The following is a 54,918-nucleotide window of genomic DNA, read 5'->3' as shown; positions in this document are numbered from 1 at the left end:
GCGCCGGTCGTCCGGATCACCTCGTCGCCCAGCGCGGACGGCCCGCCGGCGAAGCTCCAGTCGAGCTTGTCGTCGCGATCCCCGATGAATCCGTCCAGCGACATCGTCATGTGCCAGATCACTGCGCCGGTCATGGGAACTCCTCTCGTTCGACCCACCCTGCCGGTGCGCGGGCGACACGTCCACTGACTTACTGGGCATGGTGTCTTCATTGATGGCCACCGGCGAGTAACACTGGGGGTGGAACGTCTGGTTGGACGACCGGGCGATGGGGCACTGGGATGAACATGGTGGACGTCGAGCTGCGGTATTCGCGGATCTGGCGGGCAGCCGTGGGACTGCTGGCCACAATCGGAGTCGTTGCGTCGCTGGTGTTCGTCTCGCCGTCGACGAACCTGGTCGCGTTCCTGGTCGCCGCGTTCACCGCGGGAGCGGTTTGCCTGAGCATCGCGCTCGGTCGCGACCTGCCGTCCAGTGACCTGACGTACCTCGTTCCGCGCTGGGCCGTGCTCGGCGGACTGTTCGTCCTCGCGGTCTGCGGGTACGCCGCCGCGGTCGGCGCGCGGACGGTCGCGCTGATGCTCCTCGTCGTCGGCGCGTCCCCACCCGTGGTCAGCTGGCTCCGCTCCGGGACGGCCGAGAAGCCGCCCCGTGAGGTACGGCGGCGCCGGCCGATGAAGTTGCCCAAGGCATCGGCTAGCCTTAGGCAGGTAGTGCAGACGGACGGCCGCCCGGCGCCCGACTGGCCGATGCCGAAGTACCTCACCGCCGTCGTGCGCAGCGTCGGTGAGCTCAGTGACGACGAGCTGTGCCTGGCCTGGCGGCGGAGCTTCACCCAGCTCCAGCGGGCCCTCGGCGCCGACCGTCGGCAGGCGATGGTCGACGTACGGCGTGCTTATCTCGACGAACTCGAGCGCCGCCACCCGGACTCGTTCGCCACCTGGCTGGCCTCGAACCCGCGAGCCGCCGGCAACCCCGCGCGCTTCTTCACCTACCGCGCGGAGCACTGACCGACCCCCTGAGCCGATCAGCAAGGAGATTCTTGCCGTGAGCAGCCCGGAGACCGAACAATCGCAACGCACGTTCTTCGGCCAGCCGCCCGTACTGGCCAATCTTTTCGGCGTCGAGCTGTGGGAACGCTTCTCGTTCTACGGCATGCAGGGCATCCTGCTCATCTACCTGTACTACCCCGCCGATCGCGGCGGCCTGGGCATCGACGAAGGTACGGCGACCAGCATCGTCGGCGCGTACGGCGGACTCGTCTACCTCTCCACGATCCTCGGCGCCTGGCTCGCCGACCGCGTGATCGGCCCAGAACGGACCCTGTTCTACGCGGCGGTCGTGGTGATGGTCGGTCATATCGCGCTCGCAGTGATCCCCGGCCTGGCCGGGGTCGCGGTCGGACTGGTGCTGATCGCCGTCGGCAGCGGTGGGGTGAAGGCGAACGCCACCTCCCTGGTCGGGACGCTGTACAGCGAGAACGACGATCGCCGCGACGCCGGCTTCTCCCTCTTCTACCTCGGCATCAACCTCGGCGCCTTCGCCGGACCGCTGCTGACCGGTCTGCTGCAGAAGAACGTCGGTTTCCATTACGGCTTCGCGCTGGCGGCGGCGGGCATGTTCCTCGGCCTCGTCCAGTACGGCGCCGGCCGTCGCCGGCTGAGCGACGAGGCCCGCCGGGTGCCGAACCCGCTGACCCCCGACGCGATGCGGCGGATGATCATCGGCTCCGTGGCGGCGCTGGTGGTCGTCGTCGGGATCCTGATCTCCGGCATCCTGCCCGCCGCGCGGTTCGCGCTCGCGGTCGCGGTGATCAGCGCGCTCGCCGCGATCGCGTACTTCGTCGTCATCCTCGGCAGCGGCCGGCTGACCGAGGTCGAACGGAGCCGGGTGCTCGCGTTCATCCCGCTGTTCATCGCGAGTGCGGCGTTCTGGTCGCTCTATCAGCAGCAGTTCACCGTGGTGACGGTCTATTCGGACCAGCGCCTGGACCGGAACATCTTCGGCTGGGAGATGCCGGTGTCGTTCGTGCAGTCGATCAACCCGGTGATGATCATCGTCCTGTCCGGCGTGTTCGCCGCGCTGTGGACGAAACTCGGTTCGCGGCAGCCGTCGACACCGATCAAGTTCAGCGCCGGGCTGGCCGTGATGGGGATCGCGTTCCTGCTGTTCCTGACCATGGCCGGCGGCGGTCCGAACAGCGCGCCGCTGCTCGGACTCGCCGGCATCCTGCTGGTCTTCACGATCGCCGAGCTACTGATCTCGCCGGTCGGTCTCTCCTTGTCGACAAAACTCGCGCCCGAGGCGTTCCGCACCCAGATGGTCGCGTTGTTCTTCCTCTCGGTCGCACTCGGTACGGCGATGTCCGGCGTACTCGCGAAGCTCTACAGCACCGAGCACGAGGCGCCGTACTTCGGCGTCATCGGCGTGGTCGCGCTGGTACTGGGTGGGCTGCTCGCGCTGGCGTCCGGTCCGATCAAGCGCCTCATGCGCGGGGTGCACTGAACGTCGAGCGGAGGTCTGCGCCGATCAACTCGACCGCATGACGCCCGGCCGACAATGCGGCCGGGAAGTTGAGGAACGCATGCATGGTGTCGGCGTACTCGACCAGCCGGGTTGGTATACCGGACTGTGCGAGACGGTCGGCGTAGGCGATGGCGTCCGGTCCCAACGAGTCCCGGCCGGCGGCCAGGATGAGCGTTGGTGGGAGACCGGCGAGGGAGTCTGCTCTGAGTGGTACGGCGGTGGCTGGGATCTCGCCCGTGGCGAAGTACCACTCGTGCCAGTCTGCGTCCGGGTGTAGGTCCAGGGTTGGGTAGCAGAGGATCTGGCGGTCAGGGAGTGGGGTGCCTTCGTCCCGCGCCAGCAAACAGGTGCCGGCGGCAAGCGCTGCTCCCGCGCTCTGACCGCCGATGGCGATCCGGCCGTCGCCGTCGAGCTCGGCGGTGTGGTCGCGGATCCATTGCAGGGTCTCGTACGTGTCCTGAAGCCCTGCTGGATAAGGGTTTTCGGGCGCCAGGCGATAGTTGAGCGAGACAACGGTGACGTTGCCGTTGGCAGCGATACCGGACGTCGCGTACTCGATGTCGCGTAGGTGGCCGCCGATGAAGCCGCCGCCGTGCAGCCAGAGCACGATCGGTCGCGGCTGGGTTGCGTAGCGGTATACCCGTGCTTCCAGCGTGCGTCCCGGTAGTTCGATCGTCAGGTCGTCCAACGAAACGCGGGGATCGGGTTGGCCGGCCAGTGCGAGATCCGGTAGGTCCTCCCGGTCCAGCAGCAATGCTTCATAGGAGTCTTCGATCGCCGGCGCGTCGGCGAGCAGCTTCAGCAGGGCGTCGGTTTCGGACCCGTACTCCGGGCTGTCGATCAGCTCCGGCTTCATGCGGCAACCGGCTGCAGATGACGGGCCGCGTGGGCGAACAGGAACCCGTCCGGCGTTGTGGATACGTACTCGGCCAGCGCTCCGATACCGCCGTCGAACCCGGCACCGGTCGACGGGTCGGCCCACGCCTGCTCGTCGTACTGCTCGATCTCGGTCAGCAGCGCCGCGCCGACGCTGGTGAATCGGTGGAGCACCAGCTCGGACGGGATCCGCCGCCCGGCTTCGACGCCGCCCAGGTTGAGGGCTCGCCCGATCTCGGCGGTCTCCCAGCGCGGGTCGAGGCTCCAATGCAGCCGGGCCGCCTTGGCATCCCGCAGTGCGGCGAGGTTGATCTCGTCCCACATCAGCACGTGGGCGACCAGGTCATGCAGGGAGTCGCAGAAGTCGCCGAGCGGGCCGGCGGTCACGTCGTACGGCGTCCGCAGTTCGTCCTCGCTCTTCCCTTCGACCCGGCTGAGCAGGAGTTCCTGGTCGCGGCGGATCATTCCGGCCGCCTGCGCCGGAGTAGTAGTCGGTGTACGCATACCGACAATCAACCAGCCGCGCTGTCCGCGCTCTGATGGATTGCGCGAACTTCTCAATCGGCCGCGCGGTACGTCGCCATCTTGGCCCGGGCGCCGCAGGTGTTCATCGAGCACCAGCGGCGTTGGCCGGGGCGGCTCGTGTCGACGAACAGCAGGGAACAGTCGTCGGACGCGCAAACCCGGATCCGCTCGGCCAGCGGCCCGGTGACCAGGTCGATGGCATCCCGGGCGAGCCTGCTGAGCAGCCCCGGGACGTCTGTCGGCGCTGTGGCCACGCGACGGTCCGGGGTCAGCCGGGGGCCGGCCAGCGGGCGGGTGCTCCACTGGTTGACCACGTCGAGATCGGCGGGACGCGTGGCGCCGGTGAAGAGCCGGTAGAGCGCCTCCCGCAGCTGGATCGCCTGGCCGTACGTCCGGCGCGAGACCGGCACCTCGTCATGGGTGAGGCCCGCCTCGCGGAACCAGCGAGCCAGATCTGCCGGCTCCGGCATGCGCTCGAACGGCGCCTGCTCCCGCTTGCCGACGGTCGCGGTGAAGTCGACCGACGGGCGGCTGCCGACCCAGGCGAAGCGCGTGTTCATGGCCGTAGCCTATCATTCCTGTTACCAGTTAAACCGGTAACAAGGGAGCAGCTTGTGAGAATCGGGATCATCGGCGCCGGTGGTGTGGGTGGGTACTTCGGCGCGCGGCTGGCCGCGGCGGGGCAGGACGTCGGGTTCGTGGCGCGGGGCAAGCACCTCGAGGCGCTGCGGTCGGACGGATTGGTGGTGCAGAGCCCGCTGGGTGACCTCCAGTTGCCGGTGCAGGCGACGAGCGATCCGGCCGAGCTCGGGGTGGTCGATTTCGTTCTGGTGAGCGTGAAGACCTGGCAGCTGTCCGAGGCGATCGGCGCGATCCAGCCGCTGGTCGGTCCCGGCACCGCGATCGTCACGGTGCAGAACGGCGTGGAGGCGCCGGATCAGGTCGCCGAGTCGTTCGGGCGGGACGCTGTACTGCCCGGTGCTGCCGAGGTGATCGCGTACGTCGATGGTCCGGGCATCATCCGGCACCTCGGCAGCGGCAAGCTGACGTTCGCCGAGTGGGACAACCGGCAGTCCTCCCGCGTTGACTCGCTCCGGGACGTCTTCGTCGCGGCCGGCCTGCAAGCGGTTGTCGCGGAGGACATCTGGGCGGCGCTGTGGAGCAAGTTCCTCTCGGTCGTCCCGAGCGGCGGCCTCGGCACCGCGACGGGCGCCGGGTACGGCGTACTCCGCACGCACCCCGCCACCCGGCGACTCCTCACCGATGCCACCGCCGAGATCCGCGACGTCGCCGTTGCCCGCGGCATCCACCTCGCGGAGGACGTCGTACCCCGCACCCTCGCCTGGATCGACAGCCTCCCGGCGGACGGCACCACGTCCCTCCAGCGCGACCTCATCGCCGGCCGGCCCTCCGAGATCGACGCCTGGACCGGCGCGGTCGTCCGCCTGGGCAACGAGGCAGGCGTCCCGACGCCGGTCAACACGTTCCTCTATGAGCTCGCCAGCGCCCGAGCACTTGCCACCAGCAGCTAGTCGCAGTTGCTTCTCAACTGCATGTTAAAGACCTAGAAGGCCTGATCAGTCCTCGGCCAGGCGCTGGAGCAGCTGGGCCAGCGTCTGCTGCTCGTCGGGGGTCAGGCGGGACAGTTGAGTCACCATCACGTCGCGGCGTTTTTCCCGGAGGGTCGTCAGGATCTGGCGGCCCTCCGGGGTGAGGTCCACCAGGGTTGCCCGGCGGTCGTGTGGGTCGGGTTGCCGTTCCAGCAGTCCGGCCGCCTCCAGGTCGTCCACGACGGAGGTGGCCGAGCGAGGCACAATTCCGAGCCGCGCTGCCAGCTCGCTCAGTCGCAGCGGCTGGTCCGCGTTGTCCAGCGTCCGCAGTACGCGGAACTGCCCGTGCGTGACGCTCTCGCCGAACCCCTCCCGCGAGGCCCGCCGCTGCCGCCGGACGATCCCGTCCAGCAACGCTGCAATCTGCTCCGCGGCATCATCCGGCCCATGCATGAGCAGAGCCTAGTAGTCGGCGGCCCGTAGGGCCGTCGTGCGCGCGTGGGAATAGAACGGGATCTTGTGAGGTTGTCTCATAATGAGTTAACCTCAGTATAACTGTTCCCTGCCGAAAGGGTCTGTATGTCACAGATTTCTGGACTTCCCGGCGGGGGAGCCGGGGGCGGGCGTGCGATGCGCTCGCTGATGAAAGACTCCTCCGTTCGTCACCACAAGCTTTCCGCCGGCACGCTCCGGCGGATTCTCGGGTTTGCCCGCCCCTACCGCGGCTACCTCGCCTTCTTCCTGGTCCTCGTCGCGTTCGACGCCGGGACCGGAGCAGTCACCCCGCTGCTGTTCAAGGCGATCATCGACAAGGGGATCATCCCCGGCCACGCCCAGGTCGTCGTCTGGCTCGCCTTCGTCGTCGCCATGCTGGCGGTCGCGAACAGCGCGATCACCCTCGGTGAGCGCTGGTTCTCCGCGCGCATCGGTGAAGGTCTCGTCTACGACCTCCGCACCGCCGTGTTCGACCACGTGCAGCAACTGCCCGTCGCCTTCTTCAGCCGGACGCAGACCGGCGCCCTCATCCAGCGGCTCAACGGCGACGTCCTCGGCGCCCAACAGGCGTTCACCTCGACGCTCTCGAACGTCGTCAGCAACCTGCTCAGCGTTGCCCTCGTACTCGGCGCGATGTTCGTGATGTCGTGGCAGATCACCCTGCTCGCCCTCGTCGTACTCCCGCTGTTCGTCATCCCGGCCCGGCTCCTCGCCGGAAAGTTGCGCGAGGCGACCGCGGAGACGTACAAGCTCAACGCCACGATGGCCCAGACCATGACCGAGCGCTTCAACGTCGCCGGTGCGGTCCTGGCCAAGGTCTTCGGCCGCACCCAGGACTCGTCGCGTGACTTCGCCGGCAAGGCTGCCCGCGTCCGCGACATCGGCGTCACCACCGCCATGTACGGCAGCATCTTCCGCGTCTCGCTGACCCTGGTCGCCGCGCTAGCGGTCGCCCTCGTGTACGGCGTCGGCGGCGTCTTCGCGGTAGAAGGTGCCCTCGGCATCGGTACGGTCGTTGCCCTGACGGCGTACCTGAACCGCCTGTACGGCCCGCTGACCGCGCTGTCCAACATCCAGGTCGACGTGATGACCACGCTGGTCAGCTTCGAGCGGGTGCTCGAGGTCCTCGACCTCCCGCCGATGGTTGCCGACCGCAAGGATGCGCGCGAGCTCCCGCCGACCGCCGAGCCGTCGATCGAGTTCGACCACGTGTCGTTCCACTACCCGTCGGCCGAGGAGGTGTCGCTCGCCTCGCTGGAGTCGGTCGCGACGCTGTCGGCCGAGACCGGTGAAGAGGTCCTCAAGGACGTCACCTTCACCGTCGAGCCAGGCCAACTGGTCGCCGTCGTCGGCCCGTCCGGTGCCGGCAAGTCGACGCTTTCCTCGCTCGTGTCCCGGATGTACGACGCAACAGGCGGGGCCGTGCTGGTCGGCGGTCACGACGTACGCGAAGTCACACAGAGCTCGCTCCGCGCGGCGATCGGTGTCGTCACGCAGGACTCGCACATGTACCACGACACGATCCGCGCCAACCTGCTGCTGGCCCGCCCGGATGCCACCGACGAAGAGCTGCACAAGGCGCTCGAAGGCGCCCAGATCGCGACGCTCGTCAAGAGCCTGCCCGACGGTCTCGACACCGTGGTCGGCGATCGCGGCTACCGGTTGTCCGGTGGTGAGCGCCAGCGCCTCGCGATTGCCCGGCTCCTGCTCAAGTCGCCCTCGATCGTCATCCTCGACGAGGCGACCGCCCACCTCGACTCCGAGTCGGAGGCCGCGGTCCAGGCCGCCCTGGCCAACGCGCTGGTCGGCCGTACGTCGCTCGTCATCGCGCACCGGCTGTCGACGATCCGCAACGCCGACGTGATCCTCGTCCTCGACGAGGGCCGGATCCGCGAGCGCGGTACCCACGAGGAGCTCCTGGCCCAGGGCGGGCTGTACGCCGACCTGTACGCCACCCAGTTCGCCAAGGCGGCCTGACCGCCAGCTGGACCCCCGGTCGCGGGCGATGCCGCGCTCGGGGGAGGATCTCCGCATGAGAGATCGGATGACTGCGGCCGCCACCGAGCTGACGTACGACGCCCCGGCGGCGAACTGGCTGGAGGCGCTGCCGCTCGGCAACGGCCGGATCGGTGCGATGTCGTTCGGCGGGCCTGGCCAGGACCGGATCGCGCTGAACGACGAGACGCTCTGGTCGGGCAGCCCCGAGACCACCCGCCGGCTGGCCACGCCGGTGGGTGAGGTCGGCGCTGCCGCGGTGGATCGGATCCGGGCTGCGCTCGCGTCGGGCGACGTACGTACGGCGGAGGAGCTCGCTCATGGGTTCCACAGCGGGCACTCGCAGGCGTATCTGCCGCTCGGGGATCTGTTGCTCGATTTCCGGGTTGAGGGCGAGGTTTCGAAGTACCGGCGTCGGCTTGATCTGGACACGGCTGTTGCACGATCTGAGTACGAAGTCGCCGGTGTCGAGGTGTGGCAGGAGGTCTTTGTCAGCGCGCCGGCGCAGGCATTGATCCTACGTCTGGGTGCTTCGCAGCCACTCGACGTGACGATCAGCCTCACCTCGCAACTGCGTGCAGCCACGGAGACGGTCGGCGACAACGGTCTCGCGCTGCTCGCCACCTGCCCGTCGTCGGTCCCGCCGCCGCACGGCCGCGCCGGCCTGACAATCGAGTACTCCGACGGCGACGACCGCGGCATGAACGCCGCCGTCGTCCTCCGCGCCCAGACCGACGGATCAGTCACACCGACGCCCGAAGCGCTGACCGTCAGCAACTCGACGCAACTGCTACTCGTGCTATCGACCGCCACCGGCTACGAAGGCCCGCACACCGCGCCGACCCGGACGGGGGAGGAGTGCCGCGAGGCAGCCGACGCCAACGTGCGCACCGCCCTCGCCACCCCGGCGGAGGTGCTGCGGGAGCAGCACGTTGACGACTACCAGGGGCTGTTCCGGCGTTCGGTTCTTACCTTGCCGTCGACCGCGGAGCTGACCACCGACCGTCGGCTGGCTGAAGCGTCCGATGATCCCGGCCTCGCCGCGCTCATCTACAACTTCGGCCGCTATCTGATGATCTCCAGCTCCCGCCCCGGCGGTCTCCCGACCAACCTGCAAGGGATCTGGAACGAGCACCTCCAGCCGCCGTGGAGCAGCAACTACACGGTCAACATCAACACCGAGATGAACTACTGGCCGGCCGAGACCACCTCCCTGTCCGAGTGTCACGAGCCGCTGCTCACCTACGTCAAAGACCTCGCGCAAGCAGGACGCCGTACCGCCGAGGACCTGTACGGCGCCAGGGGCTGGGCCGCGCACCACAACGCCGACGCGTGGTGCTGGACCGCGCCCGTCGACGGCAACCCGAAGTGGTCGAACTGGCCGATGGCCGGCGTCTGGATGTGCCGCCACCTCTGGGACCACTTCGCGTTCACCGGCGACCGCGACTACCTCCGCGAGGCCTGGCCGGTACTGCGGGGTGCCGCCGAATTCTGCCTCGACTGGCTCATCGAACTCCCGGGCGGCACCCTCGGCACCGCGCCGTCCACCTCGCCGGAGAACGAGTTCATCGCGGCGGACGGCAGTCCCGCCTCGGTCACGATCTCCTCGACGATGGACCTGTCGCTGATCGCCGACCTGTTCGAGCGCTGCGCACAGACGGCGAACGAGCTCGACCTGACCGACCCGCTCGTCGACGACCTGACCGCGGCCCGCAAGCGCATCCCCGATCCGCAAATTGGTGGCCGAGGGCAACTACAGGAGTGGCTCGACGACCTGCCCGAGGCCGAGCCGCACCACCGCCACACCTCCCACCTGATCGGCCTCCACCCCGGCGACCAGGTCACCCCGGACGCTACGCCGGAACTCGCGCGGGCCGCTGCCCGCGCGCTCGAACTGCGCGGCGACAAGAGCACCGGATGGTCGCTCGCGTGGCGGATCTCGCTCTGGGCCAGGCTGCGTGACGGCGCGGCCGCGCACCGTCTTGTCCGTGAACTGCTCACGCCTGCAGGCGATTCCGGTACGGACTACGTCGGCGACGGTTCCGGCCTGTACCCGAACCTGTTCTGCGCGCACCCGCCGTTCCAGATCGACGGCAACTTCGGCGCCACCGCCGGGATCGCCGAGATGCTGCTGCAGAGTCACACCGGCGAGCTCGAGATCTTCCCCGCACTCCCGGCCGAATGGTCCGAGGGCGCGATCACCGGCCTGCGCGCTCGTGGTGGTATCGCGGTCGATCTGGAGTGGTCACCGTCCGCTGCAAACGCCGTACTGACAGCGGATCGGGACACCACTGTGGTGATTCGGCATGGGGACCAGCGCGAGCAGGTATCGCTCAGCGCTGGTGTCCCGCAGACCTTTCACGTGACGTCGTGAACGTGTAGGACGCTGCCCGTCTCCAGATCCCGGTCGAGCAGCGACCAGATGATGCGGGCAACGTTCTCGGGTTTCGAAAGCCTTCCGAGCGCCTCCATTTCGCGGAAGCGCGTCGACTCCGGGACTTCGTCCGGACTGCAGGCCCGGAGCTCGGCCTGCATATCGGTGTCGAGCGCGCCGGGTGACACGGAGAGCACCCGGCAGCCGGGACTTCGGCGCCGCTGCTCCAGCCCGACCGTACGCACCCACTGGTCGATCCCTGCCTTGCCGGCGCAGTAGCTCGCCTCGCCTTCGTGCGGCCGGATCGCCGCGCCCGACGAGATCATGATCAGGTGCTGCTCGCACTCCCGGCCGGCCACCGCGCGCAGGAACGAGTGCCCGAGCACCTGAGCGGAAGCCGAGTTCAGCAGGACGTTCCGCGTGTACTCCGCGGTGTCGACGCGATCGGCCGATCCGAGCGGCGTCAACGTGCCGGCGTTGTGGATGAACACCACCAGGTCCGGATCGCTCGTCTCGATCCGCTGCTGGAAGTCGTTCTCCACGACCGGCCACGACTCCGGATCGGCGAGATCGACGGCGACGTGATGCGCCCCCGGCGTACCACCACGACGCGAGAGGTCGACCAACTCCGCGTTCTCGAACGGAATCGTCGCCGCGAGTGCAGCCCCTAACCCTGCGGAGGCTCCCGATATCCAGATCAGGATCCGCCGCAGCGAAGTCACTTTCCCATCCCCGAGCGCAGGCCAAAATCCAGCATCATGCAGTACCCCCTGCAGCGCCCCACCATCCCCTTGGACCAGCAGCCTACGACGCAGATCCCTTTAAATGCACCCCTTTCGGCGATTCTGCCTACCAGCTGAGCGTTCGCTGAGTGCCGTTCCTTACCGCATCCCGAACAGCCGGCCGTACATGGACGGGCGGGCCGCGCTACGGGCAGCCTGGAGCAAACCCCAGAGCAGGGCGGAGTTCGCCGTCACGACCGGAACACGCAGATCCTCTTCCAGAGCGGCGATTACACCGACAGCGCGGAACCCGTTCCCTCCGATGAACACCGCGTTTGCGTTCGCGGAGGTGTGGTGCACGATCCAGCGCAGGGTGCGACGACCGGGATACCGGCGCGTTCAGTCAAGCGATCGACTACCTTGCGTTCGCCGTCCGGCCCGCCGACGTACGACGAACTGGTGAAGCCGATGCCGATGGCACTGATCGGCGCTGCCGCCAGCAGAGCGGTAGCCTCGCTCGGTGGACAGCGACTGGGACTGGCAGTGGGATGCGAGCTTGTATGCCGGGAGTGCTCGGCACTACGCGGTGGGGCGGATGGCTTACCCGGTGGCGTTGGGGGAGGCGATCCGGGACGAGTTGGGGCTGGACGGTCGCGGGCGGTTGCTGGACGTCGGCTGCGGCCCCGGTTCGTTGACGTTGCTGCTGGCGCCGTACTTCGCGGAAGTCGTCGGGGTGGATGCGGACGGTGAGATGGTCGAGGTGGCTGCGTCGCGGGCCGCTGAGCAGAAAATGAGCAATGTGACGTGGCAACGGATGCGGGCAGAGGAGCTGCCGGGGGAGCTCGGCAAGTTCCAGGTGGTGTCGTTCGCGCAGTCGTTCCACTGGATGGATCAGGAACTCGTCGCCGATCGGGTCCGCGGGATGCTCGAACCCGACGGCGCCTGGGTCCACGTGGGCGCGACGACGCATCGCGGTATCGAAGGAGAGCACGAGCTGCCGCACCCGCGGCCGCCGTGGGATGCGATCGACGCGCTGGTGACGCGTTACCTCGGTCCGGTACGACGTGCCGGCCAGAGCGTGCTGCCGACGGGAACGCGGCCAGGTGAAGAAGTGGTCATGCAGGCCGCCGGGTATCGCGGGCCGACGCGGGTAGTCGTCGGTGGCAACGAAGTCGAGGAGCGCACGGTGGACGACGTCGTCGCGGCGGTCTTCTCACTGTCCAGCTCGACACCGCATCTGCTCGGCTCGCAACTGCCGGCCTTCGAGACCGACCTGCGCGAACTGCTCGGCAAAGCCTCTGACAACGGCCTACTCTCCGAGCAACGCCGGGAGATCGAAGCCGTCATCTGGCGCTGACGCCTGCCGTTCGAGGGGGCTGACCCCCCTCGAACGGCACGGGATGTCAGGACTGGTTGTCCGGGATGTCGTCGTTCTCGCCGTCGAGGTTGTCCAGCTGGTCCTTGGCGAAATCGGTGCCCTGATCGATCTTGTCGCCGTACTTGCCGCCGGTCTTCTCGTCGGCGAAGTCACCGGCCTTGTCGAGGCCCTCGCCGACCTTGTCGCCGTGCTCGTTGACGAGATCGGCGGCCTTGTCCTTCATGTTGTCGAACATGCCCATCGTCTTTCCCCGTTCTGTCGATGGTTGCCTTGTACTAGCAAGGCCGTTATTACCCGATCGGAGGGATCCCACACAAGGGGTGATCACCCGGCAAACGGATTCCGGTCCGCTTGCAGCGCCGGCAGCACAGCGCCCGCGAACACGCCGTACAGGTGTCGCTGGAACATCGGGCCGAAGCTGATCCGGGCCACCCCTCGCGCTGTGTAGTCGGCGATCGAGTGCGCGCCCTGTCCGTACGCAACGTTCACCGGACCGTCGATCTGTGTCGTCAACGTTGCAATCAGATCGAGCTCACCGACCCCGATCGGGTACACGCAGTCGGCGCCCGCCGCGAGGTACCGGTCCCCGCGATCGAGCGCGGTCTGTAACTGTTCCTCCGCCGAACCGGCCTTGCGGATGAAGGCATCGATGCGGGCGTTGATGACGAGCTCGTCCCCGGCCGCGGCCCGAACCGCGGCGAGGAAGTCGGCCTGCTCGGACGGGTCAACCATCTCTCCGGTAGCGGGATCGGAGTCCTCGAGGTTGAGCCCGACCGCGCCGGTGGCGAGGAAACGTTCGACCAGTTCGGCCGGTGCCAGCCGGTATCCGCGCTCGAAGTCGACCGTGACCGGCACGGACACCGAGCGAGCGATGTGGCTCGCAGCAGCGAGTACGTCGTCGACCGGCACGTTCTCGCCGTCGTCGTACCCGAGGATCGCGGCCGTAGCGTTGCTGCTGGTGGCGACCGCGCCGAAACCGGCCGCCTCGACCACCCGCGCCGACGCCGCGTCCCAGGCGTTCGGTACGACGAGCGGACTACCGGGAACATGCAGCTCTCGCAGAGTAGTTGCCAATGACATCGAAATCAGCTCCTGTGGATCAAAGGCAGCCCGAAGGCTGGGAACAAAGCAGGTTGGTGGAAGGCGAGCACCGCCGAGATGCCCGCAGAAGTCAGCGTGAGCACCTTGACCGAGTGCGCGTGGTACTGGCCGTCCGAGCCGTGGATGTAGAGCGCGAAGGCCGGCTGGCCGTTCGCCGAGGTCTCGACCAGCGCGCGCCGGTCCGCCCCGGGCCGCAGCTTCGAGTCGAGCAGCCGCAGTACGTCGCCCCGCCCGCTGAACCAGGTCGGGATCGGCGGCATCTCCCACCGCGCGTCCTCGGTGAACAGACCTTCCAGTACGACGAGATCCTTGCTCTCCATCGCCGCCTGGAACTGGTCGAGCAGCGCCCGCCGCAGCGGCTCGTGTGGTTCGCGCAGCTCGTCCTCGCGCGGCCTCAGCCGGGCGAGCTCGGCACGCGCCCGCTGCAGCGAGCTGTTCACGGCCGCGGTCGTTGTGTCGAGCAACGAAGCGACATCGGCTGCCGGCCAGGTGAGTACTTCACGCAGGATCAGTACGGCGCGTTGCCGGGGCGGAAGATGTTGCATGGCGGCAACCATTGCCAGCCGCAAGCTCTGCCGGTCGCCGACCACCGTGGCCGGATCCGCCCCCAGTAACTGATCCGGGAACGGCTCCAGCCACGGCACCTCGAGCGCTTGGGCGTGCAGGTCCTCCGGGTCGTTGCCCGGGGCACCCAGCGCCGACGGGACGACCCGGCGGCTGCTGTGTTGCAGGAGGTTCAGGCACACGTTGGTGGCGATCCGGTACAACCAGGTGCGGATCGTCGAACGGTGCTCGAAGTCCGCATGACCCCGCCAGGCGCGCAGGTACGTCTCCTGGACCGCGTCCTCGGCGTCGTGCAGCGAGCCGAGCATCCGGTAGCAGTGCGCCACCAGCTCGCCCCGGTGCTGTGCGAACTCCTCCTCGAGGTTCATCAGACTCCTTCCACCACCAACTCGCCGGCCCGGTCATCGGTACGACGACGCCGCGCTGCGACCGCGAAGCCCGAGAGTGCCCCGAGCAACGACAGTACGCCGCCACCGGCGAGTGCCCGGGCGAATCCGTCACCCGTGTAACCACCGGCCGCGGTGAACACCGATCCGAGTACGGCGACCCCGGCCGCGCCGCCGAGCTGACGGTTCATGCTGTAGATACCGGACGCGATACCGACGGCGTCCCGCGGCAGCGCCGACATCGCCGCGCTCTGCGCCGCCGGCATCGCCAGCGAGATCCCGCAGCCGCAGATCACGAGCGGCGCGACGAGTTCGTAGTACTGATCGGCGCCTCGGCTGAGCCAGAGCATGCCGATCGTCTGCAGCGTCATACCGATCACGACCAGCGGACGTTCACCGACGCGATCGACCAGCCGGCCCGCGATCGGCCCGACGATGAAGAGCGTGGCCGTCCAGGGGAGCAGTTGCAGTCCCGCCTTGAACGGCGCCGATCCGAGCTCGGCCTGCATGTACTGCGAGAGGAAGAAGACTGCGCTGATCAGCGCAGCGGTGAGGAAGAAGCCGGCCGAGTTCGCCGCGGTGAACGTCCGGTTCCGGAAGAACGCGAGCGGAATCATCGCGTGATCGGTACGCCGCTCCCATAGCCCGAACGCGACGAGCATCACGACCCCGACCGCGAACGCCGTGAGTACTTCGGCACTCGTCCAGCCCGCCGACTCGCCACGCACCGTGCCCCAGACCAGCCCGAGTACGGCGAGGCTGATCAGCACCGCGCCGATCAGATCCAACCGCCGCGCGGGCCCGGTGCTCTCCGGGATCTTCGCCAGTACCAAGGCGATGGCGACCACGCCGATCGGCACGTTGATCCAGAAGATCCATTGCCAGGACAGCCCTTCGGTCACCGCGCCGCCGATCAGCGGTCCGCCGAGGACGGCGATACCGGTCACGCCGCTGAACACGCCGATCGCCTGACCGCGTCGCTCCGGCGGGAACGCCGCGCCGAGCAGGCCCATCGCCAACGGCATCACCATCGCCGCACCGACGCCCTGCACGGCCCTGGCCGCGATCAGGAACGGGAGGGATGTGGCCAGCGCGCAGGCGACGGACGCGGCGGTGAAGAGCGCCAGTCCGGCCGCGTAGGTACGTCGCCGGCCCAGACGGTCGCCGATCGCGGCGGCCGTCATCAGAAGCATCGCGAAACTCAATCCATAGGCGTTGACCGTCCACTCGAGCTGCTCGGCCGAGGCGCCGAGGTCACTCCGGATCGTGGTCAGAGCCGCAGCGACCACGAGGGTGTCCAACGCGACCATGACCGACCCCAGGGAGGTCAGTCCTAGAACCCATCGTTGTTGACCTGTCATTCGTGCAGAAGATTGCTTCACACCAATACAGACCAGCGCCGAGGGCCGAACTCATCGCTGCGATGAGAACAAGTTTTCAGCGCTCGGGCCGGGCCTCGACCTGGATCACCGTCTGCTGACCGACCGCGACCAGCGTCCGGCGGGCACCCGCGACCGCGAAGACCTCCAGTTTGCAGATCGTCAGCGTCCGGCCGGGCTTGATCACCGTGCCCACGGCCTCGAGCCGCTCGCCTTCGGCCGGGGCGAGCAGGTTGATCTTGAACTCGACCGTGAGCACCGTCGTGCCCTCGGGGAACAGCGTGAACGCCGCATATCCACCGGCGCTGTCCGCGATCGAGCTGGTCGCGCCGGCGTGGAAGTATCCGTGCTGCTGCGTGACCTCGGGCCGGCTCGGCAGCTCGATCCGCACCTCGCCCGCCCCGACGTACGAGATCCGCGCCCCGAGATGCTCCATCAGCCCTTGTCGGTCGAAGCTCTCCCGGACCCGCGCCTCAGCAGCCTCCGTCATGCCCGGAGAGTACTAGGCCAGCGGGACCAGGGCGGCGGCCGGCAAGGTAGGGGTGCGGGAGCCGCCATCAGGTTCGACGGTCAGGCCGAACGTTGCCATTCCGGTGGTGGAGCCGTTGATGACCTGGGTGATGTCGCCGCTGGCGAGGCCGATCGAGGTGGCCTTGTTCGACGGGTCCATCATCCACAGCTGCCAGGTTCGGTCCTTGGGCAGTTTGGGCAGATCGCGCAGTACGACGACCGACTTGTCGGCTTTGGTGGAGAGGACGACCGTGGCTTGGCCGCCGCCTTCGACGGTGCCGTGGACGGTGCGTGCGTCGGGCTGGGCCAGTACTGCGGCCATCTGCTGGTTCGCGCTCTCCGCGGCGGTGCGGTCCTGGTACTGGTCGATCGCGACACCGCCGGCGGCAGCCACCGCGAGTGCCGCTGCGGCCAGGGCGAGCACCGAGCGTCGGGTGAAGCGCTGGACCTTCGACGTCGAGCTGACGACGGGGACCTGCGGGGGCAGTTGGCGGACGTCCTCGATGGCGGCCATCACGTTCGCCTTCAGGCTGGGTGGCGGCGGGGTCGAGACCTGGGTGGCGAGCTTGACCGCGGCTGTGCGGAGTTCGGCGACCTCTGCCGTGCAGAACGTGCAGACGGCGAGGTGGGCCTCGAAATGCGCTCGTTCGTCCTCGGGCAGTGCGTCGAGGACATAAGGGCCGGCCAAGGTGTGCACGTCCGGTTCTGTCATGGCCGTTCCCCCTTTGCAGATCCTAGGCAGTCGCGCAGACGGATCAGGCCGTCGCGCATCCTCGCCTTGATGGTCGGGAGTTTCGCCCCGAGTTGATGGGCGACCTCCGGGTAGGTGTATCCGTTGTAGTACGCCAGTTCGATCGACTCACGTTGCAGCTCGGTCAGCGACCCGAGGCAGCGGCGTACCTGCTCTGCCTCGAGCCGCGTGCTGACCGTATCCGCGACCTGGTCGAAGTCGACCTCGACGGACCGGGCGCCGGCCAGGTCGGTCCGGTCCGCCGAGGCCTGCTCGGAGCGCACCCGGTCGACTGCCCGGCGGTGCGCGATGGTGAGGATCCACGAGTGCGCCGAACCACGATCGGCGTCGTACCTGGTGGCCGTTCGCCAGACGTCGATCATCACCTCCTGCGTGACTTCCTCCGACTGGGCCGGGTTACGCAGGATCCGGCGTACCAGGCCGAACACCCAGGGGGCGACCCGGTCGTAGAGCGCGCTGAACGCGGCCGTGTCACCGGTCGCGGTCAGCGCCAGGAGGTCTCCGTCGGATCGGTTGGGCGATCCGACGGGCCAGGGAAGCGCGGTGGGTTCGGTCACGGGTCAGCTTGCCGGGGGCATCAGCACGGAGTCGATGAGGTACACGGTAGCGTTCGCGGTCCGGACGCCGCCGCAGATCACGTTCGCGCCGTTCACCTTCAGGCTGTTGCCCGAGCCGGAGACCGTGACGTCCTGCTTCTCGACGGTCGCGTGCGTGCCGACCACCGCGGACGGGTCGAGCTGGCCGGCGACCACGTGGTACGTGAGGATCTTGGTCAGCAGCGCGTCGTTCGTCTTCAGCGTGTTGACGGTGGCGGTCGGGATCTTCGCGAAGGCCGTGTCGACCGGCGCGAAGACGGTGAACTCGCCGCCGTTGAGCGTCGAGACCAGGTCGACCTTCGGGTTCAGCTTGCCGGAAACGGCCGCGACCAGGGTCGTCAGCAGCGGGTTGCCCGAGGCAGCGGTGGCTACCGGGGCGGCCGCCATACCGTCGATCGAGCCGGCGCCGCTCGGGTTGGCCTTCGCGTAGCCGGCGCAGCCCGGGCCGACCAGGTCGCTCGCGGCGTCGCTCATGGCCGGGGTGGTGGCACTCGCGGACGGAGCGCTGGACGAGCTTGCCGGAGCGCTGGAGCTGCTGTTGTCGTTCGAACCACCGCAGGCGGACGCGGTCACGGCGAGGGCCAGCGCGCTGAGGGCGAGGCCGGCGCGGGTGAGTTGCTTGGACATGAGGTGACTCTTTCCTGACGAGGTTGTTGCTGACACCGGTACTTCGGAGCCGCTCGCAGGCCGGATGGGTTCGAGATTTTTGAAAGTGAACAGACGTGCACCCGGTCCGGCGTACAGTCGCCAGCCGTCCTGGACTGTTGCCTGGAGAGAGAGGGAAGAAAGTGCTGCGAAAGCTGATCACCGGGGTCGTGGCCGCGAGCGCGGTGGGCGGGTTCGTTCTGGCGGCACCGGCGGCGAATGCTGCCCCGGCCGTGCATGAAGCTGTTGCGAACCGGGCGGCGACGTTCGACGGGCTGACCGAGTTGATGATCCAGCGGATCGTGATCGGTGACGACGTGGCGGCGTCGAAGTACTTCAGCGGGAAGCCGGTCGACGACCCGGTCCGCGAGCAGCAGATCCTCGACTCGGTCCGGCAGTCAGCCGTTCAGCTGGGCATCGACCCGGACTCCACCGCGGCGTTCTTCCAGGCGCAGATCGATGCGAGCAAGGTCGTCCAGCGCGGTCTGCTGGCGTACTGGGCGGCGCATCCGGACAAGGCTCCGACCAGCGGCCCGGATCTCAACGTCATCCGCGAGAAGCTCGACGCGCTGACCACGCAGCTGCTGGCCGAGCTGGTCCGCGTCGACCACCTCCGCCAGACCGGCCTCCGCTGCGACATCTCGCTCGTCGTGTCCACCGCGACCGGCGAGATCCGCCACCACCTGGACGCGCTGCACCGTCAGGCCGTGCGGACGGCATCAGCCACTGTTTGTTAGCCCATGCGAGCGAGGGCGGCCTCGGTGAGCTCGTACTTGAGCGGCTCGCCGGCTGTGTATCGCTCGATCTCGGCGGCCGTGATCTCGCCCATCTCGAGATAGCACTCGACGGTCGCCGCAGCCTGGTGCGGCGTCAGCAGGACGTTCGCGAGGCTCCGGTACAGGCTGTCGGCCGGTAGCGGCTCCTCGTCGAAAACATCCAGCGCTGCGTCGATGCGGCCGGTCTGGAGCTCGTCGAGGAGCGCGGCCGAGTCGATCAACCAGGAGCGAGCCGTGTTGACGAGCGACGATCCGTCGGGCATGAGCGCGAGCTCGCGGGCGCCGATCATGTGATGCGTCTCGGGCAGCGTCGGCGCGTGCAGGGCGACAACCCGGCTGGTGCGGAGCAGGTCGTCCAGCGTGGTCCGTTGTACGCCGAGCTGGGCCGCGCGATCGTCGGTCAGATAGGGGTCGTAGACGACGACCTCAGCGCCTAGCGCTACCAGCATCCGGATGTACTCGACGCCGGTCCGCGATGCCCCGACCACCCCGATCTGCGATGACGTGAGCCCGTGCTGCGGAGGCGCGTCGTCCCGCCACGCGCCGTCGTGCATCTGGTGGTCGAAGCGATGGATCCGGTGCAGCAGGCTCAAGGTGAACGCGAGCGACACCTCGGCCACCGGCTCCGCCATGGCCTGCCCGGCCTGCGTGATCCGCAGTCCACGCCGGAACACCTCGTCGGTGACGAAGTGCTTCACCGACGACGCACTGTGCGCGATCAACCGCAACCGATCCGCATGATCCAGCACCTCAGCGGTCAACGGCGTCGCGCCCCACGACGTGATCAGTACGTCGGCCCCGGGCAGCGCCGCCGTCAACACGGTCGCGTCACCAGGGTCATCGAGTACGACGACGTCCCCGAGCGCCTCCAGCCGCGCGACGCTCGCCGCCCCGAACACCATGTCCCGGAACGACGGCGTCGCCGCCAGCACAATCCTCAGCTTTTCGGCCATGACCGAATGCTAGTTCACCGAGACGTCGTCCAGCAGGAACGTCGTCGGGGCCCCTTCGTTCTCCGTGCTGGTCCAGTCCAGCGTGACCGTCCGGCCCCGGTACGGCGTGAGGTCGACCGACTGCGTCACGTACGACGGCGTACTGCGGCTGAACGTCTTCACCGCGTGATCGTCGACGGTCAGCTGCAGCACGTCATCGCCACCGGCGACCCGCAGCGCGAATCGCAGAGTCGGATGCCCGAACGACGGGACGCTCACCCGCTGGCTGAGCGAGTCGGTGTGCGTCGTACCGGTCCCGCCGAGCCAGGCGTACCCGAGCCCGTTGTGGCTGTACTGACCGTCGGCACGGATCAGGTCCGGCGTCTCGGTCCAGCCGCCGTTCCCGGATTCGAAGTCGCCGTTGACCACGGCGTTCTTCCGGGTGCTCACCACCCAGCTGATCACGGTGTTGCCGCGCGCCTTGGTGGAATCGGTTGCTGTCACCGTCGCGGAGTAGGTTCCGGGTGTGGTCGGCCGTCCGTAGATGATCCCGCTCAGCGCATCGATCCGGAGGCCGGCGGGCAGACCGGTTGCCGAGAACCGCACGAGGCCGTGGCCCGTGTCGGTCGCGCGTGCCCGCAGTACGACGACATCGCCGGCCGCGTTGAATTGCTGCGTCGGTGCGGAGACCGTGATCCGGTTGGCCTTGGTCGGCGAGGTCAGCGCGCGGGTGCCGATCGGCGTACCGAGGCCGGTGGGGCCGTCCCAGCCCGGCTGCGCGGTGCACAGCGCAGCCGGCGTACACGAGCCGTTGTTGCCTTCGACAACATCGTTGAGGTTGCCGGTGGCCCCGTAGGGGTATCCGGCCGGACGGGAGTCCGGAGCGGGGTCACCGGCAAGTGCGTAGGTCGCGGCGATGACCGGGGCGGCGGCGCTGGTTCCGCCGTACACGGCCCAGCCGGAGCCTCCGGTGGTTTGGTATACCGCGACACCAGTGGCCGGGTCGGCGATCGCCGAGACGTCCGCGATCGCGCGCTTCGAGCAGGTCGTTGCCGGGATCACCGACTGCCAGCTCGGCTTGGCGATCAGGCTCGAGCAGCCCGATCCGGTGCCTTGACCCGGTCCGTTGTTCCAGACCGTCTCGGTCCAGCCGCGGGTCGACTCGTCCTTGGTCAGCGTCGTACCGCCGATCGCGGTGGTGGCCGCCGAGCTGGCGGGGTAGGAGACACCGGCGTCGTAGTCGTAGTCGCCGGTGGACGCCGCGTACACGACACCGCGCGGGTTGAAGTACAGCTTGTCGAGCTCGGCCAGGTCGGACGACTCCGGTCCGCCCCAGCTCAGCGAGACGAACTTCGCGCCCAGGTCGTTGGCGGTCTTGACGGCCTTCAGCAGGTCATCGCTCGGGGAGTCGGACTCGATCAGCGTGATGCCGCAGTTCGGGCAGATCGCCGACACCATGTCGAGGTCGAGCGAGATCTCGCCGGACCACGACCGCGACGGCGCGGGCAGGGGACTCGGCAGGCCGTCCTGGTTCAGCTTCTGGAAGCAGCCGTTCGCGGTCGTGCACGCCGGCAGCCCGAACTGCTTGCGGTATACCGCGAGGTCGGCCTCGGCGGTCGGGTCGTCGTACGCGTCGACGATGTAGACCCGTTGCCCTTGGCCCGCCGTTGCCGAGGGCAACTTGTACGCCGACTGCAGGTCGGCCGGACCGTACCCGGCCGGCGTGTCGGTCAGCGCCTTGGCGCGGAAGCCCAGGTCGGCACGGCGCTGCGCGAAGCAGGTGTACTCGCCCGGCTTGACGTTCTGGTCGCAGCTCGCGACCACCTTCGGCGACTCTTGGGTATCCGCGGCCGCCGCCGTCGTCGAGCCAGCGACGAGGACGAGGGCGAGCGGGACCGCCAACCGGCGCAATGAGATCACTGTTCTACTCCTGGATGGGATCGGCGTCACGCCGCGACGAGAGTGGTCTGCTGCCAGCTCGCGCCGGCGTCATGGCTCACCCAGAGCTGCGTGTTCTGGGTGTACGCCGCATCGCGCTCGACGACCCACGCCGTCGTACCGGACTGCTGGACCAGGTCGTGGATGTGCTCGCTGTTCTCGAGCCATTCCTGGTCGATGCGCCACGACTTCGACAGCGTCGGCCGGTTGTACACGAGGCTCGCGGTGAGCGTGCTGAGCATGACCGCGCCGTCCGGTCCGACCGACAGTTGGCCGGCCAGACCGAGTCCGCCGGGAATCGCGTCGTACCGGAAGGTCTTGCCGCCGTCGCCGGAGACGAGGAGGGTCTTGTCGGAGTGGCCGCGGCCGAAGTTCGCCATGCAGAGCGCGTAGACGCGCCCCGGGCCGTTGGTCGCGAGGTCGGTGATGGTCGCGTCCTCGGCGTCGGCACAGGTGACCGTGCTCGTCGGCCGGACTGTGCCGTTGCGGATCGTGGACAGCCGGCCCGGGCCGACGAACGGTGCGGTCAGGAAGTAGACGGTCGACCCTTCGGCGTCCATCGCTACGTGATCGTCGGCCGCGACCGGGATGGCGAGCTGCTTCCAGCCGGTGGACTTGCCGGCGGGTGCGCGCCAGACCTTCAGCGGGCGGTCGTCGCAGATGCCGGTGCCGATCTCGCAGCCGGAGGTTACGAGGTAGGTGCCGTCGGGGGCAGCGAGCAGGTTGAGGACCTTGGCCTCGCCGCCGGGCAACGGGACCTGCGTCCACGTCTTGCCGCCGTCCTTGGTGGCCTCGAGGTACGGGTCGTACGCCCAGCCGAACTTCGCGTTGGCGAACTGCAGGCTGGTCAGACCCGGCTCGCCGCTCTTCGCCAGCCCGTTGTGCGTGCGGCCGGCGGCGGTCCAGGTCTTGCCGCCGTTGTGGGTAGCAAGTACCTCGGCCGGACAGGTCGCCGTACCGCAGGCGACGCCGCCGAGCACGTAGCCGTCGGTCTGGGTCGGCCAGACGATCGACTGCGGAGCGAAGGCAGGCTCGGTCGGATCGGCGGTCGCGACGTCGGCTCCGGAGCCGACCAGAAGCGCGGTGACCACGGCGCCGATCAACGCGATTGTCTTGCGGCCAGCATGCAGACGCACAGTTCACTCCTCGGACAGGCGACGTTTCCTGGGACACGCTAAGCCCTGATCTCGCGATCAGGTCGCCCATTCCGGCCAAACGCCGATCCCGGCCAACTACGCTCAGCAGGTGGCTGATTGGGAAGCAGTTGGGTTGTCAGGAATCGACGCTCAGGTCTATCGCCAGCTGCTCCGGGATCCGGGGATGCCGGTGGAGCAGCTCGGGGAGATTCTCGAGTTGCCGGATATCGCGGAGGCGGTTGAGCGGCTCGTTGCGGCCGGATTGGTGCGGAGTGGTTCGGAGAGCGCGCCGGCTCCGGTCGACCCGCGGTCCGGGCTGGGGATGCTCGTCCGCGAAAGACGGGCCGCGCTGGACGGGGTCGCGGCGATGACCGATCAGCTCGCCCGCGAGTTCAGCGCCGGCCAGTTGCAGGCCGAGCCGAGCCGGCTGATCGAGATTGCGGTCGGCCGGGACGCGATCGAGGCGCGGATCGACGACATGCTGCGCGGTGCGACGCAGCAGGCGGTCGGCACGGACACCCCGCCGTACGTCGCTGATGGGAGCGCGCAGGTGTCGGGCGCGGAGTTGGCGTTGCTCGATCGTGGGGTGCGGTTCCGGTCGATCTATGCGGCCGAGGTGCTCGATCATCCGGGGTGGGTTGAGCGGTTGCGGTCGATGGGCGAGCGCGGGGAGCAGTCGCGGGTGTTGCCGCAGGTGCCTGTGAAGCTGCTGATCGTTGATGGGACGACGGCGATCCTCCCGTTGGCGGGTGGGCCGTCGACGCCGGGGCAGGCGCGGGCGGTTGTTGTGTCCGACTCGGCGCTGACGAGTGCGCTGCAGGTGTTGTTCGATCAGTTGTGGAATCAGGCGACGCCGTTGCGGTTGTCGGAGAATGCGGATCCGAACACGACTCTGATCAACCTGCTGGCGAGTGGGATGAAGGACGAGGCGATCGCGCGTCAGCTCGGGGTGAGTGGGCGGACGTTGCGGCGGCGGATCGCACAGGTACAGGAACAGCTCGGCGCCACCAGCCGCTTCCAGGCCGGCCTCCAAGCAGGCCGCCACGGCTGGAGCTAGGCCGCGGGTAGAGCTGAGCCGCGGCGGGGAGCTAGGCCGCGGCGGCGCGGCGGCTGGCGCGGGTGACCAGCAGGTGCAGAGTGACCGTGATCGCGAGAATGACCCCGGCGACCCCGAGCAGACCATCCGGCGATGATCCGGCCGTCAACGCGACACCACCGAGCGCGCTGCCGAGTGCCGACCCGAGCGAGATCGCGCTCCCGTTCAACGCGATCACGATCGTCGCCGACTCCGGCGCCATCGTCGCCAACCGCGCCTGCTGCGGAACAGCCCCGCCACCATTCCCCACACCCGCAGAGAAGAACCAGACCAATCCCCACACCGCAGCCACGACGGCCGGCGCAAACATCAGCGCCACCATCCCGAGAATCGAGTTCAGCAGCAGGCCGATCAACACCACTGTCAGGACCCGGATAGCGCTGAACCGATCGACGAGTCGGCCGGTGATCGCATTGCCGGCCATGCTCGAGACGCCGTACCCGAACATGATCAGGATGATCGCCCAGTGCGCATGGAAATGCGGACCGAGGATCAGCGTCGCGTACGTGAAGCAGGTGTAGCTGCTGCACAGAATGCCCGTCGTGACCAGCAACCCGGCGAGAAGACGCGGCTGCTTGAGCGGCCGCAGTCGATCGACGAGCGTCCCGCCGGGCAGGTGCAGCTGGGGGAGCCGGAGCAGGATGCCGACCAGCGCGATCGTGCCGACCACCGCGACCATGATCATCGGCAACCGCCAGCTCGACTGCCCGATCACCAGGCCGATCGGTACACCGAGAGCGGTCGCGGTCATCCAGCCGCCCAGGACGAACGACAGCGCCTTGCCGTGGTGCTCGGGCGGCGTCAGCGCGATCACGTACCCGGTGACGGCCGCGTTCAGCAGGCAGCCGCCGAGCGCCGCGATCACCCGGCCGCCGAGCGCGATCGGGTAGTTCGTCGCGATCCCGACGATCAGGTTGCCGAGCACGAACACGGCCAGCGCGAGCGCGATCGTCGTACGGCGTTCCCAGCGTGACGTCAGCGTGCCGAGGACGGGACCGGCGAGCGCGGCGGTGAACGCGAACACCGACATCAACTGCCCGGCCGCAGCCGCGGTGACGCTCAGGTCGCCGGCGATCTGCGGAAGCAGACCGGCCAGCACGTACCCGTCGATCCCCATCGAGAACGTCGCAACCGCCAGCCAGATGAACGGACGGTACGAGAACCCCTGCCCGTCCACCGCGCCCGCGGCCCGCGTCTGCGTCATCTGGATATCTCACCCCGAGCGGCACACTCCGGGCAAGAGGAATCTGATCAAATCTGCCAAAAAGCCCCTACCTGTGATCACCCATGGTCAAGACAGCGACCGTCTTGACCGGTGAGACCGGGACCCGAATGTCCAGTCGAAAAGTAATCTTTCAGGTGTGACGACTGCGGAGAGTTCCTACCGGCTGCGCTACGGATCGAGTACGGCGTTCGCGCCTCCGGCGGTGTGGAACGACGTCATCGCGCAGCAGCTCGCGCATCGATCCGTGCGGTCCTACCGGCCGGATCCGGTGCCCGCTGACACGTTGGCGGCGTTGATCGCGGCCGCACAGTCCGCCCCGACGTCCGGGAACCTGCAGCTGTGGAGCGTGGTCGCGGTCCAGGACGAGGTACGTCGTACCCGGTTGGCGGAGCTGGCGGGGGAGCAGGAGTTCATCGCGCAAGCGCCGTTGTTCCTGGTGTGGCTGGCCGATCTGGCCAGGGCGCGACACATCACCACCGAGATCGGATCGGCAACGGCAGAGGCCGCGGACTTCGTCGAGGCGGCGCTGCTCGCGTTCGTCGACGTCGCACTCGCCGCGCAGAACGCTGCGCTGGCAGCCGAGTCGCTCGGGCTCGGCACGGTGTTCGTCGGCGCGATCCGTAACCGTCCGCTCGACGTCGCCGCGGAGTTGCGGCTGCCGCCGAACGTCTTCCCGGTCTTCGGCCTGACCGTGGGCTATCCGGACCAGCTCGACGAGGCCGCGGTCAAACCTCGTCTCCCGCAGGAGGCCGTCCTTCATCACGAGACGTACGAGCTCGAACCGCAGGAAGCCCATGTGCGCGCCTATGAGGAGGCGCTGAACACGTTCTACGCGAACGCCGGCCTGCCGACGAGCTGGGTCGCCCGCGTGGCCAGCCGGTTCGGGACAGTCGCCGGGCTCAAGGGCCGTGAGCACCTGCGCGAGGCCCTCAAAGTCCGCGGCTTCGAATTGCGCTGAACCATCAGGCGGGTTGTTTCATACGACCGTTTCGCCTGCTCCGTAAAGGGTTTGCCGGGCGACGCCCAGGGCACCGGATCGGACGCACGGGGATTGCGTCCGCCGGGTGAATCCCCGGCCCACAGAGGAGAGGGAAGCATGGTATTCATCCTGTGGATCATCGCGGTGATCCTTGTCGTGTCCGGAATCGTCTCGCTGTTCCGCGGCCAGGTGATGTGGGGTGCCGCCCTGATCATCATCGGTCTGCTGGTCGGCCCGGGCGGCGTGAGCATTTTCACCTGATCCAGCAATACGAATACGCAGCGGCGGACCGGGTACCGGATTGCCGTTGAGGGACGCATCCGGGCCCGCCCCGGTGCCGGTGAGCGTTGAACGCTCGTGACCATGACCGGCGCCGGGGCGTGTCCTTTCTGTCTCCTAACCGACCGACGGGCCCAGTCCGAGCGACTGCGGTGTGCTGGGGTCGGGGCTCGGCTGGTGCAGCCCTTCGTCCAACGCGCCGTACTCCGTCATCAGGGCGGCGCTGCCGCCCCACGGGGTCTGCTCCTCGGCGATCAAGGTGTTGGTCGTCAAGAGCAGGCCGGCCACCGACGCGCCGTTCTGCAGCGCGGAGCGCGCCACCCGGAGCGGGTCGATGATGCCCATCGCGAGCATGTTGCCGTACACGCCTTCCAGAGCGTCGAAGCCCTCGTCGACCCCCATCTGCGACGTACGCTCCAGCACCTCGGCGCCGGAGTAACCCGCGTTCGCGGCGATCAGGTACGCCGGTTCGCGCAGCGCCCGCCGGACGATGTCGACACCGGTCTTGTAGTCACCCTTGACGTCCAGACCGTCGAGGGCTGACGCGGCATGCAGGAGGGCCATGCCGCCGCCCGCGACGATCCCTTCCGCCATCGCGGCCCGTGTCGCAGACAGCGCGTCCTCGACCCGGTGCTGGAGCTCCTTGAGCTCGGCCGGGGTCGGCGCACCGACACGGATCACCGCAACCTTGCCCGACAACGAGCCGATCCGCTCGGTCAGGACGTCCTCGTCGACGCCGAACGTGGCCCGTTCGAGCTCCGACCGCAGCTGCGCGAGCCGGAACGCCACGTCCTTGTCGTGCCCGCTGCCCGCGACGATCGCCGTACGGTCGGCCGTGACCCGCACCTGATCCGCGCGGCCCAGCTGGTCGAGCGTCATCGTCTCGAGGCTGAATCCGGAGTGCCGGCTGTAGACCGCGCCGCCGGTGATCGCCGCGATGTCCTCCAGCTTGTGCAGCCGCCGGTCGCCGAACCCGGGTGCCTTCACGGCCACGCACTGGAACAACCCGTTGACGTGGTTGTGCACCAGCATGCTGAGCGCCGTACCTTCGAGGCTCTCGGCGATGATCACCAGCGGACGCGGCTCGCGCATGATCTTGTCCAGCAGCGGCATGATCTCCTGGACCTTGGTGATCTTCTCGCTGCACAACAGGATGTACGGGTTGTCGAGCACGGCCTGCAGGCTGCCCGGATCGGTCACCATGTACGGCGACATGTACCCGTTGTCGAACTCGAACCCCTCGACGAAGTCCACGCCCATACCGTTGATCGAGGACTCCTCGATGGTCACGATCCCGCCGTCGCCGACGGTGTGCAGCGCGTTCGCGATCACCGCGCCGACGACGTCGTCGTCGTTCGCCGAGATCGCCGCGACCCGCGCGTAGTCCTGCTCGGTCACGACCGGGTGCGCGACGTCGCGCAGCCGCTCGACCAGCTTGCCGACGGCAACGTCGATACCCCGTTTCACCAGAACGGGGTTCCCGCCGGAGCCGATCGCGTGCATGCCCTCGCGGATGATGGCCTGCGCGATCACGGTCGCCGTGGTGGTGCCGTCGCCGACGATGTCGTTGGTCTTGATCGCGGCTTCCTTGACCAGCTGGGCGCCCATGTTCTCGAACTGGTTCTTGAGGAAGATCTCCCGCGCGATCGTCACGCCGTCGTTGGTGACGACGGGCGATCCCGTGATCTTCTCCAGGATGACGTTGCGCCCCTTCGGGCCCAGCGTCGACTTCACCGCGTCTGCCAGCTGGTCAACGCCGGCCAGCAGAAGATCGCGGGCACTCTCACCGAATCTGAGTTCCTTGGCCATCAGTTCCCTCCGGAAATGGTCGTGTTACGGAACGAGGATCGCGCGGCCGCGGACCCGGCCGGCGTCGAGATCGGCGACCGCGTCAACGGCCGCGTCGAGCGGATAGGTCCGGGTGTGCAGCGTGACCTTGCCGGCCTGGGCGAGCGCCATCAGCTCGGCCAGCTCGTTGAACGTGCCGACGATGTTTCCGACGATGTTGCGCTCGGTGGAGATGATGTCCAGCGTCGGGATCTGCACCTGGCCGCCGTACCCGATGACGAAGTACGAACCGGCCCGGCCGGTCATCGCGAAACCGTCGTGCTCGGCGCCCTGCTCGGCGACGAAGTCCAGCACGACGTGTGCGCCGGCGCCGTCGGTCAGCTCCAGCACCTTCTCCACCTGCTTGCCGTCGGCAACGACCGTCTGGTCGGCGCCGAGCTGCTCGGCCAGTTTGAGCGCGTCCGGGTTGCGGTCGACGACGATGATCCGCGCCGCCGTCAACGCGGCCAGGCACTGGACGCCGATATGCCCCAGACCGCCCGCGCCGATCACCACGGCCGTCGTACCGGGAGGCAACAGTGGCAGGGCCTTCCGGACCGCGTGGTACGCCGTGATGCCCGCGTCGGCGAGCGCCGCGACATCCTGTGGTCGCGTGCTCGGGTCGAGCTTCACGCAGGCGCGGGCGGAGGTGAGGAGGTACTCCGCCATCCCCCCGTCACTGTCCAGACCCGGGAACGAGCTGTTCTCGCAATGCATGTCGTCCCCGGCGCGACAGGCATGGCACAGACCGCAGGTCGGCGTCGGGTGCAGGATGACGGTGTCGCCGACCTTGACGTTGGTGACGGCCGAGCCGATCTCGTGCACCCAGCCGGCGTTCTCGTGGCCGATCGTGTACGGGAGCGACGGGTGCATCGCCGCGTCCCACTGACCCTCGATGATGTGCAGATCGGTCCGGCACACGCCCGCGCCGCCGATCTTGACGATGACGTCCAGCGGGCCCTTGACGACCGGTTCCGGTACGTCCTCGACCACTGGTTGCTGGTGGTACCCGTGCAGTCGAACGGCCTTCATCCCTGCTCCTCCTCGCCCGCACCGGTTTCGGTGTACCGGTGCCTCAGCATGCCCCTGCAGATACCGGTGTTGGCCTCGATGCCGGTCCGGGTCAGCCGGGCCAGCCCGAGGTGTCTGGCCGCCGCGGGTGCGGCGATCGCCTCGCCGGTCGCGACGTCGATGAGCAGCGGTGCGTCCGGTCCGGTCGGCAGCCCGAGTTCGGACCGGCGACGCAGCAGCCGGTCGAGCTCGGCCGACGGCGGTACGTCGGCGATCGTCAGCCGCGCGACCTCCGCCGGATCGGTGCCAGAAGCAACAAAAGGCCGGCAGACCTGATCGGTCCCGGCCAGCACCGCCTTGGCGACGAACGTACGGCGTAACTCGTCGAGCTCCGCCGCCGCCTCGCCGTCGAACGAGGCGACGAACCCCGCCCGCGCCGCCACCCCCGCATTGATCTGGGCGGCGGCGAAATGATCCTCCAGAGCCACGTCGACCGACCGCACGGCGGGCAGCGCCGACACCACGTCGTACGCGTCGGCGACCATCAGGAACGCGAAGTTCGGCGCACAGAAGTAGGTCGGCAGCCGCAACCGCACGACCACGTCGCCGGCGGCCGACACGACGCAGGTCGAGACGAATCCCAGCGTCGTGATCGGCTCGTCCAGCTCCGGGTCCCGGACCGCACCGAGTGCGTCCAGGACCCGGTCCTTCTCGGCGATGACTGCCGTCATCAGGACGCGACCAGCTTCGAGTCGTCCTGTGCGGCGGGGGTGTCCTCCTTCAGTTGCAGCTCGTCCGGCACCTTGATGTCGTAGAGCTTGGCCGCGTTCAGCCCGAGGATCTTCTTCTTCCCGTCCACCCCGAGCCGCGGGTAGTCCGCGAACTCCGGCTGGTCGGGGAACTCCCAGTCCACGAAGCCCTCGATCTGCCACTTCGGCTCCCAGATGCCGTAGTCGCTGCCGAACGTCATCTTGTCCTCGCCGACCCAGAACAGCAGTTCGCCCATCACCTTGGCGAAGAACTGCGGCCGCGCGTGCATCAGCCCGCCGATGACGACCGACAGACCGGCGTACACGTTGGGCTCCTGGGTGGCCATGAAGCAGAAGTCCTCGATCCGCGGCAGGCCGACGTGCTCGACGATGAAGTTGAGCTCGGGGAAGTCGGTCGCGGCGTGGTCGACATCGGAGACGTCGAACGCGTCCTTGTCCAGCGGCCAGATCGTAGGGCCCTTGTGGACGTGGATGTTCTTGATCCCGAGTTCCTGCGCTTTGGCGAGGTACGTGTACGCCGCCGGGTCGGTCAACTTGTAACCGCGGGATCCGGCGTTCCACTCTGCCGTGTAGAGCTTGACCCCCTTCGAGCCGTACCGCTCGACGTTGCGCGCCAGCTCTTCCAGGCCGGCGTCACCGTCGCGCGGGTCGAACCGGGTGTTCAGCACGAACATGCCCGGGTGCTTCTCGCCGAGATTGGCGTTCTGCTCGGTGGTGTTGAAACCCTCCGTGTACCACTCCTTCAGGTACGTCGGCTGGAACACCGCGACGTCCACGTAGCCGTCCTCGAAGACGTCCTTCATCAGGTCGTCCTCGGTGTAGCTCATGAACTTCTCGATCGTCCAGTGGGTCTCCTTCGGGCCGAGGCTCTGGTACGCGTGGAAGCATTCGATCCAGCCCTTCGCGTACTGCTCCGCACCCTTCACCCAGTTGTCCGGGCCGGCCTTCCACATGTGCATGTGGCTGTCGACCACGAAGTACTTCTCACCATTCTTCTCGTACACGAAAGAGACCCCCTGGTCAGCTGGATGCGGTCAGGTCGAAGCCGATGTACTCGGCGGCGTCCTCGGGGTTGGCGAACATGATCGTCCGGTCGTCGAGGTGGACCATGCGCCCGTAGTGGGTCGACATGTTCTCCTCGAACTCGGCCTGGTCGAAGTACCCGGGCTCCTCGCCGAGCGCCTCGGAGATGTCGTCGTAGACGAAGTCCATCCGGTTGATCGCGTCGACCCGGATCATCGACGGCAGGTGCGTCACGGTGACGTTGTCCTGACCGGTCATCACCTCAGCGACAACCGCGCCGACCTGGTTGTTCATCAGCGTCACGCCGCACTTGTTGGACGCGGTGTTGTCCTGCTTGAACGGGCTTTCCGCGGTGGTGAACGTGCTGGTCACAGTGACAGCTCCTTCGGTTCCTCGAGGCCCAGCGAGGTGACGATGCCGCTGAACCGGCTCTTGACCCGGTCGAGGCCGTCCTCGAACCGTGGCGGTTTCGCGTCCGGCTGCGACCACAGCGGCTGCAGTGCACGGGCCGCGCGGAGCGACTCCGCGGTCCACTTCGCCGCCCAGTCCTGCAGGATCGACTTGTTGTGGTCCGCGAACTCCTTGTCGTTGGTGAGCAGCTCGAACATCGCCGTGGTGTAGCGCAGGTCGCGCTCGGCGAAGTCGTACTCCGCCGCGCCGACGACCGTCGGGGTGACGAAGTCGCCGTTCCGCGGGGATGCCTGCTGCACCAGCTGGCTGCGGAACAGTTCACCGACGAGCGGCTCGAACACGACGTTCGACGCGAAGATCGCCTCGCACCAGTCGTCGATCCCGGTCAGCTGCTCGGCGACGTCGCGCACGCCCTGCCAGGCCGGGTCGCTGTTCCAGGTCTCCAGGTGCGCGGTGCCGTCGAAGCCCTCGATCTCCTCGGACAGCGTGAGGTTGTACAGCGCGAGGTCTTGCGCGGCGCGGATCCGGTGCATGCTGTTCACCGAGATCGCGTTGTTGTGCATGTTCGTCGGTGCGCGCCGGTTCGCGTTCGCGTACAGGTACAGGCCGAGGCCGTGGTCGACATGCATCCAGGCGCCGACGTGCTGCTCGACGAAGCGGACCCAGTTCGTGTTCCACTGCTCGAAGGCCTTCGACTGCTTGGCGGCCTCGACGTTCTGGGTGACCTGGCGGACCACGTTCGAGTTGTACCGGTAGAGGGTGAGCTCCCACTCCTCGTTCGGGTCGCGGAACTCGTGCCAGCCGGTGGCCGGCCATTCCTTCACGAACAGGCCGCCGGTACCCGGGCCACGCTGCGGGCTGGGCTTGTCCGAGCCCCAGGCCTTCAGCACGGTCCAGTCCAGCGGGTATCCGCCGCGCCCGTCGGAGAAGCCGTACAACCAGCCCTGGCTGAGGTAGTGCCGCGGGTCGGGCTGTACGTCGACCGTGACGTCCTCGTAGTGGGTCTGCTTGCGCTTCTGCGGTGTGTAGTAGTTGTACCGCCGCGAGGTCGAGTCCGGGAACTCGCGGGCGCCCGCCTCGGCATCGGTGAAGACCGGCTTGGGCACGCTGCGTTCGGTCTTAGGTGAGTCCTGTGTGGTGGTCATCGGCTTCCTGCCTCCAGCACTTCCGAGTCACCGGCGTCGCCGGTCGTGGTGAACTTGTCGTAGTAGATGTGCTTGGTCGCGATCCCGAGCCGTTCGAGCAGCGGGATCGCCGCCTCGACCATCGGCGGCGGCCCGCACACATAGGCATCGGCTCCGGTCAGGTCCGGCTCGAGCCGCTTGACCACGTCGGTGATCAGTCCGCTCTCGCCGTCCCACTCCTCTTCCGACAGCGCCGGCACGTACCGGAACCGCGGCAGCCGCTGCTCGAGCTCGTGCAACTCCTCCTCGAAACACAGGTCCAGTTGTGTCCGGGATCCGTAGTAGAACGTCGTCGGCCGGTCGATCCCGCGCTCGGCCATCGACCGCAGCAGGGCCAGGATCGGCGCCATCCCGGCCCCGCCGCCGAGGAAGACCAGCCGGGCGTCCGGATTGTCCCGGAGGGTGAACACCCCGAACGGCCCAGTCAGGTCCAACCGGTCACCGACCCGGAGGCGCTGGTCCAGGAACTCCGAGAACATCCCGCCCGGGTACACCTTGATGACGAACTCCAGCTGCCCGCTCTCGCGGCTCGACGTGTTCGCCATCGAGAACGAGCGACTCGCCCCTTCTTCGCCGGAGTCCGGCACCGAGATGTCGACGTACTGTCCCGGGAAGAACTTCAGCTCGCCGGGCTCGGAGAGCTTCAGCACCAGGTGCCGGAGGTCGTGCGTCACCGGAGTGATCGCGACGACCTCCGCCGTCCGTTCCTGGATCGGCAGACCCGAGCGGATCATGTCCTCGTCGTAGTTGAGCAGCTCGATCGTGAGGTCCTCGAAGGCGTGCGCCCGGCACAGCAGCGTGTAGCCCTCGTCCAGTTCGTACTCCGGTAGCGCGAAGGTGCTGTAGCGGTCCAGGTCGATGTCGTCACCGTCGAGGACGAACGACTTGCAGGACGCGCACTGTCCCTCCTTGCAGCCGTGCATGAGCATCACGCCCTGCTCGGCGGCTGCGCGCAGGATCGTCTGGTCCTCGTCGACCTCGATCTCGATGCCGACGGGCTCGAACCTCACGACGTGCTTGTCTCCCATGGGATCAGGCGTCGGCTCGAGCGGGTCGTCCGGCCGGGCCGCCCTTGACGTAGCGCGCCGCGAACGCGGTCCGCTCGTCGTCGGACATCTCGTTCAGCAGTACGTTCGGGCTCGCCAGCGGCGGGCACTTGCGCAGGTGGTCGAGGGTCCACATCTTGTCCGGGTTCAGGTCCAGGTGCGGCTGCGCGACCATCGTCTTGCCGTCGTCGCGGACGAAGCCCATGTCGGACACCACGTCGGCCCAGTTCCAGCCGTGGTACAGCGTCTCCCACTCGCGGTGGCCGATCAGCTTGCCCATGTTCGGCGTCTGCCGGCCCTGGTACGTCGGCCGGAACGCGGTCTCGTCGGTCCACTTGCACATCTCGTGGCAGTACGTCCGCCACTGGCCGTCGACCTTGGCCATCACCATGTCCTCACGGACCAGACACGGCACCATGCACGTCCAGCAGCGGTGCGGGTACTCGTAGTCGACGTCCTCGAAGACGATCGGCTTGTGCCCGTTCGGCGTGGACAGGCGGTTGTAGTTCTCCCACCAGGCGCCGTACTTGTCGTACCAGCCCGGGTACTTGTACTCGAACCACTCGAAGTCCTTGTCCGTCATCGGGTCGATCCGCCAGTAGTTGGCGAGCCAGCCGGTGGCGAAGAACTGGGCGACCTCGTGCACGTAGCCCTTGTTCCAGATCTGGTTCCAGGACTCCTCGATCAGGTCGTGCGGGATCTCGAGTCCGTACTTCTCCAGCGGCACCAGGTAGCTGCGGTAGTAGTCGTCGTAGATCCAGCGGCGCCACATCTCCGCGTAGGACTCACGGTCCTTGCGGCGGTCCTTGGTGCCGTACTCGATGAAGGTGCCGATCGCGGCGTCGACGACGCGGTGGTTGTTCCACCAGGCGTACCGCAGGTCGCGGGCGAGCAGCTGGTGGTTGTCCTCGTCGGCGAGCGCCATCAGCAGCGTCGCGTACCCGTTGCTGATGTGCCGGGACTCGTCGGACTGGACCGAGTGGAACACCGTCGGCAGCAGGTAGTCGCCGTTCGCGGCGGCCTCGGCCGGCATCGCGACGAACAGCGTGTTGGTGAAGGCGGTCTCGGCCACGATCGTCAGGTAGATGCTGGCCGCGGTGATCGCGTCACCGGTGATGAAGCCCTCGGCGAACTGCCGGCCGATGGTGCCGCAGTAGTCGCTCTGGAAGTCGCGCAGGCTCGAGTTGAAGCCGGCTGGGTCGATGTAGTTGTTCATGTACAGGCGCTTGAGGTTCTGCTGGATCGTCGAGTGCCTGACCTCGTCGATCATCTGGATGGCCTGCCCGTTGTGCAGCTCGGGGTTCGGCACGGTCCGGAACAGCAGCGGCATCGCCCGCGCGGCGGAGATCTCCGGCAGCGGGATGATGCTGAGGAACAGCTTCTGCCATTCCAGCCAGCGTTCCTGGACCTGGCGGAACATGTTCCCGCGGATCGCGCCGTCCGAAGCGCCGTACACCCGGTGGTCCTTCTCCTCCTGCATCGGGAAGTACGACCGCAGTACCTGCTTCAGGGGGTCTTTCTTCTGCGCCTTACGGAACGTGTAGTCCGTCCCGTACTGGGAGACCGGCTCGTGGTACGCCGGTTCCCATGACAATTCCTGGATCTTCTGGTGGGCCCTCGCCACGCTTTGGCGACTCATGGCTTTCCTCCCGCTCATGTGGCCGGCTGTGTGCTTGCAGTACATCGCCGCCCGGAGCGGGGTGAGGTCTCAAATTGAGAAGCGGGTCACGACTCGCCGAAGAAGGCCTGGCGGAGCTCGGCGAGCCGCTCTTCCTTCTGCTCAACGAGCCGGTGGTCACCCTGCGGATCGGGCTGGATACCCAAGCACCGCAGCAGTTCGGCGGCCGGTTCGCCGGGGTGACCGGTGGCTCCCAGGACGGGATGCAGACCGGCGTCGGCGAGGTGTTCGAAGACGAGATGTACGACGGTCCACGGGTTGTAGGACTCCTGCTGCGGCGAGACATCGTTGTCCATGAAACCTCCAGTCGTTTGATCTCAATCGCATGCCCGGCAGGCCTCGCTGGGTGTCTCATTCTGAGACGCCACTTGTGTCCGGCTGCACTACTCTCGAAGAGGACGCGACCCCGGTGGGAGGCCCCGTGGACGAAATCGCCCCCTCGATGGAGGACAACCGGCGCGCCGCTACGGCGCGGTTGAACTTCCTCACCCTCGACCCGGTCAAGACGCAGGATGTCCGGCCGCCGATCCTTGCCTCCTGGGTACGGTCGCGGCGCTGGAACCTCCCGGCCGACCGAATCACGCTTCCGTACGTCGCCGACCCCGACCTCGACATCCCGTTGACCCGCAGCGCCGCGCCCGTACTGCGGCAACTGCACCAGAATCTCGACGGTCAGCCGATCAGCGTGATCCTGACCGACCGGACCGGGATGGTGCTGGAGCGCCTGACGGCGGACACCAACCTGGCGCGGTACCTGGACAAGGTTTTCCTGGCGCCGGGGTTCAGCTACGCCGAGGAGTTCGCCGGCACGAACGGCATCGGGACCGCGCTCGAGGGCGGCGGACCGATGCACGTGTTCGGTCACGAGCACTACGCCGAGGATCTCGAGGATCTTGCCTGCGCCGGCGTACCGATCAAGCATCCGGTGAACGGCAAGACGATCGGCGCGATCGATCTGACCTGCTGGCGCAAGGACGCCGGGTCGCTGCTGATGGCGCTTGCCAAGACCACGGCGGAGAACATCCGGGCCGCGCTGCTCAAGGACAGCTCGGCGCGGGAGCTCTCGCTGCTGCAGGCATATCTGCAGAGTTCACGCCGGCTCGGTGACATGGTGATCGCGGTCGACGACGATCTGCTGCTGATGAACGCGAAGGCCGGTCAGTCGCTCGACGCGTCCGACCAGCGCGCCGTACTCGGGTATGCGGCCGAGATGCTGGCGCGCGGTACGACCGAGGCCATCGTGGCCGAGCTGCCGACCGGCTCCTGGGTGCGGATCATGTGCCGCCCGGTCGCGTCTGGTGGCGGTGGGATCATCCAGATCAGCCCGCATTCGTCGGGTGTCGGCATTCGTACGCCGGCCACCGGGCATCGTCCGCCGCCGCGTCCGGTCCTTCCCGGGCTCGTCGGGCGGAGTGCGCCGTGGCTCGGCAGCAGTCGCGAGGTGGACAACGCGTGCCGGGCCGGCCAATGGGTCGTGCTGACCGGCGAGCGGGGGACCGGCAAGGTCACCCTGGCGCGGGCCGCACATCATCAGAACAACCCGGCCGGTTTGTTCCACGTTGTCGACGTTGCGCGGGTGGGTGGCGGCTTCGCGGCGGAGCTGGAGTCCGAGCTGTCCGACGATTCGGTGCAGGCGCTGGTGATCCGGCACGTCGAGCGCCTGGACGCGAGCGGCGTGGATGCGACGATCGCGGCGCTGTACGACGTACTCGAACGCCGACCGGCCGATCCGCCGTGGATCGCGCTGACCCTCACCTCGGACGAGTCGGACGCGCCTGACCTGGGAGAGCTGCTGTCGCTCTTCCCGCTGACCGTCGAGGTGCCACCGCTGCGGCACCACATCGAGGACGTCCGCGAACTCGTCCCGTACTTCCTCAACCAACTGAGCCACGGCGAGCTGACCTGCGGCCCGGACGCCATGCAGCAACTGATGCGCTCAGCCTGGCCCGGCAACACCGCCGAGCTCTGCCAGATGCTCAAACAGGTCGTCGTACGCCGTCGTCGTACCGGTGTCATCACCCCCGCGGACCTCCCCGGCCGCGCCCAAGCCATCAGCCGCCGCAGCCTCAGCCAGCTGGAAGCGCTCGAACGCGACGCGATCATCCGCAGCCTGCTCGCCAACGACGGCCACAAGGGCCACGCCGCGAAATCACTCGGTATGTCCCGGGCGACCATCTACCGCAAGATCCACGACTACGGAATCCAGCCGCCTTAAACCGTCCGGGTGACGACCCACCGGTGCGGCGAAATAGGACGGGTCCTGGTGAACCCGTGATTCTCGAACGCCGCCATCGGCCCCGTATGCAGAAACGAACCCGACACCTTCCGGTCGTCGGTCTCCTCCGGATACCCCTCGACGACGCCACCTCCGAGCTGCCCAATCTGCACCAACGCCCCACCCAGCGCCGCATCCGCAATCCCGCGCCCCCGCAGCCCTTTCCCGGTAAAGAAACACGTAACCCGCCAGTCAGGCAGCTCGGTCAGCCCCTTCTCATAAAGCCGCCGACTCTTCACCTCCGGCAACTCCTCCGGCGACCCGAACTGACACCACCCCAAACACTTCTCCCCGTCGAACACCAGCGCCGCATGCGTATCCCCACTCCGCACCCGCGCCTCCTTCTCCTCCCGATTCTGCTGAGGAGTCCGCCCCTTCCCGAGCTTCACATGAAACCCCACACACCAACACCCACCCCAAACCCCGTTGTTCGCCTCAACAAGCTCAGCAAAAGCCGGCCACGTCTCCACATCCAAAGCCCGTACCTCGAACCCCACACTCATACGCGGCGGGAGTGTTTCTTGGAGCGGTGGAGTTGCCAGGTGGGGAGGAGGAGTAGTTCGTCCTGGTTGGAGCGGTCGTCGGGGTTGCTGCGGAGGTAGCGGGTGAGGCCGTCGGAGTTGACTCGGACCCGGGGGCCGCGGGTGCCGTCGGAGCGGCGGACGAAGGCGCGGCCGGCGCCTCGGTCGAGCCACTGGACGAAGTCGGCCAGTGAGGACTCTTCCGGGTCGAGGCTGCCGGGGTCCCAGCGCACGGCAGCGATGTGCTTGAGGTCGGGGTCGCCATTCAGTCCGACCGCGGTCACGTACAGGGTCGTGTAACTCGCCAAGCTGGCCATCGAACGGTTCCTTCGGCGTACGCGGAGAAGTCAGGGTTTCTCCACCTCGGAGGCTAGCCGTCGGTCATCGCCTTGTGAAGTGAGTCTCAAAGGATGTCAAAATCCGTCATTTTGACTAGGTTAGGCTTACCTAACCTATGGAGTGAAACGTGACGGACCCTCGGGTCGCCGTGGTCGGTGCCGGCCCGGCTGGAATCTATGCCGCTGACATTCTCGCCCAGGAACATCCCCGGGTGCTGGTCGATCTCATCGAGCGGTTGCCGGCGCCGTTCGGCCTGGTGCGGTACGGCGTGGCGCCGGACCATCCCCGGATCAAGGAGATCATCAAGGCGCTGCACCGGGTGGTGAACCGCGACCGGATCCGGTTCGTCGGAAACGTTGCGTACGGCACCGATCTGAAGCTCGACGACCTGCGCAGGCACTACGACGCGGTCATCTTCGCCACCGGCGCGATGGCGGATCGGTCCCTCGACATTCCGGGGATCGACCTCCCGGGCAGCCACGGCGCCGCGGACTTCGTCAGCTGGTACGCCGGGCATCCCGACGTACCGCGGGATTGGCCGCTGGACGCTCGTGAGGTCGCGGTCGTCGGTGCGGGGAACGTCGCGCTCGACATCGCCCGGATGCTGGCGAAGCCGGCCGACGAGCAGTTGAACACCGAGATCGCGGACAACGTGTACCAGGGTCTGAAGCTCAACCAGGCGACCGACGTACACGTCTTCGCACGCCGCGGGCCGGCGCAGATCAAATTCACGCCGATGGAATTGCGCGAGTTGTCGCACTCGCCGTCGGTCGATGTGATCGTGCATCCCGAAGGCTTCGAGATCGACGACGCGAGCCAGGCCGCGATCAGCTCCAGCAAGAGCACCCGGCTCGTCGTCGACACGCTGCTGAAGCACCTCGACGCCGAACCGACCGGCGCGCCGCACCGGATCCACATCCACCTGTGCCAGGCGCCGATCGAGGTCCTCGGCACGGACCGGGTCGGGGGGCTCCGCACCGAGCGGATGCAGCTACAAGGCGACGGCACCGTGAAGGGCACCGGCGAGTACGTCGACACTCCCGTGCAGGCGGTGTACCGCGCGGTCGGGTACCTCTCCTCGCATCTGCCCGAGCTCCCGTTCGATCACCACGCTGGGGTCATCACGAACGACCGCGGCCGCATCCTCGACCTGGACGGCGTACCCCTGCCGGGGATGTACGTGACCGGCTGGATCAAGCGCGGACCGGTCGGACTGATCGGCCACACGAAGTCGGATGCCGCGGAGACGATCGCCAGTCTGCTGCAAGACCTCGACCAGTTGCCGCGCCCGGAGATCAGCGACCCGGCGGCGATTCTCGAGCATCTCGCCGGGCCGATCGTCGACGGCGACGGGTGGGCCCGGCTCGATGCTCACGAGATCGCGCTGGGTCAGGCGCAGGGTCGCGAACGTGTGAAGGTCGTGCCGCGGGACGAGATGCTCAACGCTGCGCGAGGCCGTTGACGAAGGACTCGGCCGCCGCGTAGGTCAGCGGCGGCTCCGGGTTCCACGGCAACACATTGCCTGCTTGTACGCCGGGGACCTCGGACCATCCCGGGATCGTGGCCAGACGATCGGCGCCGAGCGAGTTGGGGCGCTCGTCGTACAACACGAGATCGGCGGGATGCTTGGCGGCGAGCTCGTCCCACTTGACGACCTCCCAGCCGCCCGCGGTGGTGGTCGGGGTGAATTGCGCGCCGGCGTCGGCGAGCATGCGAAGGCTCGGCCAGTACGCCGGGTTCGCGACGTACGCGTCGGTGTCGGTGCCGCCGGACAGCGCGACGACCCGCACCGAAGGATCGGTCGGCGCCGAGGTCAGGTCCGTCGCAGGATCTTGTACGTCGGCTCCGAGCGCCGTCGCCAACGCGTGGAAGCGCTCGATGACCGACTCGAGCGTCCGATCCCCGGCGATACCGATCGCGAGGATCGGCGCGAACTCGGCAACCCTGTCGGCAACCGCCGCTGAGAGGCCGTACACCTCGCCGCCGTACGTAACGGTGACGACGAGATCGGGATTCAGCGACTTGACCAGGTCCTCGTCGACGTCGTCACCCGAGCCGACCAACGGCAGGTCCAACCCGACCGAAGCACCACTGTCCGCGTGATGCTGCGACCCGAAGTACCCAACCACCGGCACACCCAGACTCGCGAGCGTCTGCGCCGCCTGCGCGTACGCCAACACCCTGGTCGGCCGACTCTCCGTCTCGATGTGCTGCTCCCGATCGTCGTCGAACGACCAAGCCATCCGGGCACCATCCCTCTCGTCGAGCCGATCCGCAGTCCCCATCATCGCCGCAAGATCACTCCCAGAAACGTCGGTCTCACGAGCGGTGGCAGATCGGCGTACGATCCGAGCAGGGGGAAACGATGCCGCTCACAAGCTATGGGGTTCTGGCCGGTCGGTTGGTGCGGTTTGCGCGGGAGGATCCGGATGACTTCGGGTCCTGGTACCACGGGAAGATGTACGTCGCAGCGCCGGCCGGTGAGTATGAGGGCGCGGTGGACGTGTCGACGCCTAGCGGCATACCGGTGGAGTATCGCGAGGTGCGGTATCTCGACGCGGATCTGTTTGCGGCGACGGCCGCGCTGGCCGACGGCTGGCACCTGCTGGAGAGGACGCCGACCTCCGGCGCGCTGGACTACATCCGCTCTCAGCTCCTGACCTCGCCGTCCCTCTGGGTGGAGAGCACGGCGGACAATGCGTTGGACCTGCTCGAGCAACTACTCACCTACTCGCGCCGCGTCTACGTCTTCGGAGCGCCGTACGACGAGGGTCTCGGCGTACACGACATCCACTACAACCAAGGCGACCCACCCGGCGAGTTCCAGCACCTCGACGGCATCTGGCAAGACGGCGGCACCATCATCGAACGCCCCGACGGCGAACTGGTCGCCTTCCTGACCAAGTTCAAACCCCAGGTGCTACTGACCGACGACGACGGCCTGCCGCTCTAATTCGCTGTGAGATCGAGGCCGACGCCAGCTGGGTTGATTAGGACCATCGTGTTGTGGTCGATGGTGTAGGTGGCCGTGGTTGCGAGGGTGGTGAGGATTGCGGCCTCGACGTCGGCTGTTTCGCCTGGGCAGGTGTGGTTGGTGATGGTGACGTCGGTGAAGTTCAGTTCGGTGTTGGTGCGGGTGACTGTGCCGGAGAGTTCGTTGCAACCGGTCCAGCCGGTCAGGCGGTCACCGTCGAACGAGATCCAGGCTGGGTCGGCCTGAGAGCGGTGATAGCGCAGGTCGGCGTTGGTGATGGTAGTGAGGACGTTCCATCTGGTGCCGTCGAGCGGGAGGTCGGGTTCGGCCAGCTTCTTGTCGAGCAGGGTGATTGTCGTACCGTCTGCCGTCAGGGTGAGTTGGTCGCCGTCGACGTGCCAGCTGGGTCGGCTCGTGAGGAACGTCTTCAGCCATTCCTCCTGAGCCTGGAGTGCCGGTTCGCAGCGCATCTGGGTGCCGCCGACACCCTGGAGCCACAGCTTGCCGTCGGTCAGCAGTTCGCCGGCAGCGGCGGCTGTGCCCAGCTGGTTGCAACCGGAGTGCGCTCGTACGGCGTCCCACACCCGCGGCTCGCCCTCGTTCTTGTTGGGCGATCGGTAGAACTCCAGCCGGATGCGCGTCCCCGGCACCAACTGCCTGCCGGTCACTTCGGTCGACAGATACGTATGGCCCAGCGGCGTACTCGTCGACGGATCGAGCCGGCCGATCTCGGACTTGAACTCCCGCAACCGATCAAGGAGTCCGCCCGCCAACTGGTCCTGGATGCCGGACCGATGCAGGGTCAGCTGCCCATCGGAGTCCACCCGGATCATCGTGCTGGCTCCGAACGACGCGGCCGGCTTCCGGAGGTGGTCGGCGTCGATGACGCGGGTGTCGGCCGGGAACTGCGCGCGGGCTTCGGCGGCGGAGGTGGCCGGGGCATGGCCGGTCCGGTTGGCGCTGCGAGCCACTCCGGCATCGCCGGGTCCGACCGGATCGGCGCCAGGACGGTGATCCGCTCGGCGAGAGCGAAATCGACCGCAGCGAGGGCGTCGGTCGGCAGGTCGAGGAACCGGAAGAGCTGATCATGCGCGGCCTGCGAATGGACCGAGACTCCGACCGGCTGGTCCGCGGGGCGGCCCTTCAGCCGATTCAGTGCCCGGGCGTCACGCGCGACAACGCCGTACGTCATCGGACTGGGATTGGTCACGACGACAGCCCCACCGCCTCGCAGTACCTCGATCGCGCGCAGCTGAGCACGGTTGAACTCGGGCAGATCCGCCTCGCTCATCCTCCAAGTATCGTCCGGGCGACCGGCGGATAGTTGTCGACAGTCATCGAGTTGTAGACGCGGGCGCTCTTGGTGGTGAGGCGGAGGAGGGCGCGGCTCGGGCCGGCCGGGAGGGCGGAGATGAGGCGGGCGCCGTACGCGAGGCCGGCCATGCCCAGGCGGGACTTGGGGATGAGGGTCTTGGCGGCGCTCAGCGCGACGGCCCGACTGCCGCGGATGTGGTTGGCCATTGCGTGTTCGTACGCCGGAAACGCGCGCTCGTGGTCGCCGTCGAAGCGGGCGAGTTCCCCCGCGAGGACGTACGCGCCCACGACAGCCAGCGTGGTGCTGCCGCCGACCGCTGGGCCGGGGCAGTAGCCGGCGTCGCCGACGAGCGTGACTCGGCCGCGGGACCAGGTGTCCATGCGGAGCTGGGTGATCGAGTCGAAGTAGAAGGCCGACGTACGGTCGAGTTCGCTCAGCCAGCCGTCGACCTCGGGGGCCATCCCGTCGAACGCCGCACGCAGCAGCTCCTTCTGCCGGGGTACGTCGCGGTGGTGGTAATCGAGCTCCCGCTCGCTCCGGAACAGGAACAACGCCCGCGCGTCGTCGATGTGCCGCGCGCCGTAGATCCCGGCAGTACGACCGACGCCGGTGTGGATCACCATGTCACCGTCGAGCCCGGCGGAATTCGGCAGCGTCAGTACGCCGAGGTACGCCCCGATGAAGGCGCTGTACTGCGACTCGTCACCGAAGACGATGCGCCGCACGTTGGAGTGCAGCCCGTCCGCGCCGATGACGAGATCGAAGCGACGCGGTACGGCGGTCTCGAACTCCACCTCGCCGTCCGGCGAGATCGCGGTGATCGAGTCGTCGAAGATGTACTCGACGTCGTCGCGGGCGGCGTCGTAGTAGATCTCGCTGAGATCGTCGCGCAGGACCTCGAGGTGGCGATCGGACGCGCCGCCGAAGACCTTGGACAGGTCCACCCGGACGGGACGCCGTACGCCGTCGCGGTACAGCGTCATCCGGTCAGTGCCGGTGGCCCGCTCCTCGATGCGGGGGAGCACGCCCATCTGCTCCGAGATGTCCACCGCCGGCCGGAACAGATCGACGGCATGGCCGCCGGTCTTCCGCAGTACCGGCGCGCGCTCGACGACGGTGACGTCGAAGCCGTACTTGGTCAGCCAGTACGCCAGTACCGGACCGGCGACACTGGCGCCGGAGATCAGAATCCGCATGAGTATGCCTCCCTCGGGGTCACCTGTTGATCGGAGCCGAGCGCCCACTTTCGACATGCCGAGGGGTGAGAATGCGGTATGAGCGAAATCATCGCGTGCCCACACTGCGGGAAGAAGAATCGCGTTCAGGCGACCGCTGACGGCAAGCCGGTCTGCGGCAACTGCGGCAAGCCGCTGCCGTGGATGGTCCACGCCGGCGACAAGGACTTCGCCGAGGTGGTCGAGATGTCCCGGATCCCGGTCCTGGTCGACGTCTGGGCACCCTGGTGCGGGCCCTGCCGGATGGTCAGCCCGGTCCTCGAGCAACTCGCCACCGAGAAGGCCGGTCAGGTCAAGCTGGTGAAGATCAACGCCGACGAGGCGCCCGACGTGTCGCGGCACTTCGACATCCGGTCGATCCCTACCCTGATGGTGTTCCGCGGGGGCAAACCGACGGCCACCCACATCGGCGCGGCGCCGGCCGCAGTACTCCGTCCCTGGCTGGAAGATGCTCTGAGCAACTGATCACCGGAGGGCCTCGATGACTGCGAATGCGCGGCAGTTCGTGTCCGTGCTGACAGGCTGCGTCATCGGAGCGATCGTCGCGGTCATCTGGGGTGTACCGCTCGGCATCCTCGCCGCGATCGCGGTGATCGGCGCGGCGTTCGTCGTCAGCACCGTCATCGTGTTGTGGCCGATGGACCCCGACGCGACCCGCCGGCACGTCGGCCGCGAGGATTTCCGGCCCTCGGTCGACGAGCTGTTCGTGGTGGCGCTGGCCGGCGGCGCCGTGATCGTGATCGCGCTGATCCTGATTCTCGGCAGGTCACAGGGTCAGAACGTCGCCGCCGCGATCGGTCTGGCCGGCGTCTTCATGAACTGGGCCGTCCTGCACATGATGTACGCCGCCCGCTACGCGCACCTCTACTACCGTGACCCGGTCGGCGGGATCGACTTCAACAGCGACGAGCCCCCGGCGTACCGCGACTTCTTCTACTTCAGCTACAACCTCGGCATGACCTACCAGGTCTCCGACACGAGCGTGTCCAGCTCGGCCATCCGCTCCGTCGTACTGCGTCATTGCCTGCTCTCGTACATCTTCGGAACCGTCATCCTCGCCGCAACCATCAACCTCGTCGCCGGCATCGTCACCAACTGACGGTCAGCGATCGAGTTTGTACTGCGCGATGAGCGTGTTCATGGCCTCGTCGATGGCCGGATCGGTGCGCTGACGGGTCGGGTCTTCGTCGTACCAGGCGATGATCTCGCGGGCGCCGACCTCGAACGGGATCGTGGCGACGTAGTCCGGGACGACCTGGCGGAGCTTAGTGTTGTCGAAGACGGCCGAATGGGTCTTGTCGCCGAGCAGGGCGTCGCCCCAGTTGGGGTGTACGGCGGCGATCGCGTCGGACGGGACGTGGACGATCTGCGCCGTCGTACCGGCCGCCGCTGCGAGGGTATGCGCGATCTGGTCCCAGGTCAGGACGTCGTCGGACGTGATCTGGAAGGTGTCGCCGAGCGTGCGCGGGTGGCCGAGCAGCGGGACCAGTCCACGGGCGAAGTCGCGGTGGTGGGTCAAGGTCCACAGCGAGCTTCCGTCACCGTGTACGACGACAGGCTCGCCGCGGCGCATCCGGTCGACGATGGTCCAGCCGCCGTCGAACGGGACCAGCGTGCGGTCGTAGGTGTGCGAGGGCCGCACGACCGTGACCGGGAAGTTCTCGTCGCGGTACAGCGTGGTGAGCAGGTCCTCGCAGGCGATCTTGTTCCGCGAGTACTGCCAGTGCGGGTTCCGCAACGGCGTCGACTCGGTGATCGGCAGCCGGGCCGGGGGAGTCTGGTACGCCGAGGCCGAGCTGATGAACACGTACTGACCGACATGTCCGCGCAGCGCGTCGGTCCGGGCCCGCACCTGCTCCGGCGTGAACGCCAGCCAGTCGACCACGACGTCGAAGTCCTGCCCCGCAACCTCGGCGAACGCCGCAGCGTCCTCGATATCAGCTTGGATCTGCCGCACCTCCGCCGGCAGCGGCCGGCTCGAGGTCTTGCCCCGGTTCACGACCGTCAGGTCGAGCCCCACCTCGACGGCACGCGACGAGCACGCCGAGCTGATGATCCCGGTCCCACCCAGAAACAGAACTCGCAAGTCAGTCACTCGCCCGAGTCTTCCAGACCGGCCCACCCGCCGCAGCGTTGTCCACATGCCGACGGTCAGACTGTCCAGCACACACAGGAGGAATGATGCTGGAGCTTGCCGGCCGGGTTGCCCTCGGTCTCGCCGGATTCTCGATGACGCCGCGGAACCGAACCGCCGACCTCGCAACGATTCGCGCCGCCGGTGCCACGATCCTCGACACCGCGCGCGCCTACGCCCAGGTAGACAATCCGCTGTACGGCGAAGAGCTTGCCGCCGAGGCCGTCGACGGTACGAGCGTGATCGTCGGCACGAAGGGCGGCCACTCGCGGATCAACGCCGACACTTGGGACGCGGACATCAGCGCAGCCCGGATCCGCGCCGACGTCGAGTCGAGCTTGCGGGTCTTCGGGCGCGAGCAACTCGATCTCTACTACCTTCATCGCGTCGACCTCGCCGACCAACCCGTGGAGGAGGGCGTCGCCACACTGGCGTCCCTGCGCGACGAGGGCAAGCTGGCGCGGATCGGTCTGTCCAATGTCACATTGGCCGAGCTGGAGCGGGCAACAGCGGTCGCGCGCGTCGACGCCGTACAGAATCGGCACACCGCCATGGGCCGCGAGGCTGACGATGTCGTCGCCTGGTGCGAGGCCAACGAGGTCCCGTTCTTCGCGTACTCACCGCTGCGCTCGGCGATCCCGGCGCCCCACCTGGCAGCCATCGCCGCCAACCGTGGAGTGTCGCTGGAACGCCTGCAACTGAGCGCTCTGCTGCACTCGTCGCCGGTCGTCTCCGTGATCTCCGGAGCCACCCGTCCGCAGACGGCCCTCGACTCCATCGCAGCCGAGCGCGAGCTGTGGAGTGCCGAGCTCCAGACTGCCTACGAAGCGGATCTAGAGACGGTCCAGTAGTTCGTCATCGGCCTTGACCGGATCGGAGCCGCGAGGGGCCGGTCGGCGGACGAGCGCCAGGAGCGCACGCAGGCGTCGGACCAGATCCGCGTCATACGGATCTGGTCCGGACTGCCGGTACCCACAGCGTCGCATCCCCAACTCCTCCCAAGGGGATATCGAGACCGGCGGACCTGTTGTTACAGCGCCTCGCGACTGCGGTACGTCAGGAGGCCTTCGATCCCGCGCAGGAACGTCTCGCAGATCGGCTTCGGATCGGACAGGCAGCCGGCGGTCATCGCTCCGTCGCGAAGCATGACGAAGTGCCGGGCGGCGGGCTCCGCGTCGATCTTCCCGATGCCGGAGAACAGTTCGGTCATCGTCTCGAGGAACCACTCCCGGTGCTTGACGACCGCCCGGTGGACCGGATGCGCCGGGTCCGGATACTCGGCCGCCGCATTGAGGAACGCGCATCCGCGGAAGCCGGCGCTCTGGATGTCGTCAGTGATCGACCGGCCGACAGTTCGAATCACGTCATCGGCGTTCGAGTCGTCAGCCCGCGCGGCCTGCACCCGCGCGCGGATCGCCTCGTCGGCCTGGGTCAGGTACGCGACGATCAGGTCGTCCTTGCTGGGGAAGTGCTTGTAGAGCGTGGCGCGCGTCACCTGCGCCTCCCCGATGACGCGGTCGACGCCCACGGCGTGAATGCCCTCGGCGTAGAAGAGCCCGGTGGCCTTGCTGAGCAGTCGCGCCCGTGCTTCCGACATGCCCCGAGGTTAGCAGATAGAACGGTCGGTCTTGACAACGATGGCCATCAGGCGGCAGTCTCGGAGTAGACCGATCGTTCTATCTACGGAGTCAACGAAATGCCGAAGACCCTGCGAACCCTCTACTACGCCCGCTTCGGTTTCGCCGTCGTCTGGGCGATCCTGACGATCGCGCTCGCCAAGACCCTCAGCCCCGGAGTCACCGCGCTCCTCGTCGTCTACCCGCTCTTCGACCTCGCCGCGGCCGTCATCGACTTCCGCTCCTCGGGCACCACCCGCGCGAAGGCGCCGCTCTACGCCAACATGGGCCTCAGCCTGCTTGCTGCCGTCGGCCTGGCGATCGCGGGCAGTATTCCGAGCGTGCTGCGGGTCTGGGGCGCCTGGGCGATCACCGCGGGCATCGTTCAGCTGATCGTCGCGATCCTCCGCTACCGCCTCGGCGGCCAATGGCCGATGATCCTCAGCGGCGGCATCTCCGTCCTGGCCGGCAGCAGTTTCATCCTGATGGCAGGCCGCCCGAACCCGTCCCTCACCACCGTCGGCGGCTACGCCATCCTCGGCGGCATCTTCTTCCTCAGCTCAGCACTCCGCATGCGCCAGCTCGCAGCCAAGAGGTCAGGTTCAGCCCAGTACGCCCAGTAGTTCTTCGGAGATCGCGCGGGCCTCTGCGAGCAGCAGCGGGACGGCCTGCTTGCCGAGCTCCTGCGTCATACGGAAGCCGGGGCCGGACACCGAGATCGCCATCGAGATCGGTACGTCGGGGATCGCGACGGCGTAGCAGACGACGCCGGGTTCCTGTTCGCCGTTGTCGGTGGCAAAGCCGGTACGGCGGATCCGGCCGAGCTCCTTGCGGAGCTTGGTCAGATCAGTGATGCTGCGGTCGGTCGCGGCCGGCATACCGGCCCGGCCGACGATCCGCGCCATCTGCTCGTCGGGCAGATCGGCCAGGATCGCCTTCCCGACGCCGGTCAGGTGGGTGTACGCGCGATGCCCGACCTCGGTGAACATCCGCATCGCGTGCCTCGACGGTGACTGGGCGATGTAGACGACCATGTGCCCCTCGAGTACGGCGAGATTCGCCGACTCGCCGATCTCCCGCGCGAGCGTGTCCAGGTGCGGCGCGACGATCGGGGCCAGCTGCGAGTCGACCCGGCCGGCCAGCCTCGTCAGCTTCATCCCGAGTCCGTACCGGCGGTCCGGCAACTGGCGCACGTACCCGAGCGAGACCAGCGTCTTCAGGAACCGGTGCGTCGTCGGCGTCGGTACGTCGATCGCCGCCGAGAGCTCGGTCAGGGTCGAATCGCCGTTGTCGGCCAGTAGCTCGAGAAGGTGGAACGCCCGTTCGACGGATTGGACACTCCCGGACACCTTGTTCTCCACCGCGCCAGCATAAAGCGCGCCGCGCGCTGGCCAGGTCCGGCCAAGTGGTTCCACATATCGGAAGTTCTCTTCCAGATAGTGTTGACAGCTCTCTCGTGCTGCGCCAACCTGATGCAACACCCAAGACCGATAGCTCGCAGCTCTCACCGGCTCGTAGTACATCGGTGTAGAGAGCTCCTGCCGCCCGCCGGTCGACCCGCTTGCCGAGGGAGACACTCATGACTTCCGGCTCGTTGCTCACCCGCCGCCGATTGCTGCAATCCGGACTCGGTCTGGCCGCCGCCGGCGTCGCCGGGACCTCGCTCGCCGCGTGTGGCGGCTCGTCGTCCGGTTCGCCCGCGGGCTGGACCGAGGTGACCTTCAGTTCCGTGGGCGATCCGACCACCCAGAAGATGTTCAAGGACATGATCGCGGCTGCTCAGAAGGAGAGCCTCGACGAACACAAGATCAAGATCGTCTGGAAACCCGCCCCGGGCGACGACTGGGCCAGCGTCATGCTCCAGTTCGCCTCGGGGACGACGGCCGACCTGCAGCGCATCGACGACGACCGGGTCTACGACCTGGCCACCAGCGGCAAGATCCTGCAGCTGGACAAGATGATGCAGGACAGCAGCAACGGCTTCGACCTGACGAAGTACAGCCCGACGTTCACCACCAAGGTCGCGGTCGAGGGGTACCAGTTCTCGATCACGCCGGGGATGAGCGCCAACGCCCTGTACTACAACAAGAAACTCTTCGCCGACGCCGGCCTGACGGCGCCGACGTCCTGGGCCGAGGCGTGGAGCTGGGACGAGTTCGACGACGCGGTCAAGAAGCTGACGAAGAAGAGCGGCAACAAGACCGACACCTACGGCCTGCAGTACGCCGTCAACACCATCCAGGCCACTGCGTACGGTGCTGGTGACACCGCGCTCTACAACAACCAGACCGAGTGTGGTTACGGCAAACCGGAGACGCTGGACGCGATCGACAAGCAGGTCTCCTACATCCGCGAGGGCTACGCGCCCACCATCGACGTCGAGTACCTGCCGCTGTTCAACGCCGGCAAGCTGGCGATGACCTGGCAGGCGATGGACATCAGCGCGCAGATCAGCAAGGACGTCGACTGGGACGTGATGCCCTGGCCGAAGACGCCGTTGTTCGCGATGACGAAGAACTACGCGCGGACCTGGGTCATCCCGAAAACCGCGAAGGACCCGCAGGCCGCATTCCTGGCGATGAAGGCGTTGTGCGGCAAGGCGGCATCGGAGGTCATGGCCAAGGCCCAGTTCGCCGTACCGGCGCTGACGGAGGTCGCGAAGAGCGCGGCGTTCACCGACCACCCGCGACCGAAGACCGCGAACGTCTGGGCCGAGGCGCTCGGCAACGTCGCCGGCAAGCCCGTCGACGTACCGTTCCCGCGCGGACCGATCGGTACGGCGCTGGCGGACTCGTTCGTCGAGGGCACCAACGCGAACAACCTGGTCAGCGGCAAACTGGCCACCGCCGACTATCTCAAGCGCGGCCGGGACGCGGTCAACGCCGAGATCAAGAAGCGCGGCTGGAACGGGACGAAGGGCAAGGAGTTGCTCGAGAAGGGAGGAGCGCTCTCCGATCCCGACCTGAAGGTAGCGGCCAAGTGACGGCCGCACCGACGATCGAGGCGCCGCCGCCGGTGGCGACGCCCGTCGACGAGCATCAGGTACGGCGGCGCGGGGTCCGGCGGCGCAACCTCCGCGGCTGGATGTTCATCGGCCCGGTCGTGATCGGGACGCTGCTGTTCAACGTCATCCCGGTGCTACCGACGCTGGTCACCAGCTTCACCGACTGGGACGGCCTGGCAGCGCCCAAGTTCACCGGGGTCTCCAACTACAAGGAGATGTTCTCCGGGCAGGATCCGCTGTTCGGCAAGAGCCTGATCAACACGGCGATCTACACGATCGGGTACGTCCCGGTCGGAATCATCATCGGGATCGCGCTGGCCCTGCTGGTGAACAACCGGCTCCGCGGGATGGCTGTCATCCGGGCGCTGATCTTCCTGCCGTACGTCACGTCGCTGGTCGCGGTCGGCGTGATCAGCCGCTGGGTGTTCAGCGATCAGTACGGCGTCATCAACGCAGTACTCGCGTCGTTCGGTATCACCGGACCGCACTGGCTGGGTGAGCCCGCGTCGGCGATGGCCGCGGTGATCGTGACGGCGATCTGGGCGAACATGGGCTTCAACATGGTCATCGTCCTGGCCGGCCTGCAAGGCGTGCCGGAGACGTTGATCGAAGCGGCCACCCTCGACGGGGCCGGCCGGTTCTCCCGGTTCATCCACGTGACGCTGCCGTTCCTCACGCCGACGATCTTCATGCTGCTGATCCTGCAGACGATCGGCTCGTTCCAGGTCTTCGCGCTCATCCTGGTGATGACGGGCGGCGGACCGGGCGACGGCACGTACGTCTACATCTACCACCTCTGGTACGAGGCGTTCTCGCTCCGCCGGATGGGCTACGCGTCGGCGCTGGCGATCGTGCTCTTCGCCGTACTGCTCGCGGTCACCTGGATCCAGAACCGGCTCTCGAAGCGATGGGTGTTCTACCAATGAGGGGGCAGCGACGGATCCTCGGACCGACGGCGACGTACGTCGGCTGCATCATCGTGGCGCTGATTGCCATCGGCCCGTTCGTGTGGATGTTGTCCAGCTCGTTCAAGGAGCCGGGCGACGTGATCAGCCTGACCCCGCACCTGCTCCCGAACCCGTTCACGTTCGAGAACTACGAGTACCTGGTCAACAACGGCGTCCTGCCGTTCATCCGGTTCCTCGGCAACAGCGCCTACATCACGGTGCTGGTGATCATCGGCCGGCTGATGGTCTGCGCGCTCGGCGCCTACGGCTTCGCGCGGCTGCAGTTCCGCGGCCGGGACGCCGCCTTCGGGCTGCTGCTCGCGTCGCTGATGATCCCGGACATGCTGATGGTGCTGCCGCTGTACTCGGCGTACGTCAAGGCAGGTCTGATCGATACCCACTTCCCGTTGATCGTCCCGCCGATCGTCGCCAACACGTTCGGTACCTTCCTGCTCCGGCAGTTCTTCATGACCATCCCGAAGGAGTACGACGAGGCCGCGCTGGTCGACGGAGCGAGCCATTTCCGGATCTTCGTGAGCATCATCCTGCCGCTGTCGAAACCGGCGCTGGCCACGCTGGCGGTGCTGACCTTCGTCAACGTCTGGAACGACTTCTTCGGCCCGTTGGTGTACCTCAGCGATGTCAACAAGTTCACCGTCCCCGTCGGGCTGGCGTTCTTCCAGACGCAGGACAGCACGCAGTACGGCCCGCTGATGGCCGGCGCGACGCTGGCCATCATTCCGACCGTCCTGGTCTTCGTGTTCGCGCAGAAGTACTTCACCCGCGGGATCTCGATGACCGGAATCAAATAAGGAGACAACGTGACCAAGTACGTGGTGGCTACCGTCGACGAGATTCCGCCCGGGTCCCGGAAGGTGGTCGAGGTCGCCAAGCGCTCGATCGGCGTCTTCAACGTCAAAGGCAACTACTACGCGATCCGCAACCTGTGCCCGCACGGCGGCGGCCCGATGTGCGAGGGCGTCACCTCGGGGCTGGTCCGCTCGGACAAGCCGGGCAACTACGACTACGTCATGCGCGGCGAGATCATCCGCTGTCCCTGGCACGGCTGGGAGTTCGAGATCGCCACCGGCCAGTCCTGGTTCGATCCCGCGAAGACCAAGGTCAAGGCCTATCAGACCGGTGTGGAGTCGGGCGAGACCCTGGCCAAGAATCCGGAGCTGTCCGCGGCCGGTTTCCAGCCCGGCCCGTACTCCGGTGAGATGTACGAGGTCGAGGTCGATCGCGACTATGTCATTGTCAATATCTGACGCCGCCGGGATGGTCGGCGAGACGACCATCCCGTTGCGGGTGCGGTCCGTCACGCCGGTCTCGGCCGGCGTGACGGAGCTCGTGCTCGTCGCCGACGACGGGTCTGACCTGCCGTCGTGGACCCCGGGAAGCCACATCGACGTGGAGATCCGCCCCGGGCTCGTCCGTCAGTACTCGCTGTGCAGCGATCCCGACGATCGTGGCCGGTGGCGCATCGCCGTACTGCGGGAGCCGGAGAGCCGCGGCGGCTCGATCGTGCTGTGCGAGCGGGTCCGCGCCGGCGACGTACTGACAGCCACCGGGCCGCGCAACCACTTCCCGCTGCACGAGTCCCCGCGGTACCTGTTCATTGCCGGCGGCATCGGAATCACGCCGATCATCCCGATGATCAAGGCCGCGCACGAGGCCGGCGCCGACTGGCGGCTGGTGTACGGCGGTCGCAGCGAGGCGTCGATGGCGTATCGGGACGAGCTCGGCAGGATCGATCCCGCGCGCGTACTCGAATGGCCGCAGGACCTTCGCGGGCTGATCGAGCTGGATCAGCTCCTGGCCGAACCGCAGCCCGGGACGTTGATCTACTGCTGCGGTCCCGAACCCCTGATCGCGGCCGTCGAGGCGAAGAGCGCGCACTGGCCGCACAAGACCCTGCAGGTGGAACGGTTCGCGCCGCGGCCGCTGACCGACGTACCGCCGAACACCGCGTTCGAGATCGAGCTGGTCGACAGCGACGAGGTGCTGGTCGTACCGCCGGACAGATCCATCCTCGAAGTCGTCGACGAGGCCGGGATCTTCGTCCTGTCGAACTGCGAGGAAGGCACCTGTGGGACCTGCCAAACGACTGTGCTGGAAGGCGTTCCGGACCATCGCGACTCCGTTCTCGACGAGGACGAACGCGCCGCCAACGACACGATGATGATCTGCGTCTCCCGCGCGCTGTCGTCCCGATTGGTCCTCGACCTGTGAAAGGTGAGATCACAAGTGGCTGTACAACAACTTGAGAATTACGCCCGGCCCCAGCAATGGACCGGGCTCGACCTGGTCGACACCGACGTACATATCAATCTTCCCGGCCTGAAGAACCTCTTTCCTTACCTCGAGGCGCGGTGGCGTGACTACATCACCGAGTCGGGTATGGGCGGATTGCCGTCGAACCTCTATCCGTCCAACGCGCCGAATCTCTTCCTCGACGGCACGCGACCGGAGCAAGGACCGGCCGGGTCCAGCCTCGAGCTTCTCCAGGGTCAGCTGCTCGACCCGTGGCAGTTGCAGTACGCGATCCTGAACTGCACGTACGCCATCGACTCGATCCACAACGACGACCTGGCGGCAGCGCTCGCCCGGGCGCTGAATCGCTGGCAGCTGCACGAGTTCCTGGAGCAGGATCCGCGGTTGCGTGGATCAGCTGTGCTGCCGCTGCAGAACCCGGGCTTCGCGGCGAAGGAGGTCGAGTGGGCGGCGGAGCACGAGCAGTTCGTCCAGGTGACGGTTCCCTCGCGGAGCCGGGAGCCGCTGGGTCGCCGCGGGTTCTGGCCGATCTACCGTGCCGCACAGGAAGCCGGGCTGGTGGTCGGCGTCCAGGCGGGCGGGTTGAGCGGCAACCCGACG

Annotated in this window: 60 protein-coding genes (2 of these 60 only partly in view); 23 read left to right on the top strand and 37 right to left on the bottom strand. The window is 67.5% G+C overall.

Going from position 1 to position 54,918, the window contains the following annotated elements:
• Positions 1 to 134, bottom strand: partial view of a dihydrofolate reductase family protein gene (locus tag ACFWUU_RS06160; RefSeq protein ID WP_380173165.1) — the 5' end (the start) only. 382 nt of this gene lie to the left of the window's left edge; only the first 134 of its 516 coding nucleotides appear in the window; it begins with the start codon at positions 132 to 134; its stop codon lies off the left edge, out of view.
• A gap of 147 nt (positions 135 to 281) precedes the next feature.
• Between ACFWUU_RS06160 and ACFWUU_RS06155 the strand changes: the two genes are divergently transcribed.
• Both ACFWUU_RS06155 and ACFWUU_RS06150 read left to right on the top strand, forming a co-directional pair.
• Positions 282 to 1,010, top strand: coding sequence for a hypothetical protein (locus ACFWUU_RS06155; protein WP_380173163.1), 729 nt, complete (start codon positions 282 to 284; stop codon positions 1,008 to 1,010).
• A 37-nt stretch (positions 1,011 to 1,047) separates the two neighbouring features.
• Positions 1,048 to 2,505 carry a peptide MFS transporter gene (locus ACFWUU_RS06150; RefSeq protein WP_380173161.1) on the top strand — a complete coding sequence of 486 codons (1,458 nt, stop codon included), beginning with the start codon at positions 1,048 to 1,050 and terminating at the stop codon, positions 2,503 to 2,505.
• Here ACFWUU_RS06150 and ACFWUU_RS06145 read toward each other — a convergent pair.
• The 3 genes from ACFWUU_RS06145 to ACFWUU_RS06135 are packed head-to-tail and all read right to left on the bottom strand — an operon-like array spanning position 2,486 to position 4,487.
• Positions 2,486 to 3,382, bottom strand: coding sequence for an alpha/beta hydrolase (locus ACFWUU_RS06145; protein WP_380173159.1), 897 nt, complete (start codon positions 3,380 to 3,382; stop codon positions 2,486 to 2,488). The genes ACFWUU_RS06150 and ACFWUU_RS06145 overlap by 20 nt on opposite strands.
• Positions 3,379 to 3,906, bottom strand: a complete 528-nt coding sequence (locus tag ACFWUU_RS06140; RefSeq protein ID WP_380173158.1) for a hypothetical protein — start codon at positions 3,904 to 3,906, stop codon at positions 3,379 to 3,381. Before ACFWUU_RS06140 ends, ACFWUU_RS06145 begins: the two co-directional genes overlap by 4 nt.
• A 53-nt stretch (positions 3,907 to 3,959) precedes the next feature.
• Entirely contained in the window at positions 3,960 to 4,487 is a 528-nt protein-coding gene (locus ACFWUU_RS06135) for a CGNR zinc finger domain-containing protein (protein ID WP_380173156.1), read from the bottom strand.
• Between the two features lie 54 nt (positions 4,488 to 4,541).
• On the opposite strand from ACFWUU_RS06135, the gene ACFWUU_RS06130 reads away from it, so the two are divergent.
• Positions 4,542 to 5,459 (top strand): 2-dehydropantoate 2-reductase, encoded by a 918-nt coding sequence (locus tag ACFWUU_RS06130; RefSeq protein WP_380173154.1) that lies wholly within the window; start codon positions 4,542 to 4,544, stop codon positions 5,457 to 5,459.
• Between the two features lie 45 nt (positions 5,460 to 5,504).
• Here the strand turns inward: ACFWUU_RS06130 and ACFWUU_RS06125 are convergent, their stop codons facing one another.
• On the bottom strand, positions 5,505 to 5,930 hold the full coding sequence (locus tag ACFWUU_RS06125; RefSeq protein ID WP_380173152.1) for a MarR family winged helix-turn-helix transcriptional regulator: 426 nt from the start codon (positions 5,928 to 5,930) through the stop codon (positions 5,505 to 5,507).
• Between the two features lie 189 nt (positions 5,931 to 6,119).
• Between ACFWUU_RS06125 and ACFWUU_RS06120 the strand changes: the two genes are divergently transcribed.
• Together ACFWUU_RS06120 and ACFWUU_RS06115 are read left to right on the top strand one after the other, a co-directional pair.
• Positions 6,120 to 7,949, top strand: a complete 1,830-nt coding sequence (locus ACFWUU_RS06120) for an ABC transporter ATP-binding protein (RefSeq protein WP_380173150.1) — start codon at positions 6,120 to 6,122, stop codon at positions 7,947 to 7,949.
• A 55-nt stretch (positions 7,950 to 8,004) separates the two neighbouring features.
• Positions 8,005 to 10,341, top strand: a complete 2,337-nt coding sequence (locus ACFWUU_RS06115; protein ID WP_380173148.1) for a glycoside hydrolase N-terminal domain-containing protein — start codon at positions 8,005 to 8,007, stop codon at positions 10,339 to 10,341.
• On the opposite strand, the gene ACFWUU_RS06110 is transcribed toward ACFWUU_RS06115, so the two are convergent.
• Complete coding sequence (locus tag ACFWUU_RS06110; RefSeq protein ID WP_380173146.1) at positions 10,326 to 11,063, bottom strand: SDR family NAD(P)-dependent oxidoreductase; 738 nt, start codon at positions 11,061 to 11,063, stop codon at positions 10,326 to 10,328. The genes ACFWUU_RS06115 and ACFWUU_RS06110 overlap by 16 nt on opposite strands.
• A 159-nt stretch (positions 11,064 to 11,222) precedes the next feature.
• Positions 11,223 to 11,423 (bottom strand): hypothetical protein, encoded by a 201-nt coding sequence (locus ACFWUU_RS06105; RefSeq protein WP_380173144.1) that lies wholly within the window; start codon positions 11,421 to 11,423, stop codon positions 11,223 to 11,225.
• A gap of 160 nt (positions 11,424 to 11,583) precedes the next feature.
• Between ACFWUU_RS06105 and ACFWUU_RS06100 the strand changes: the two genes are divergently transcribed.
• The gene (locus ACFWUU_RS06100; protein ID WP_380173142.1) at positions 11,584 to 12,420 is read left to right on the top strand and encodes a class I SAM-dependent methyltransferase; all 837 of its coding nucleotides are present in this window, start codon (positions 11,584 to 11,586) and stop codon (positions 12,418 to 12,420) included.
• Between the two features lie 46 nt (positions 12,421 to 12,466).
• On the opposite strand, the gene ACFWUU_RS06095 is transcribed toward ACFWUU_RS06100, so the two are convergent.
• The 8 genes from ACFWUU_RS06095 to ACFWUU_RS06060 all read right to left on the bottom strand — a co-directional run bounded on the left by ACFWUU_RS06095 (position 12,467) and on the right by ACFWUU_RS06060 (position 18,355).
• Positions 12,467 to 12,682 (bottom strand): antitoxin, encoded by a 216-nt coding sequence (locus ACFWUU_RS06095; RefSeq protein WP_137253380.1) that lies wholly within the window; start codon positions 12,680 to 12,682, stop codon positions 12,467 to 12,469.
• Between the two features lie 83 nt (positions 12,683 to 12,765).
• A complete protein-coding gene (locus ACFWUU_RS06090; protein ID WP_380173140.1) occupies positions 12,766 to 13,521 on the bottom strand; it encodes an isocitrate lyase/phosphoenolpyruvate mutase family protein in 756 nt (251 codons plus the stop codon).
• A 5-nt stretch (positions 13,522 to 13,526) separates the two neighbouring features.
• Complete coding sequence (locus tag ACFWUU_RS06085; protein ID WP_380173138.1) at positions 13,527 to 14,474, bottom strand: sigma-70 family RNA polymerase sigma factor; 948 nt, start codon at positions 14,472 to 14,474, stop codon at positions 13,527 to 13,529.
• Positions 14,474 to 15,802, bottom strand: coding sequence for a DHA2 family efflux MFS transporter permease subunit (locus tag ACFWUU_RS06080; protein WP_380173136.1), 1,329 nt, complete (start codon positions 15,800 to 15,802; stop codon positions 14,474 to 14,476). Before ACFWUU_RS06080 ends, ACFWUU_RS06085 begins: the two co-directional genes overlap by 1 nt.
• 127 nt (positions 15,803 to 15,929) lie before the next feature.
• Positions 15,930 to 16,361 carry a PaaI family thioesterase gene (locus ACFWUU_RS06075; protein ID WP_380173134.1) on the bottom strand — a complete coding sequence of 144 codons (432 nt, stop codon included), beginning with the start codon at positions 16,359 to 16,361 and terminating at the stop codon, positions 15,930 to 15,932.
• A 12-nt stretch (positions 16,362 to 16,373) separates the two neighbouring features.
• Positions 16,374 to 17,093, bottom strand: coding sequence for an anti-sigma factor domain-containing protein (locus ACFWUU_RS06070; protein ID WP_137253384.1), 720 nt, complete (start codon positions 17,091 to 17,093; stop codon positions 16,374 to 16,376).
• Complete coding sequence (gene sigK / locus ACFWUU_RS06065; protein WP_137253385.1) at positions 17,090 to 17,689, bottom strand: ECF RNA polymerase sigma factor SigK; 600 nt, start codon at positions 17,687 to 17,689, stop codon at positions 17,090 to 17,092. Before sigK ends, ACFWUU_RS06070 begins: the two co-directional genes overlap by 4 nt.
• A 3-nt stretch (positions 17,690 to 17,692) precedes the next feature.
• Positions 17,693 to 18,355 (bottom strand): fasciclin domain-containing protein, encoded by a 663-nt coding sequence (locus ACFWUU_RS06060; protein WP_137253386.1) that lies wholly within the window; start codon positions 18,353 to 18,355, stop codon positions 17,693 to 17,695.
• A gap of 161 nt (positions 18,356 to 18,516) precedes the next feature.
• Between ACFWUU_RS06060 and aroQ the strand changes: the two genes are divergently transcribed.
• A complete protein-coding gene (gene aroQ, locus ACFWUU_RS06055) occupies positions 18,517 to 19,110 on the top strand; it encodes a gamma subclass chorismate mutase AroQ (RefSeq protein WP_380173132.1) in 594 nt (197 codons plus the stop codon).
• Here aroQ and ACFWUU_RS06050 read toward each other — a convergent pair.
• The 3 genes from ACFWUU_RS06050 to ACFWUU_RS06040 are packed head-to-tail and all read right to left on the bottom strand — an operon-like array spanning position 19,107 to position 23,155.
• Complete coding sequence (locus ACFWUU_RS06050) at positions 19,107 to 20,102, bottom strand: hydroxyacid dehydrogenase (RefSeq protein WP_380173130.1); 996 nt, start codon at positions 20,100 to 20,102, stop codon at positions 19,107 to 19,109. The two genes, aroQ and ACFWUU_RS06050, sit on opposite strands and share 4 nt — an antisense overlap.
• A 9-nt stretch (positions 20,103 to 20,111) precedes the next feature.
• The gene (locus tag ACFWUU_RS06045; RefSeq protein WP_380173128.1) at positions 20,112 to 22,001 is read right to left on the bottom strand and encodes a putative Ig domain-containing protein; all 1,890 of its coding nucleotides are present in this window, start codon (positions 21,999 to 22,001) and stop codon (positions 20,112 to 20,114) included.
• A 26-nt stretch (positions 22,002 to 22,027) separates the two neighbouring features.
• Positions 22,028 to 23,155, bottom strand: a complete 1,128-nt coding sequence (locus tag ACFWUU_RS06040; RefSeq protein WP_380173126.1) for a WD40/YVTN/BNR-like repeat-containing protein — start codon at positions 23,153 to 23,155, stop codon at positions 22,028 to 22,030.
• A 109-nt stretch (positions 23,156 to 23,264) separates the two neighbouring features.
• Here ACFWUU_RS06040 and ACFWUU_RS06035 point away from each other — a divergent pair, with 109 nt between their 5' ends.
• Entirely contained in the window at positions 23,265 to 24,212 is a 948-nt protein-coding gene (locus ACFWUU_RS06035; protein WP_380173125.1) for a transcriptional regulator TrmB, read from the top strand.
• 31 nt (positions 24,213 to 24,243) lie between these two features.
• Here ACFWUU_RS06035 and ACFWUU_RS06030 read toward each other — a convergent pair whose 3' ends face one another.
• Entirely contained in the window at positions 24,244 to 25,455 is a 1,212-nt protein-coding gene (locus ACFWUU_RS06030) for an MFS transporter (RefSeq protein WP_380173123.1), read from the bottom strand.
• Positions 25,456 to 25,612: 157 nt separating this feature from the next.
• Between ACFWUU_RS06030 and ACFWUU_RS06025 the strand changes: the two genes are divergently transcribed.
• Together ACFWUU_RS06025 and ACFWUU_RS06020 are read left to right on the top strand one after the other, a co-directional pair.
• Positions 25,613 to 26,434, top strand: coding sequence for a nitroreductase family protein (locus ACFWUU_RS06025; RefSeq protein ID WP_202877587.1), 822 nt, complete (start codon positions 25,613 to 25,615; stop codon positions 26,432 to 26,434).
• A 138-nt stretch (positions 26,435 to 26,572) separates the two neighbouring features.
• A complete protein-coding gene (locus ACFWUU_RS06020; RefSeq protein WP_170989620.1) occupies positions 26,573 to 26,716 on the top strand; it encodes a GPGG-motif small membrane protein in 144 nt (47 codons plus the stop codon).
• A 135-nt stretch (positions 26,717 to 26,851) separates the two neighbouring features.
• Here the strand turns inward: ACFWUU_RS06020 and groL are convergent, their stop codons facing one another.
• The 9 genes from groL to ACFWUU_RS05975 all read right to left on the bottom strand — a co-directional run bounded on the left by groL (position 26,852) and on the right by ACFWUU_RS05975 (position 35,980).
• A complete protein-coding gene (gene groL / locus ACFWUU_RS06015) occupies positions 26,852 to 28,546 on the bottom strand; it encodes a chaperonin GroEL (RefSeq protein ID WP_202877650.1) in 1,695 nt (564 codons plus the stop codon).
• Between the two features lie 21 nt (positions 28,547 to 28,567).
• Positions 28,568 to 29,593, bottom strand: a complete 1,026-nt coding sequence (locus ACFWUU_RS06010) for an NAD(P)-dependent alcohol dehydrogenase (RefSeq protein WP_137253393.1) — start codon at positions 29,591 to 29,593, stop codon at positions 28,568 to 28,570.
• A complete protein-coding gene (locus ACFWUU_RS06005; protein ID WP_380173121.1) occupies positions 29,590 to 30,303 on the bottom strand; it encodes an iron-sulfur cluster assembly protein in 714 nt (237 codons plus the stop codon). Before ACFWUU_RS06005 ends, ACFWUU_RS06010 begins: the two co-directional genes overlap by 4 nt.
• Complete coding sequence (locus tag ACFWUU_RS06000; protein ID WP_380173119.1) at positions 30,303 to 31,346, bottom strand: amidohydrolase family protein; 1,044 nt, start codon at positions 31,344 to 31,346, stop codon at positions 30,303 to 30,305. The genes ACFWUU_RS06005 and ACFWUU_RS06000 overlap by 1 nt, the downstream gene beginning before the upstream one ends.
• Before the next feature lie 16 nt (positions 31,347 to 31,362).
• Positions 31,363 to 31,737, bottom strand: a complete 375-nt coding sequence (gene mimD, locus ACFWUU_RS05995) for a propane 2-monooxygenase effector subunit MimD (RefSeq protein WP_134104567.1) — start codon at positions 31,735 to 31,737, stop codon at positions 31,363 to 31,365.
• Complete coding sequence (locus tag ACFWUU_RS05990; RefSeq protein ID WP_137253396.1) at positions 31,734 to 32,921, bottom strand: toluene hydroxylase; 1,188 nt, start codon at positions 32,919 to 32,921, stop codon at positions 31,734 to 31,736. The genes mimD and ACFWUU_RS05990 overlap by 4 nt, the downstream gene beginning before the upstream one ends.
• Entirely contained in the window at positions 32,918 to 33,970 is a 1,053-nt protein-coding gene (locus ACFWUU_RS05985; protein WP_202877588.1) for an NADH:ubiquinone reductase (Na(+)-transporting) subunit F, read from the bottom strand. The genes ACFWUU_RS05990 and ACFWUU_RS05985 overlap by 4 nt, the downstream gene beginning before the upstream one ends.
• A 22-nt stretch (positions 33,971 to 33,992) precedes the next feature.
• Positions 33,993 to 35,645 (bottom strand): methane monooxygenase, encoded by a 1,653-nt coding sequence (locus tag ACFWUU_RS05980; protein ID WP_137253398.1) that lies wholly within the window; start codon positions 35,643 to 35,645, stop codon positions 33,993 to 33,995.
• Between the two features lie 86 nt (positions 35,646 to 35,731).
• A complete protein-coding gene (locus tag ACFWUU_RS05975; protein ID WP_137253399.1) occupies positions 35,732 to 35,980 on the bottom strand; it encodes a hypothetical protein in 249 nt (82 codons plus the stop codon).
• Between the two features lie 125 nt (positions 35,981 to 36,105).
• Between ACFWUU_RS05975 and ACFWUU_RS05970 the strand changes: the two genes are divergently transcribed.
• Complete coding sequence (locus tag ACFWUU_RS05970) at positions 36,106 to 37,899, top strand: sigma-54-dependent Fis family transcriptional regulator (protein WP_202877589.1); 1,794 nt, start codon at positions 36,106 to 36,108, stop codon at positions 37,897 to 37,899.
• On the opposite strand, the gene ACFWUU_RS05965 is transcribed toward ACFWUU_RS05970, so the two are convergent.
• Positions 37,896 to 38,429, bottom strand: coding sequence for a GNAT family N-acetyltransferase (locus ACFWUU_RS05965; protein ID WP_380174275.1), 534 nt, complete (start codon positions 38,427 to 38,429; stop codon positions 37,896 to 37,898). The two genes, ACFWUU_RS05970 and ACFWUU_RS05965, sit on opposite strands and share 4 nt — an antisense overlap.
• Before the next feature lie 29 nt (positions 38,430 to 38,458).
• Positions 38,459 to 38,797 carry a hypothetical protein gene (locus ACFWUU_RS05960; protein WP_137253401.1) on the bottom strand — a complete coding sequence of 113 codons (339 nt, stop codon included), beginning with the start codon at positions 38,795 to 38,797 and terminating at the stop codon, positions 38,459 to 38,461.
• A gap of 149 nt (positions 38,798 to 38,946) precedes the next feature.
• Between ACFWUU_RS05960 and ACFWUU_RS05955 the strand changes: the two genes are divergently transcribed.
• On the top strand, positions 38,947 to 40,281 hold the full coding sequence (locus tag ACFWUU_RS05955; RefSeq protein WP_380173117.1) for an FAD-dependent oxidoreductase: 1,335 nt from the start codon (positions 38,947 to 38,949) through the stop codon (positions 40,279 to 40,281).
• Here the strand turns inward: ACFWUU_RS05955 and ACFWUU_RS05950 are convergent.
• Positions 40,259 to 41,062 carry an ABC transporter substrate-binding protein gene (locus tag ACFWUU_RS05950; RefSeq protein WP_380173115.1) on the bottom strand — a complete coding sequence of 268 codons (804 nt, stop codon included), beginning with the start codon at positions 41,060 to 41,062 and terminating at the stop codon, positions 40,259 to 40,261. The two genes, ACFWUU_RS05955 and ACFWUU_RS05950, sit on opposite strands and share 23 nt — an antisense overlap.
• A 122-nt stretch (positions 41,063 to 41,184) precedes the next feature.
• On the opposite strand from ACFWUU_RS05950, the gene ACFWUU_RS05945 reads away from it, so the two are divergent.
• Positions 41,185 to 41,772, top strand: coding sequence for a DUF2278 family protein (locus ACFWUU_RS05945; protein ID WP_380173113.1), 588 nt, complete (start codon positions 41,185 to 41,187; stop codon positions 41,770 to 41,772).
• Here the strand turns inward: ACFWUU_RS05945 and ACFWUU_RS05940 are convergent.
• Genes ACFWUU_RS05940 through ACFWUU_RS05930 form a run of 3 tightly spaced genes read right to left on the bottom strand, consistent with a single transcriptional unit; the run spans position 41,769 to position 44,304 of the window.
• Positions 41,769 to 42,617 carry an META domain-containing protein gene (locus tag ACFWUU_RS05940; RefSeq protein ID WP_380173111.1) on the bottom strand — a complete coding sequence of 283 codons (849 nt, stop codon included), beginning with the start codon at positions 42,615 to 42,617 and terminating at the stop codon, positions 41,769 to 41,771. The two genes, ACFWUU_RS05945 and ACFWUU_RS05940, sit on opposite strands and share 4 nt — an antisense overlap.
• Before the next feature lie 5 nt (positions 42,618 to 42,622).
• Positions 42,623 to 43,084 carry a hypothetical protein gene (locus ACFWUU_RS05935; protein WP_380173109.1) on the bottom strand — a complete coding sequence of 154 codons (462 nt, stop codon included), beginning with the start codon at positions 43,082 to 43,084 and terminating at the stop codon, positions 42,623 to 42,625.
• Positions 43,081 to 44,304 carry an FAD-dependent monooxygenase gene (locus ACFWUU_RS05930; protein WP_380173106.1) on the bottom strand — a complete coding sequence of 408 codons (1,224 nt, stop codon included), beginning with the start codon at positions 44,302 to 44,304 and terminating at the stop codon, positions 43,081 to 43,083. Before ACFWUU_RS05930 ends, ACFWUU_RS05935 begins: the two co-directional genes overlap by 4 nt.
• Before the next feature lie 78 nt (positions 44,305 to 44,382).
• Between ACFWUU_RS05930 and trxA the strand changes: the two genes are divergently transcribed.
• Positions 44,383 to 44,808: a thioredoxin gene (gene trxA / locus ACFWUU_RS05925; protein ID WP_137253407.1), complete on the top strand. Its 426-nt coding sequence runs from the start codon at positions 44,383 to 44,385 to the stop codon at positions 44,806 to 44,808.
• A gap of 16 nt (positions 44,809 to 44,824) precedes the next feature.
• Positions 44,825 to 45,442, top strand: coding sequence for a DUF1345 domain-containing protein (locus tag ACFWUU_RS05920; protein WP_380173104.1), 618 nt, complete (start codon positions 44,825 to 44,827; stop codon positions 45,440 to 45,442).
• 3 nt (positions 45,443 to 45,445) lie between these two features.
• Here the strand turns inward: ACFWUU_RS05920 and ACFWUU_RS05915 are convergent, their stop codons facing one another.
• On the bottom strand, positions 45,446 to 46,438 hold the full coding sequence (locus tag ACFWUU_RS05915) for an NAD-dependent epimerase/dehydratase family protein (RefSeq protein ID WP_380173102.1): 993 nt from the start codon (positions 46,436 to 46,438) through the stop codon (positions 45,446 to 45,448).
• A gap of 86 nt (positions 46,439 to 46,524) precedes the next feature.
• Between ACFWUU_RS05915 and ACFWUU_RS05910 the strand changes: the two genes are divergently transcribed.
• A complete protein-coding gene (locus ACFWUU_RS05910; protein ID WP_380173100.1) occupies positions 46,525 to 47,328 on the top strand; it encodes an aldo/keto reductase in 804 nt (267 codons plus the stop codon).
• Between the two features lie 179 nt (positions 47,329 to 47,507).
• Here ACFWUU_RS05910 and ACFWUU_RS05905 read toward each other — a convergent pair whose 3' ends face one another.
• Positions 47,508 to 48,074: a TetR/AcrR family transcriptional regulator gene (locus tag ACFWUU_RS05905; protein WP_380173098.1), complete on the bottom strand. Its 567-nt coding sequence runs from the start codon at positions 48,072 to 48,074 to the stop codon at positions 47,508 to 47,510.
• Positions 48,075 to 48,173: 99 nt separating this feature from the next.
• On the opposite strand from ACFWUU_RS05905, the gene ACFWUU_RS05900 reads away from it, so the two are divergent.
• The gene (locus ACFWUU_RS05900; RefSeq protein ID WP_380173096.1) at positions 48,174 to 48,716 is read left to right on the top strand and encodes a hypothetical protein; all 543 of its coding nucleotides are present in this window, start codon (positions 48,174 to 48,176) and stop codon (positions 48,714 to 48,716) included.
• On the opposite strand, the gene ACFWUU_RS05895 is transcribed toward ACFWUU_RS05900, so the two are convergent.
• On the bottom strand, positions 48,696 to 49,454 hold the full coding sequence (locus ACFWUU_RS05895) for an IclR family transcriptional regulator (protein ID WP_380173094.1): 759 nt from the start codon (positions 49,452 to 49,454) through the stop codon (positions 48,696 to 48,698). The two genes, ACFWUU_RS05900 and ACFWUU_RS05895, sit on opposite strands and share 21 nt — an antisense overlap.
• A 218-nt stretch (positions 49,455 to 49,672) precedes the next feature.
• Here ACFWUU_RS05895 and ACFWUU_RS05890 point away from each other — a divergent pair, with 218 nt between their 5' ends.
• The 6 genes in view from ACFWUU_RS05890 to ACFWUU_RS05865 are tightly spaced (at most 15 nt apart) and all read left to right on the top strand, a layout consistent with a single transcriptional unit that may run on beyond the window.
• Positions 49,673 to 51,076, top strand: coding sequence for an extracellular solute-binding protein (locus ACFWUU_RS05890; RefSeq protein ID WP_137253413.1), 1,404 nt, complete (start codon positions 49,673 to 49,675; stop codon positions 51,074 to 51,076).
• Entirely contained in the window at positions 51,073 to 52,023 is a 951-nt protein-coding gene (locus ACFWUU_RS05885) for a carbohydrate ABC transporter permease (RefSeq protein WP_380173092.1), read from the top strand. The genes ACFWUU_RS05890 and ACFWUU_RS05885 overlap by 4 nt, the downstream gene beginning before the upstream one ends.
• Entirely contained in the window at positions 52,020 to 52,856 is an 837-nt protein-coding gene (locus tag ACFWUU_RS05880; protein WP_380173090.1) for a carbohydrate ABC transporter permease, read from the top strand. Before ACFWUU_RS05885 ends, ACFWUU_RS05880 begins: the two co-directional genes overlap by 4 nt.
• A gap of 9 nt (positions 52,857 to 52,865) precedes the next feature.
• On the top strand, positions 52,866 to 53,312 hold the full coding sequence (locus ACFWUU_RS05875) for a Rieske (2Fe-2S) protein (protein WP_137253416.1): 447 nt from the start codon (positions 52,866 to 52,868) through the stop codon (positions 53,310 to 53,312).
• Positions 53,293 to 54,276 (top strand): PDR/VanB family oxidoreductase, encoded by a 984-nt coding sequence (locus tag ACFWUU_RS05870; RefSeq protein ID WP_380173088.1) that lies wholly within the window; start codon positions 53,293 to 53,295, stop codon positions 54,274 to 54,276. The genes ACFWUU_RS05875 and ACFWUU_RS05870 overlap by 20 nt, the downstream gene beginning before the upstream one ends.
• Before the next feature lie 15 nt (positions 54,277 to 54,291).
• On the top strand, positions 54,292 to 54,918 hold the 5' portion of the coding sequence (locus ACFWUU_RS05865; protein WP_380173086.1) for an amidohydrolase family protein. 468 nt of this gene lie beyond the right edge of the window; the window shows 627 of its 1,095 coding nt (coding positions 1-627); its start codon is at positions 54,292 to 54,294; the stop codon falls past the right edge of the window.

The organism is Kribbella sp. NPDC058693 (assembly GCF_042715335.1).
GTDB classification, from domain to species: domain Bacteria; phylum Actinomycetota; class Actinomycetes; order Propionibacteriales; family Kribbellaceae; genus Kribbella; species Kribbella jiaozuonensis.
The sequence above is the reverse complement of the archived record's forward strand: the minus strand, read 5'-3'. Positions and strand labels throughout refer to the sequence as shown.

Coding starts and splice junctions, on each gene's coding strand:
- ACFWUU_RS06155 (WP_380173163.1), top strand. CDS start 282: ATGAACATGGTGGACGTCGAGCTGCGGTATTCGCGGATCTGGCGGGCA.
- ACFWUU_RS05935 (WP_380173109.1), bottom strand. CDS start 43,084: ATGAGCGAGGCGGATCTGCCCGAGTTCAACCGTGCTCAGCTGCGCGCG.
- ACFWUU_RS06070 (WP_137253384.1), bottom strand. CDS start 17,093: ATGACAGAACCGGACGTGCACACCTTGGCCGGCCCTTATGTCCTCGAC.
- ACFWUU_RS05880 (WP_380173090.1), top strand. CDS start 52,020: ATGAGGGGGCAGCGACGGATCCTCGGACCGACGGCGACGTACGTCGGC.
- ACFWUU_RS05905 (WP_380173098.1), bottom strand. CDS start 48,074: ATGTCGGAAGCACGGGCGCGACTGCTCAGCAAGGCCACCGGGCTCTTC.
- ACFWUU_RS05990 (WP_137253396.1), bottom strand. CDS start 32,921: ATGACCACCACACAGGACTCACCTAAGACCGAACGCAGCGTGCCCAAG.
- ACFWUU_RS06135 (WP_380173156.1), bottom strand. CDS start 4,487: ATGAACACGCGCTTCGCCTGGGTCGGCAGCCGCCCGTCGGTCGACTTC.
- ACFWUU_RS06030 (WP_380173123.1), bottom strand. CDS start 25,455: ATGACGCAGACGCGGGCCGCGGGCGCGGTGGACGGGCAGGGGTTCTCG.
- ACFWUU_RS05870 (WP_380173088.1), top strand. CDS start 53,293: ATGTCATTGTCAATATCTGACGCCGCCGGGATGGTCGGCGAGACGACC.
- ACFWUU_RS06090 (WP_380173140.1), bottom strand. CDS start 13,521: ATGTCATTGGCAACTACTCTGCGAGAGCTGCATGTTCCCGGTAGTCCG.
- ACFWUU_RS06125 (WP_380173152.1), bottom strand. CDS start 5,930: ATGCATGGGCCGGATGATGCCGCGGAGCAGATTGCAGCGTTGCTGGAC.
- ACFWUU_RS05945 (WP_380173113.1), top strand. CDS start 41,185: ATGCCGCTCACAAGCTATGGGGTTCTGGCCGGTCGGTTGGTGCGGTTT.
- ACFWUU_RS06020 (WP_170989620.1), top strand. CDS start 26,573: ATGGTATTCATCCTGTGGATCATCGCGGTGATCCTTGTCGTGTCCGGA.
- ACFWUU_RS05950 (WP_380173115.1), bottom strand. CDS start 41,062: ATGGCTTGGTCGTTCGACGACGATCGGGAGCAGCACATCGAGACGGAG.
- ACFWUU_RS06120 (WP_380173150.1), top strand. CDS start 6,120: ATGAAAGACTCCTCCGTTCGTCACCACAAGCTTTCCGCCGGCACGCTC.
- trxA (WP_137253407.1), top strand. CDS start 44,383: ATGAGCGAAATCATCGCGTGCCCACACTGCGGGAAGAAGAATCGCGTT.
- ACFWUU_RS05890 (WP_137253413.1), top strand. CDS start 49,673: ATGACTTCCGGCTCGTTGCTCACCCGCCGCCGATTGCTGCAATCCGGA.
- ACFWUU_RS06080 (WP_380173136.1), bottom strand. CDS start 15,802: ATGGTCGCGTTGGACACCCTCGTGGTCGCTGCGGCTCTGACCACGATC.
- ACFWUU_RS06085 (WP_380173138.1), bottom strand. CDS start 14,474: ATGAACCTCGAGGAGGAGTTCGCACAGCACCGGGGCGAGCTGGTGGCG.
- ACFWUU_RS06095 (WP_137253380.1), bottom strand. CDS start 12,682: ATGGGCATGTTCGACAACATGAAGGACAAGGCCGCCGATCTCGTCAAC.
- ACFWUU_RS06075 (WP_380173134.1), bottom strand. CDS start 16,361: ATGACGGAGGCTGCTGAGGCGCGGGTCCGGGAGAGCTTCGACCGACAA.
- ACFWUU_RS05975 (WP_137253399.1), bottom strand. CDS start 35,980: ATGGACAACGATGTCTCGCCGCAGCAGGAGTCCTACAACCCGTGGACC.
- ACFWUU_RS05960 (WP_137253401.1), bottom strand. CDS start 38,797: ATGGCCAGCTTGGCGAGTTACACGACCCTGTACGTGACCGCGGTCGGA.
- ACFWUU_RS06050 (WP_380173130.1), bottom strand. CDS start 20,102: ATGGCCGAAAAGCTGAGGATTGTGCTGGCGGCGACGCCGTCGTTCCGG.
- ACFWUU_RS05930 (WP_380173106.1), bottom strand. CDS start 44,304: ATGCGGATTCTGATCTCCGGCGCCAGTGTCGCCGGTCCGGTACTGGCG.
- ACFWUU_RS06060 (WP_137253386.1), bottom strand. CDS start 18,355: ATGTCCAAGCAACTCACCCGCGCCGGCCTCGCCCTCAGCGCGCTGGCC.
- ACFWUU_RS05910 (WP_380173100.1), top strand. CDS start 46,525: ATGCTGGAGCTTGCCGGCCGGGTTGCCCTCGGTCTCGCCGGATTCTCG.
- ACFWUU_RS05920 (WP_380173104.1), top strand. CDS start 44,825: ATGACTGCGAATGCGCGGCAGTTCGTGTCCGTGCTGACAGGCTGCGTC.
- ACFWUU_RS05980 (WP_137253398.1), bottom strand. CDS start 35,645: ATGAGTCGCCAAAGCGTGGCGAGGGCCCACCAGAAGATCCAGGAATTG.
- ACFWUU_RS06005 (WP_380173121.1), bottom strand. CDS start 30,303: ATGACGGCAGTCATCGCCGAGAAGGACCGGGTCCTGGACGCACTCGGT.
- ACFWUU_RS06115 (WP_380173148.1), top strand. CDS start 8,005: ATGAGAGATCGGATGACTGCGGCCGCCACCGAGCTGACGTACGACGCC.
- ACFWUU_RS05900 (WP_380173096.1), top strand. CDS start 48,174: ATGCCGAAGACCCTGCGAACCCTCTACTACGCCCGCTTCGGTTTCGCC.
- ACFWUU_RS06140 (WP_380173158.1), bottom strand. CDS start 3,906: ATGCGTACACCGACTACTACTCCGGCGCAGGCGGCCGGAATGATCCGC.
- ACFWUU_RS06145 (WP_380173159.1), bottom strand. CDS start 3,382: ATGAAGCCGGAGCTGATCGACAGCCCGGAGTACGGGTCCGAAACCGAC.
- ACFWUU_RS06010 (WP_137253393.1), bottom strand. CDS start 29,593: ATGAAGGCCGTTCGACTGCACGGGTACCACCAGCAACCAGTGGTCGAG.